At 65.7% G+C, this 57,266-nt stretch carries 52 protein-coding genes, 1 tRNA gene and 1 pseudogene (1 of these 54 running past the window's edge); 35 read left to right on the plus strand and 19 right to left on the minus strand.

What is annotated here, in order from left to right; all coding sequences use genetic code 11:
* Positions 1-172 precede the first annotated feature (172 nt).
* Positions 173-1,204, minus strand: coding sequence for an AraC family transcriptional regulator (locus VHO04_RS08275; RefSeq protein ID WP_329627881.1), 1,032 nt, complete (start codon positions 1,202-1,204; stop codon positions 173-175).
* A 110-nt stretch (positions 1,205-1,314) separates the two neighbouring features.
* Between VHO04_RS08275 and VHO04_RS08280 the strand changes: the two genes are divergently transcribed.
* From VHO04_RS08280 to VHO04_RS08315, 8 genes are all read left to right on the plus strand, one after another.
* Positions 1,315-2,292: a quinone oxidoreductase gene (locus VHO04_RS08280; protein ID WP_329627882.1), complete on the plus strand. Its 978-nt coding sequence runs from the start codon at positions 1,315-1,317 to the stop codon at positions 2,290-2,292.
* Between the two features lie 12 nt (positions 2,293-2,304).
* Positions 2,305-3,153 (plus strand): TauD/TfdA dioxygenase family protein, encoded by an 849-nt coding sequence (locus VHO04_RS08285; RefSeq protein ID WP_329627883.1) that lies wholly within the window; start codon positions 2,305-2,307, stop codon positions 3,151-3,153.
* 21 nt (positions 3,154-3,174) lie between these two features.
* Entirely contained in the window at positions 3,175-4,239 is a 1,065-nt protein-coding gene (locus VHO04_RS08290; RefSeq protein WP_257545264.1) for a 3-keto-5-aminohexanoate cleavage protein, read from the plus strand.
* A 15-nt stretch (positions 4,240-4,254) separates the two neighbouring features.
* Positions 4,255-4,839 (plus strand): RBBP9/YdeN family alpha/beta hydrolase, encoded by a 585-nt coding sequence (locus tag VHO04_RS08295; protein WP_329627884.1) that lies wholly within the window; start codon positions 4,255-4,257, stop codon positions 4,837-4,839.
* Complete coding sequence (locus tag VHO04_RS08300) at positions 4,836-5,216, plus strand: carboxymuconolactone decarboxylase family protein (RefSeq protein WP_329627885.1); 381 nt, start codon at positions 4,836-4,838, stop codon at positions 5,214-5,216. The genes VHO04_RS08295 and VHO04_RS08300 overlap by 4 nt, the downstream gene beginning before the upstream one ends.
* A 45-nt stretch (positions 5,217-5,261) precedes the next feature.
* Positions 5,262-6,551, plus strand: a complete 1,290-nt coding sequence (locus tag VHO04_RS08305; RefSeq protein ID WP_329627886.1) for an MFS transporter — start codon at positions 5,262-5,264, stop codon at positions 6,549-6,551.
* 185 nt (positions 6,552-6,736) lie between these two features.
* A complete protein-coding gene (locus VHO04_RS08310; protein ID WP_329627887.1) occupies positions 6,737-9,094 on the plus strand; it encodes a TonB-dependent receptor in 2,358 nt (785 codons plus the stop codon).
* Positions 9,095-9,216: 122 nt separating this feature from the next.
* Positions 9,217-9,645 (plus strand): hypothetical protein, encoded by a 429-nt coding sequence (locus tag VHO04_RS08315; protein WP_329627888.1) that lies wholly within the window; start codon positions 9,217-9,219, stop codon positions 9,643-9,645.
* 248 nt (positions 9,646-9,893) lie between these two features.
* On the opposite strand, the gene VHO04_RS08320 is transcribed toward VHO04_RS08315, so the two are convergent.
* The 6 genes from VHO04_RS08320 to VHO04_RS08345 form a co-directional block, all read right to left on the minus strand.
* Complete coding sequence (locus VHO04_RS08320; RefSeq protein WP_329627889.1) at positions 9,894-10,148, minus strand: hypothetical protein; 255 nt, start codon at positions 10,146-10,148, stop codon at positions 9,894-9,896.
* Between the two features lie 350 nt (positions 10,149-10,498).
* Positions 10,499-11,236, minus strand: a complete 738-nt coding sequence (locus VHO04_RS08325) for an SDR family oxidoreductase (RefSeq protein ID WP_329627890.1) — start codon at positions 11,234-11,236, stop codon at positions 10,499-10,501.
* A gap of 52 nt (positions 11,237-11,288) precedes the next feature.
* Positions 11,289-12,530 (minus strand): cytochrome P450, encoded by a 1,242-nt coding sequence (locus VHO04_RS08330; RefSeq protein WP_329627891.1) that lies wholly within the window; start codon positions 12,528-12,530, stop codon positions 11,289-11,291.
* The gene (locus VHO04_RS08335; RefSeq protein ID WP_329627892.1) at positions 12,530-14,239 is read right to left on the minus strand and encodes a PEP-utilizing enzyme; all 1,710 of its coding nucleotides are present in this window, start codon (positions 14,237-14,239) and stop codon (positions 12,530-12,532) included. The genes VHO04_RS08330 and VHO04_RS08335 overlap by 1 nt, the downstream gene beginning before the upstream one ends.
* A 56-nt stretch (positions 14,240-14,295) precedes the next feature.
* The gene (locus VHO04_RS08340; protein ID WP_329627893.1) at positions 14,296-15,345 is read right to left on the minus strand and encodes a DUF7065 domain-containing protein; all 1,050 of its coding nucleotides are present in this window, start codon (positions 15,343-15,345) and stop codon (positions 14,296-14,298) included.
* A 33-nt stretch (positions 15,346-15,378) separates the two neighbouring features.
* Complete coding sequence (locus tag VHO04_RS08345; RefSeq protein WP_329627894.1) at positions 15,379-16,596, minus strand: amidohydrolase family protein; 1,218 nt, start codon at positions 16,594-16,596, stop codon at positions 15,379-15,381.
* A gap of 193 nt (positions 16,597-16,789) precedes the next feature.
* On the opposite strand from VHO04_RS08345, the gene VHO04_RS08350 reads away from it, so the two are divergent.
* From VHO04_RS08350 to VHO04_RS08365, 4 genes are all read left to right on the plus strand, one after another.
* A complete protein-coding gene (locus VHO04_RS08350) occupies positions 16,790-17,449 on the plus strand; it encodes a helix-turn-helix domain-containing protein (RefSeq protein ID WP_329627895.1) in 660 nt (219 codons plus the stop codon).
* 126 nt (positions 17,450-17,575) lie between these two features.
* On the plus strand, positions 17,576-19,672 hold the full coding sequence (locus tag VHO04_RS08355; protein WP_329627896.1) for a PEP/pyruvate-binding domain-containing protein: 2,097 nt from the start codon (positions 17,576-17,578) through the stop codon (positions 19,670-19,672).
* 76 nt (positions 19,673-19,748) lie between these two features.
* Positions 19,749-22,121 (plus strand): TonB-dependent receptor, encoded by a 2,373-nt coding sequence (locus tag VHO04_RS08360; protein ID WP_329627897.1) that lies wholly within the window; start codon positions 19,749-19,751, stop codon positions 22,119-22,121.
* 201 nt (positions 22,122-22,322) lie between these two features.
* A complete protein-coding gene (locus VHO04_RS08365; RefSeq protein WP_297660319.1) occupies positions 22,323-22,766 on the plus strand; it encodes a MarR family winged helix-turn-helix transcriptional regulator in 444 nt (147 codons plus the stop codon).
* Positions 22,767-22,813: 47 nt separating this feature from the next.
* On the opposite strand, the gene VHO04_RS08370 is transcribed toward VHO04_RS08365, so the two are convergent.
* The 4 genes from VHO04_RS08370 to VHO04_RS08385 are packed head-to-tail and all read right to left on the minus strand — an operon-like array spanning position 22,814 to position 27,369.
* Entirely contained in the window at positions 22,814-23,338 is a 525-nt protein-coding gene (locus VHO04_RS08370) for a VOC family protein (RefSeq protein ID WP_329627898.1), read from the minus strand.
* Between the two features lie 19 nt (positions 23,339-23,357).
* Positions 23,358-23,753: a nuclear transport factor 2 family protein gene (locus VHO04_RS08375; RefSeq protein WP_329627899.1), complete on the minus strand. Its 396-nt coding sequence runs from the start codon at positions 23,751-23,753 to the stop codon at positions 23,358-23,360.
* A complete protein-coding gene (locus tag VHO04_RS08380; RefSeq protein ID WP_329627900.1) occupies positions 23,750-25,138 on the minus strand; it encodes an MFS transporter in 1,389 nt (462 codons plus the stop codon). Before VHO04_RS08380 ends, VHO04_RS08375 begins: the two co-directional genes overlap by 4 nt.
* A 23-nt stretch (positions 25,139-25,161) precedes the next feature.
* Positions 25,162-27,369 (minus strand): TonB-dependent receptor, encoded by a 2,208-nt coding sequence (locus VHO04_RS08385; RefSeq protein ID WP_329627901.1) that lies wholly within the window; start codon positions 27,367-27,369, stop codon positions 25,162-25,164.
* Between the two features lie 254 nt (positions 27,370-27,623).
* On the opposite strand from VHO04_RS08385, the gene VHO04_RS08390 reads away from it, so the two are divergent.
* The gene (locus tag VHO04_RS08390; RefSeq protein ID WP_329627902.1) at positions 27,624-29,363 is read left to right on the plus strand and encodes an N-acyl-D-amino-acid deacylase family protein; all 1,740 of its coding nucleotides are present in this window, start codon (positions 27,624-27,626) and stop codon (positions 29,361-29,363) included.
* A gap of 151 nt (positions 29,364-29,514) precedes the next feature.
* Here the strand turns inward: VHO04_RS08390 and VHO04_RS08395 are convergent, their stop codons facing one another.
* On the minus strand, positions 29,515-29,961 hold the full coding sequence (locus VHO04_RS08395; protein ID WP_329627903.1) for a nuclear transport factor 2 family protein: 447 nt from the start codon (positions 29,959-29,961) through the stop codon (positions 29,515-29,517).
* 285 nt (positions 29,962-30,246) lie between these two features.
* Here VHO04_RS08395 and VHO04_RS08400 point away from each other — a divergent pair, with 285 nt between their 5' ends.
* The 5 genes and pseudogenes from VHO04_RS08400 to VHO04_RS08420 all read left to right on the plus strand — a co-directional run.
* Positions 30,247-30,750: an RNA polymerase sigma factor gene (locus tag VHO04_RS08400; protein WP_329627904.1), complete on the plus strand. Its 504-nt coding sequence runs from the start codon at positions 30,247-30,249 to the stop codon at positions 30,748-30,750.
* Positions 30,747-31,769 carry a FecR family protein gene (locus VHO04_RS08405; RefSeq protein WP_329627905.1) on the plus strand — a complete coding sequence of 341 codons (1,023 nt, stop codon included), beginning with the start codon at positions 30,747-30,749 and terminating at the stop codon, positions 31,767-31,769. Before VHO04_RS08400 ends, VHO04_RS08405 begins: the two co-directional genes overlap by 4 nt.
* An 83-nt stretch (positions 31,770-31,852) precedes the next feature.
* A complete protein-coding gene (locus VHO04_RS08410) occupies positions 31,853-35,029 on the plus strand; it encodes a TonB-dependent receptor (RefSeq protein WP_329627906.1) in 3,177 nt (1,058 codons plus the stop codon).
* Positions 35,030-35,465: 436 nt separating this feature from the next.
* Positions 35,466-35,906, plus strand: coding sequence for a phosphatase PAP2 family protein (locus tag VHO04_RS08415; RefSeq protein ID WP_329627934.1), 441 nt, complete (start codon positions 35,466-35,468; stop codon positions 35,904-35,906).
* Positions 35,875-36,078 (plus strand): annotated as a pseudogene (locus tag VHO04_RS08420) (murein L,D-transpeptidase catalytic domain-containing protein); the annotation flags it as partial. The gene VHO04_RS08415 and the pseudogene VHO04_RS08420, both read left to right, overlap by 32 nt.
* Before the next feature lie 121 nt (positions 36,079-36,199).
* Here VHO04_RS08420 and VHO04_RS08425 read toward each other — a convergent pair.
* Together VHO04_RS08425 and VHO04_RS08430 are read right to left on the minus strand one after the other, a co-directional pair.
* Positions 36,200-36,284: transfer RNA gene (locus VHO04_RS08425), tRNA-Leu, on the minus strand.
* A 99-nt stretch (positions 36,285-36,383) separates the two neighbouring features.
* A complete protein-coding gene (locus tag VHO04_RS08430) occupies positions 36,384-37,838 on the minus strand; it encodes a coniferyl aldehyde dehydrogenase (protein WP_329627907.1) in 1,455 nt (484 codons plus the stop codon).
* Between the two features lie 537 nt (positions 37,839-38,375).
* On the opposite strand from VHO04_RS08430, the gene VHO04_RS08435 reads away from it, so the two are divergent.
* Together VHO04_RS08435 and VHO04_RS08440 are read left to right on the plus strand one after the other, a co-directional pair.
* Complete coding sequence (locus VHO04_RS08435) at positions 38,376-39,563, plus strand: acetyl-CoA C-acyltransferase (RefSeq protein ID WP_329627908.1); 1,188 nt, start codon at positions 38,376-38,378, stop codon at positions 39,561-39,563.
* 193 nt (positions 39,564-39,756) lie between these two features.
* Positions 39,757-40,224, plus strand: coding sequence for an RcnB family protein (locus tag VHO04_RS08440; protein WP_329627909.1), 468 nt, complete (start codon positions 39,757-39,759; stop codon positions 40,222-40,224).
* Between the two features lie 60 nt (positions 40,225-40,284).
* Here VHO04_RS08440 and VHO04_RS08445 read toward each other — a convergent pair whose 3' ends face one another.
* On the minus strand, positions 40,285-40,743 hold the full coding sequence (locus tag VHO04_RS08445; protein ID WP_329627910.1) for an SH3 domain-containing protein: 459 nt from the start codon (positions 40,741-40,743) through the stop codon (positions 40,285-40,287).
* Positions 40,744-40,867: 124 nt separating this feature from the next.
* Between VHO04_RS08445 and VHO04_RS08450 the strand changes: the two genes are divergently transcribed.
* Positions 40,868-41,866 (plus strand): D-glycerate dehydrogenase, encoded by a 999-nt coding sequence (locus VHO04_RS08450; RefSeq protein ID WP_329627911.1) that lies wholly within the window; start codon positions 40,868-40,870, stop codon positions 41,864-41,866.
* Between the two features lie 40 nt (positions 41,867-41,906).
* Here VHO04_RS08450 and VHO04_RS08455 read toward each other — a convergent pair whose 3' ends face one another.
* From VHO04_RS08455 to VHO04_RS08465, 3 genes are all read right to left on the minus strand, one after another.
* The gene (locus VHO04_RS08455; RefSeq protein WP_297665685.1) at positions 41,907-43,310 is read right to left on the minus strand and encodes an NAD(P)H-dependent flavin oxidoreductase; all 1,404 of its coding nucleotides are present in this window, start codon (positions 43,308-43,310) and stop codon (positions 41,907-41,909) included.
* Positions 43,311-43,394: 84 nt separating this feature from the next.
* On the minus strand, positions 43,395-44,576 hold the full coding sequence (locus VHO04_RS08460; RefSeq protein WP_329627912.1) for a glycosyltransferase family 4 protein: 1,182 nt from the start codon (positions 44,574-44,576) through the stop codon (positions 43,395-43,397).
* Positions 44,573-45,469: an alpha/beta hydrolase gene (locus tag VHO04_RS08465; RefSeq protein WP_329627935.1), complete on the minus strand. Its 897-nt coding sequence runs from the start codon at positions 45,467-45,469 to the stop codon at positions 44,573-44,575. The genes VHO04_RS08460 and VHO04_RS08465 overlap by 4 nt, the downstream gene beginning before the upstream one ends.
* Positions 45,470-45,645: 176 nt before the next feature.
* On the opposite strand from VHO04_RS08465, the gene astD reads away from it, so the two are divergent.
* From astD to VHO04_RS08505, 8 genes are all read left to right on the plus strand, one after another.
* Positions 45,646-47,091 carry a succinylglutamate-semialdehyde dehydrogenase gene (astD, locus tag VHO04_RS08470; protein WP_329627913.1) on the plus strand — a complete coding sequence of 482 codons (1,446 nt, stop codon included), beginning with the start codon at positions 45,646-45,648 and terminating at the stop codon, positions 47,089-47,091.
* Positions 47,092-47,139: 48 nt separating this feature from the next.
* The gene (locus tag VHO04_RS08475) at positions 47,140-47,388 is read left to right on the plus strand and encodes a type II toxin-antitoxin system RelE/ParE family toxin (RefSeq protein WP_329627914.1); all 249 of its coding nucleotides are present in this window, start codon (positions 47,140-47,142) and stop codon (positions 47,386-47,388) included.
* 12 nt (positions 47,389-47,400) lie between these two features.
* A complete protein-coding gene (locus VHO04_RS08480) occupies positions 47,401-47,748 on the plus strand; it encodes a helix-turn-helix transcriptional regulator (RefSeq protein ID WP_329627915.1) in 348 nt (115 codons plus the stop codon).
* Between the two features lie 91 nt (positions 47,749-47,839).
* Positions 47,840-48,637, plus strand: coding sequence for a uroporphyrinogen-III C-methyltransferase (gene cobA / locus VHO04_RS08485; protein ID WP_329627916.1), 798 nt, complete (start codon positions 47,840-47,842; stop codon positions 48,635-48,637).
* Positions 48,625-48,921: a DUF2849 domain-containing protein gene (locus tag VHO04_RS08490; RefSeq protein ID WP_297662294.1), complete on the plus strand. Its 297-nt coding sequence runs from the start codon at positions 48,625-48,627 to the stop codon at positions 48,919-48,921. The genes cobA and VHO04_RS08490 overlap by 13 nt, the downstream gene beginning before the upstream one ends.
* Position 48,922: 1 nt before the next feature.
* Complete coding sequence (locus VHO04_RS08495; RefSeq protein WP_329627917.1) at positions 48,923-50,557, plus strand: nitrite/sulfite reductase; 1,635 nt, start codon at positions 48,923-48,925, stop codon at positions 50,555-50,557.
* Positions 50,550-50,975: a DUF934 domain-containing protein gene (locus VHO04_RS08500; protein WP_329627918.1), complete on the plus strand. Its 426-nt coding sequence runs from the start codon at positions 50,550-50,552 to the stop codon at positions 50,973-50,975. The genes VHO04_RS08495 and VHO04_RS08500 overlap by 8 nt, the downstream gene beginning before the upstream one ends.
* A complete protein-coding gene (locus VHO04_RS08505) occupies positions 50,968-51,759 on the plus strand; it encodes a phosphoadenylyl-sulfate reductase (RefSeq protein WP_329627919.1) in 792 nt (263 codons plus the stop codon). The genes VHO04_RS08500 and VHO04_RS08505 overlap by 8 nt, the downstream gene beginning before the upstream one ends.
* A gap of 124 nt (positions 51,760-51,883) precedes the next feature.
* On the opposite strand, the gene VHO04_RS08510 is transcribed toward VHO04_RS08505, so the two are convergent.
* Entirely contained in the window at positions 51,884-53,395 is a 1,512-nt protein-coding gene (locus VHO04_RS08510) for a replicative DNA helicase (protein ID WP_329627920.1), read from the minus strand.
* Positions 53,396-53,688: 293 nt separating this feature from the next.
* On the opposite strand from VHO04_RS08510, the gene VHO04_RS08515 reads away from it, so the two are divergent.
* The 6 genes from VHO04_RS08515 to VHO04_RS08540 all read left to right on the plus strand — a co-directional run.
* Positions 53,689-54,186 (plus strand): UPF0262 family protein, encoded by a 498-nt coding sequence (locus VHO04_RS08515; RefSeq protein ID WP_329627921.1) that lies wholly within the window; start codon positions 53,689-53,691, stop codon positions 54,184-54,186.
* A gap of 2 nt (positions 54,187-54,188) precedes the next feature.
* Positions 54,189-54,944, plus strand: coding sequence for a glycoside hydrolase family 25 protein (locus VHO04_RS08520; RefSeq protein ID WP_329627922.1), 756 nt, complete (start codon positions 54,189-54,191; stop codon positions 54,942-54,944).
* Positions 54,941-55,390 (plus strand): cytidine deaminase, encoded by a 450-nt coding sequence (locus tag VHO04_RS08525; RefSeq protein ID WP_329627923.1) that lies wholly within the window; start codon positions 54,941-54,943, stop codon positions 55,388-55,390. Before VHO04_RS08520 ends, VHO04_RS08525 begins: the two co-directional genes overlap by 4 nt.
* 163 nt (positions 55,391-55,553) lie before the next feature.
* A complete protein-coding gene (gene dcd / locus VHO04_RS08530) occupies positions 55,554-56,108 on the plus strand; it encodes a dCTP deaminase (RefSeq protein ID WP_329627924.1) in 555 nt (184 codons plus the stop codon).
* Positions 56,109-56,182: 74 nt separating this feature from the next.
* Entirely contained in the window at positions 56,183-56,671 is a 489-nt protein-coding gene (locus tag VHO04_RS08535; protein WP_329627925.1) for a DoxX family protein, read from the plus strand.
* A 72-nt stretch (positions 56,672-56,743) separates the two neighbouring features.
* Positions 56,744-57,266, plus strand: partial view of a saccharopine dehydrogenase family protein gene (locus VHO04_RS08540; RefSeq protein WP_329627926.1) — the 5' end (the start) only. The gene runs 647 nt beyond the window's last position; only the first 523 of its 1,170 coding nucleotides appear in the window; its start codon is at positions 56,744-56,746; its stop codon lies off the right edge, out of view.

The raw sequence follows: 57,266 nt of genomic DNA on the forward strand, positions 1-57,266 counted from the left end.
ATCGCGCACGTCCGATTTTGGGCAGCACCTGGCAACCCCGCGATCCGCGCAAAACAGCTTTCCCCATAGCTCAGCCTATGACCACCGCGGTTCGGGCACCGAAGACTTTCCGACGCCTGGCGGCGTCTGAAACTCTCAACGGTTGCTGCCTGTCCGGTATTGGCGTGTCAGCTTAAAAAGCGGACGATTGGGGTTGTCGCCGGGCCGCAGAAGCACGCCATTGACGCGGAGATATGCCGAACATCTGGCTGTGCCATCGCGTGTAGGCGCCGATAGATCCATAGCCGAGCATTCCCGCGACATCGGTGATCCGGGTGCGCGGATTGGCGAGATATTGGCTGGAAAGTTGCATCCGCGCACGATTGAGCAAGTCACTGAAGCTCGTCCCGTCGGCGTCGAGCATCCGCTGCAGCGTGCGCACCGTGCTTCCCATCGATTCGGCACAATATTGGATCGTCGCCCGACCCGAGGGCAACAGCAGCATGATCATTTGCTCGACCTCCTGCGACGCGGTGCGCATCGCGGGGCTCATCACCGAAGAGATCAATTCGCGCGCGTGGCTCGCCAGCGCCGAATCGGCGCGCGCCGCCGAGCGGTCGAGATCGGCCTCCGCGATGACGAGACCGTTGAACTCGCTATCGAACTCGATCGTACAGCGGAACAGCCGCCGATAGACCGCCATCTCGGACGGCGAAGGCCTTTCGTGCGCGAAACAGACCGACAGCGGCGTCCAGCCATCGCCGAGGACCGCCGCACAGAACCGCGCAAGAACGCCGAGCGCGAGGTCGGACGACTGGCGATGCGGTTCGGGACTGCTGAGCGCGAAATGCTCGCGCAGCACGATTTCCTCGCCGAATGTCTCGATCTGCAGCGCGAGGGTCGAGTTGATCCGGTTGCGAAATTCGGTGAGCGCCTGGAGCGCCAGGCGCAGCGTCGGCTGATGCGCGATCAACAGGCTGGCAACGCCCAGATTGGCGAGCGCGCGCTCTTCGGACATGCGAAGGCCGAGCGTCGTACAGCCGGTGACCTCGGCGCTGCGCTCGAGCAGCCGCATCGTTGCGCGTGCCGAGATCAACTGCTCGGGGTTCGCGAGCAACTCGGGCGATAAACCGCATTCGCGCAGCATCGGCCGCGGATCGGCTCCAAGCCCCTGCATCGTCGGGAAATAGCCGGTCAGCGCCGCGACCCGGACGAGTTCGGCCACGTTTTCTCTCCTGATCGCGCCGCTTGGCGTATAATGCCAAAAATATGTCACGAAATGTGAAAAATGCAAGCGCGCTTTGCTCTAATCCGGTCGAAACGGGAGAGTGAGAGATGGCAAAAGCCGTTCGCTTTTATGAGATTGGTGGCCCCGAAGTGCTTCGGGTCGAAGACGTCGCGGTCGGCGAGCCCGGCCCGGGCGAAGTCCGCCTGCGCCATGCCGCGGTCGGCTGCAACTTCGCCGACACCTATTTCCGTTCGGGCTATTATCCCGCGCCGCTTCCTGCCGGGATCGGCGTCGAGGGTGCGGGGGTGATCGAGGCGGTCGGCGAAGGCGTCATCGGTTTCGCGCCGGGCGACCGCGTCGCCTATAACGGCAGCCCGCTCGGCGCCTATAGCGAGGCGCGCGTCATGCCTGCCGCGCCTTTGTTCAAACTGCCCGACGGTATCGCGATCGAGGATGCCGCGGCGTCGACGATGCGCGGCCTGTCGGCGACCTATTGGCTCACCAAGACCAACCCGGCGATGAAGGCGGGCGACACGATCCTGCTCCACGCCGCGGCCGGGGGCGTCGGCCTGCTCGCGGTGCAGCTTGCGAAGCTGATGGGGCTGCGCGTCATCGGCACCGTGTCGAGCGAGGCGAAGGCCGAAAAGGCGCGCGCGCTCGGCTGCGACGAAATCATCTTCTATCGCCGCGAGGATGTCCCGGCGCGGGTGAAGGAACTGACCGACGGCGAAGGCGTGACGACGGTGTTCGACAGCGTCGGCAAGGACACGTTCGAGGGGTCGCTGAAATCGCTCAAGCGGCGCGGCGTCCTCGTCGCCTGCGGCACCGCTTCGGGCCCGTTTCCGCCGGTCGATGTCTTCCAGCTTCTGATGCAGGGGTCGGTCTATGTCACCCGCCCCGGCTTCGCCGACTATTATGCCGACCCCGTCGAACGCGCCGAATTGTCGGCGCTGTGGTTCGACCATCTCGCCGCGGGCCGCGTCAAGGTCGAGATCGGCCAGCGCTATGCCCTCGACGATTGCGTCGCCGCGCACCGCGAACTCGAAGTCGGCCAGACGATTGGATCATCCATCTTCGTGCTCTGAGGGAGAGAGGCGATGAAGATCGAGAAGCTTACCTGCCACATCGGCGCCGAGATCAGCGGCGTCGACTTGGCCGAGGCGGCACGCAATGACGATCTGTTCGGCGAAATCCGCGCCGCGCTGATCGAGCACAAGGTGCTGTTCCTGCGCGATCAGGGTATCGCGCGCGCCGATCACGTCGCCTTCGCCAGCCGCTTCGGCGCGCTGGAGGATCATCCGGTGATCGGCAGCGATCCCGAGAATCCGGGACTCGTCCAGATCTACAAGGACGAAAACTCGCCGCCCGACTATTATGAGAATAGCTGGCATTGCGACGCGACGTGGCGAGATGCGCCGCCGCTCGGCGCGGTGCTGCGCTGCATCGCCTGCCCGCCGGTCGGCGGCGACACGATGTGGGCGAATATGGCCAGGGCCTATGCCGACCTCTCCGATCATGTGAAAGCGATCATCGCGCCCTTGAAGGCGCGCCATTCGATCGAGGCGAGTTTCGGCGCGCGGATGAGCGAAGAGCAGCGCCATGCGCTGAAGGCGCGCTTTCCCGATGCCGAGCATCCGGTCGTTCGCACCCATCCCGAAACGGGCGAGAAGATATTGTTCGTCAACGGCTTCACGACCCATTTCACGAATTTTCATACCGCCGACAATGTCCGCTACGGTCAGGATTATGCGCCGGGGGCGAGCCAGCTCCTGAGCTTTCTGATCGGACGCGCCGCGATCCCCGAATATCAGGTGCGCTGGCGCTGGCAGCCGAACAGCGTCGCGATCTGGGATAACCGTTCGACCCAGCATTATGCCGTGATGGATTACCCGCCGACGATCCGCCGCATGGAACGCGCCGGCATCGTCGGCGACCGCCCTTACTGAGATCGTTCAAGGAGAGAGAAGATGCAGTTTCTCGACGACAGCCTGCTTCCCGAAACGCAGGACAAATTGGTCATTACCGTCGCGCCCTATGGCCCCGAATGGCACCCCGACGACTTCCCCGAGGATATTCCGCTCACCATGGAAGAGCATATCCAGAAGGCGGTCGACTGTTACAACGCCGGCGCGACGGTGCTCCACCTCCACGTCCGCGAAGAGGATGGTTCGGGGTGCAAGCGCCTGTCGAAGTTCAACGAGCTGATCGCCGGGGTGCGCGAGCGGGTGCCCGACATGATCATCCAGGTCGGCGGCTCGATCTCCTTCGCGCCCGAAAGCGAGGAGGAAGGTGCCGAGGCGAAATGGTTGTCGGACGAGGTGCGTCACATGCTCGCCGACCTCAAGCCCGCGCCCGACCAGGTGACGATCGCGGTCAATACGACCCAGATGAACATCATGGATCTGATGACCGACGAGGAATATGGCCAGACCTCGCTCGCCAATCCCGCGCTGTATCAGGCCTATCGCGAGATGGTCGTGCCTGCCGGGCCGCAATGGGTCGAGGAGCATCTCCGCCGGCTGACCGCGGCCGGCATCCAGCCGCATTTCCAGCTCACCTGCATGCCCGACATGGAAACGGTCGAGCGGCTCGTGCGCCGCGGGCTCTACAAGGGGCCGCTCAACCTGACCTGGGTCGGCATCGGCGGCGGCTTCGACGGGCCGAACCCCAATAATTTCATGGAATTCATCCGCCGCGCGCCCGACGGATCGACGGTGACGCTCGAATCGCTGATGCGCCATGTCTTGCCGGTCAACGTCATGGCGATGTGCCTTGGCCAGCATGTCCGCTGCGGCATCGAGGACACGCTCTACGACCAGCACGGCAACAAGATGACCTCGGTCCAGGGAATCGAACAGATCGTGCGGATCGCCAGGGAACTCGGCCGCGAGGTCGCGACCGCGAAGGAAGCGCGCGAAATCTACAAGATCGGCGTGCAATATAATTCGGTCGAGGAAACGCTCGCCAAGCTGGGCATGGCGCCCAACCGCCAGCCCGGCCAGCGCGCGCTGCCGCTGCGCTACGCGGCCTGAGGCGGGAGCGCGGCAATGGCTTTCGGCGGCGAGACGACGATCCTCTTCGTTCCCGGCCTTCGGGACCATGTCGAGGATCATTGGCAGACCCATGCGGCGCGGGCGATCCCCGGCGCGGTGACGGTCGCGCCGCTCGCCGCCGACCGCCTCAGCCGCGCGGGGCAAGTGGCGGGGCTCGACGCCGCGCTCCGCGCCATTGATGGCGAGGTCGTGATCGTCGCGCATAGCGCTGGGTGCCTGACGACGGTGCATTGGGCGCTCGCGCCGACGCGCACGATCCGCGCGGCGCTGCTCGTCACGCCCGCCGATATCGAGACCCCGTTGCCTGCGGGCTATCCCGAGCCGGCGGCGTTGAAGGCCGGCGGCTGGCTGCCGATCCCCGAGAAGCCCCTGCCCTTTCCGGCGATGGTCGTCGCGAGCCGCAACGATCCGCTCGCCGCCTTCGATCGCGTCGCGGGCTTCGCTGATGCGTGGGGCGCGGCGCTGCACGACGCGGGCGATGTCGGGCATCTCAATCCGGCGGCGGGCTATGGCCCATGGCCCGCATTGACCGATATGCTGGGTCGCCTCGCCGATCACGCCCGGAGCGCGGCGCTGTGAGCGCGACCCCGGTCAGCGACGCGATGCGTGCAGGCGGCCAGTGGAACACCGCCTGGGACGAGATGGCGGAGCTCGACCCCGAGTGGCTCGAAACCTTTCTCGCCGCGGGCACGCTGCCGCTGCGGCGCGGGGTGCTCGATCCCAAAATCTATGAATTTCTGGCGATCGCGGTCGATGCCTCGTGCACCCATATGTACGCACCGGGCACAAGGCGCCACATCGCCGCCGCGCTCGACAAGGGCGCGACGCCCGAGGAAGTGATGGCGGTGCTCGAAGCCGTCGCGGTGCTCGGCCTCCATTCGGTCGCACTCGGCGCGCCGATGCTGGTCGAGGAAATGGAGGCGCGCGCCCTGATGGTCGGCGGCGGAGCGGACTGACATGCGACCGCCCGCCCATCCTCTAACGCAACAAGGGAGGCGGCAATGGCGGTAATGGCACCGGCGGCAAGCCCCGGCATCGCGGACAGCGGCCCGCGCGACACGACCCTTTATGGCTGGATCGTCTTCGCGCTGAGCTTCGGGCTCCTGATCTCCGACTATATGGCGCGGCAGGTGCTGAACGCGGTCTTCCCGCTGCTCAAGATCGAATGGGCGCTGAGCGACGCCGAACTCGGGCTCCTGTCGGGGGTCGTCGCGCTGATGGTCGGCTGCCTGACCTTCCCGCTCTCGCTCGCCGCCGACCGCTGGGGCCGCGTCCGCAGCCTCGCGCTGATGGCCGCGCTGTGGAGCTTCGCCACCCTCTTTTGCGCCATCGCGACCAGCTATTCGCAGATGCTTGTCGGTCGGGTGATGGTCGGGGTCGGCGAGGCCGCCTACGGCAGCGTCGGCATTGCCGTCGTGATCAGCGTCTTTCCGCCGCGGCTGCGCGCGACCTTGTCGGCGGCTTTCATGGCGGGCGGGCTGTTCGGCCAGGTGCTGGGCGTCGCCATCGGCGGCGAGATCGCCGCGAGCTTCGGCTGGCGTACCGCCTTTGCCGTCATCGGCATCGGGGGGCTGGCGCTCGCGATCGCCTATCCGCTCATCGTCCGCGAAAAGCGGATCGCGGAAATCGCCGGCCCCGATGCGCCCGCACCGGACGCCCGCGACCGCGCACCGCTGCGCGCGCTGTTCGCGAACCGCAGCGTGCGGCTCGCCTACCTCGCGAGCGGGGTCCAGCTCTTCGCCGCGGGCGCCCTGCCCGCCTGGCTGCCGAGCTATTTCAACCGTTATTATGCGATGCCCGTCGATGCGGCGGGGCGGATGGCGGCGATTTTCCTGCTGATCTGCGGCTGCGGCATGGTGCTGTGCGGAATGGCGAGCGATCGCGCGGCGCAGGGTCGACCCGATCGCAAGATATTGCTCGCATCGGGCTATGGCTTCGGCAGCGCGGTCGCGCTCAGCCTCGCGCTGCTGTTGCCGCCGGGGCTGCCGCAACTCGTCCTGCTCGGCATCGCGATGTTCCTCGTCGCCGGGACGACCGGACCGGCGGGCGCGATGGTCGCCAACCTGACCCCCGCCGCGCTCCACGGCTCTGCCTTTGCGACACTGACCCTCGCGCACAATCTGCTCGGGCTCGCGCCGGGGCCGATCGCTACGGGGCGCATCGCCGATGCGGTCGGGCTGCTCGACGCGCTGCGCATTCTGCCCGTCGCCGCCGTCATTGCCGCCCTTCTCTTCCTCGCCGCGCGGCGAAGCTATCTCGCCGACCTCGCAGCCGTCGCGCGGCAATCTTAGGATACTCCATCACGACGTCTATCGCCGCGCGCCGCTGCCCCCGGCGCCGCGCCTTGCCGGCGCGCGCGCCATTGCGCCAGCGTGGCGTGCATTGCAAAAATCCTGTCGTGAAATGTGAAATATCGCCCCGATCGCCTCGATAGCCTCCGGCCAAACACAATGACGAATCACCTTGGGAGGGACGTATGAAGACGATTGCCTACACCAGCCTTGCCGCGTTCGCCGCTGCGCTCGCGGCCACGCCCGCCGCCGCGCAGGACGCCAAACCCGCCGATGCCGCCGGCGCCGACATGGGCGACGCAATCGTCGTCACGGCGCAGAAGCGCGCTGAGAATATCCAGGACGTGCCGATCTCGATCGCCGCGGTCAGCGGCGAGGCGATGGAAAGCGCGAACATCCTGACCGTGATGGACCTTGGCCGCGTCGCGACCAATTTCCAGACGGTGCGGTCGTCGAACACCGGCTCGACGCGCATCGGCATCCGCGGCGTCGGCAGCCTCGCCAACACGCTGATCGAGCCGAGCGTCGCGGTGTTCGTCGACGGCGTCTATGTCCCGCGCTCGGGCTCGATCCTCGGCGCCTTCCTCGACATCGACGGGGTCGAGGTGCTGCGCGGGCCGCAGGGGACCCTGTTCGGCCGCAACGCCAGCGTCGGCGCGCTGTCGATCCGCAGCGCGCTGCCCGAGGACGAATTTTCGGGCCAGGTCTCGGCCGAGGCCGGCTCGTTCGACCGCTACAAGCTGTCGGGTCATGTCAACATTCCGCTGGGCGAGAATGTTTCCGCGCGCGTCGCGGCGATGGGGCAATGGTATGACGGGCCGTGGAAGAACCGCTATGATGGCAAGACCTATGGCGGGTCGGACGACGTCGCGGTGCGCGGCACGGTGAAGGCCGAGTTCGGCAATCTCGAATGGATCGTGCGCGGCGATTATACGCGCCTTGACGGCGACGGCGTCGTCAATTTCGACTTCGACCCCGCCTCGATCGCCCCGGCCCGCCTCGCGTTCCTGCAAGCGGCGTTCAGCGGCGGCCCCGACACCAATTTGAACGACCGGGTGATGAACCAGTCGGTCGCCTCCGGCCTGCTCGACAAGAACTGGGGCGTGTCGAGCACCGCGTCGCTCGAAATCGGCGGCGGATCGACGCTGCGCCTGATCAACAGCTATCGCAAATGGACCAACGACCAGCTCGACGGCGACATCATCTTCCTCCCCGTTCCGCTCGCGACGCGGCGCAGCCTGTTCGATTCGGGAAGCTGGAATCACGAACTGCAATTCATCTCGCCCGAACGCGAATGGCTGAACGGCCATTTCGACATGGTCGCGGGCGTCTATTATTTCGAGGAGAAGTTCGCGCTCGGCGAGCAGCTTAACATGGACTCGCAATTCTGCAATGTCCTCGTTCCCGCGGGGCCGGGGCGCACCGCCTGCGCCGCCTATTACGCGAGCACCGGCGGCGTTGCGGCGACCGACCAGGACGTGTTCCAGAAAGTCCGCAGCATCGCCGCCTATGCGCAGGGCAATATCTATTTCTCCGACGCGCTGACGCTGACGCTCGGCGGGCGCTGGACCAACGACCGCAAGCGGGGGAGCTATTCGCAGCTATCGAGCCCCTTCACCCAGACGATCCGCGCACCCGAGGTGCTGACCTATCCGGGTCTGTCGGAGAGCCGCTTCACCTATCGGATCAGCCTCAACTACAAGCCCGCCAATGATGTGATGCTCTTTGCGACCCATTCGACCGGTTACAAGTCGGGCGGCTATAATTCGGGCGGCGGGGTGCCGGCGCTCTCGACCTTCGACCCGCAGGGCAATCTGATCTCGACGAAGCGAGTCTTCGATCGCGAGACGGTCAATAATTACGAGTTCGGCGCCAAGACGAGCTGGCTGGATCGCGCGCTGACCGCGAACATCACTTTCTTCCGCATGGACATCGCAGGCTTTCAGGACCGCGCCTTCGACGGCGTCAGCTTCGTCGTCCGCAACGCCGGCAACCTCCGCCAGCAGGGCTTCGAACTCGACCTGAGGCTCGCACCGACGAACCGCTTCTCGCTTTCCGGCTCGCTTGCCTATCTCGATTCGGAATTCACCGATTTTGCCAACGCATCGGGCCTGCCGGGGCTGGGCGGGACGCAGAATCTGACCGGCAAGCCGAACAGCTTCTCGCCCGCCTGGTCGGGCAATGTCGGGGTCGACTGGAACGGGGATGTCGGATCGAGCGGATGGACATGGGCGGCAAACGCCAACGTCTCCTTCGTGTCCGACCAATATGTCGGCACGGTCAACGACGCCAACCCGCAGTCGATCGCCGACGGCTATGCGCTGCTCGGCGCGCGGCTGACGCTGAGCGGACCCGACGACCGTTGGTCACTCGCGGTCTTCGGGAGCAACCTCACCAATACCCATTATCGCCCGCTCGCGGTCTACCAGCCGCTCGGCGCGGCGCTAGGCCTCAACAACGGCGCCTTTCCCGGTAGCACGGCGAACCGCATCCTTGCGAACGAGCCGAGAACCTACGGCATAAGCGCGGCGTTTCGGTTCTGAGTCCGTCGCTGCGGCGCACCTCCTTGGGAACCGCGCCGCAGCTGACCGCTAGTTGCCAGACCGCTTTCGACGGGAGAATGCAAAACCGGACATACTATCGATACTGCGACGGACCGCGAGTAGTGCTCGCCATTGCACAAGCCGATCGTCGTGACAGGCTGCATTTTGTGAACCACTACGTCGCCGCTTTCACTACCTCCTCTTACTGGTACGGCGGCGACACCGACGATTTCCGCCGCTTCGTCCGCGACACGACATCAGGTGCGGCGTCGCGCAACGACTTCGCCCTCGCCTATATCAACCATGCCGCGCCGTTCGGCGGAGTCGGCATGAGCGGATCGGGCGGCTGTCACGGCAAGGCCGGATTCGACACTTTCTCGTACCAGCGCCCGATTGCCCAGAGCGACCTGCCCGTCGATCTCGCCCCCGCCTTCGTGCCGCCCCTGTCCGCCGAGCGAATAAGCGGCGTCACGGCTGCTACCGCCGCCGCCGCGGCCAGCGCTGTCGCCCGCCTCGAAGCACCATTCTTTGAGTCAGAACGGCTGAAATGAGGCGTCCACGCCGGTCGCGGAGGTAAATAGTGGAATTTTGACCTCCCCATGATCGTTCTCCTGCAGCCAAAATGGCCAAAAGGGGAAACACTCGGGCCAAGCCGATTGGCTGCTCCCAGACTGTCGGCTGGCAGACTCAATCTATACAAAAGCAGGCCGTCATCGGCGTGCGAGACGCTGGTGTGAAAGAGGCGCGTTCTGCCACGCAGATCAAAATTGTCTCGCGAAGGTGCGAGCAACCAATTCCACTAATTTGCCTTTGGAAAGCGGATCGAAAAAAGAGCCTTGAGAATCATCTCGATGACACCGCGATAGTCTTCGACCTCCCGGTCGCTCACGGGTACGGTGGTCCGCTCGTGGATCAACTCGTTGCGAAGACTGTAGTAAAAACTTGCCTTGGTCGCGATTGTAGCGGTGATCTTGGACGCCTTCGCTTGCACCTCGCGGGTGACGGATGCTCGCTGGTTGAAAAGACCTTGGATGTGTCGATTCGTGTAAGTCAAAGGAGAAAAATGCTGGGGATTTTTAACGATCTATTATTTCAGAGAGATCTCGAAGTTGCTGTCCAGCAGTATCAGCGCTGCCCGATTTCGGGTCTCTAACTTTTGCCGAGTAAGCACGTCAACCATACCAATGGTCTCGATAAGGCCGATTGCATGGGGGGCGGCATTCATTTTCTTTGAATTTAATCCCCTCAGCTGCTCGACGTAGCTAAGCCTCCGCACTCGCGGTAGCTTCGGAAGGATGAGCTTATGGCCATCTGCGATCTCGGGGGGATCAACCACATCCACCTCGCCGTGGTCGTGAGCGAAGACCCCGTCCTTCCAGTAACGGAAGGGCTTTGCGGCAGGCGTTAAAGCGAGAGACCGCCGTCCACTACGAGCGTGTGGCCCGTTACGTAGGATGCGAGCGGGGACGCGAGGAAGATCGCGGCGCCGGCCATGTCCTCTGGCGTTCCCATCCGCCGCTGCGGGATCGCCGCCAGGCGGCCCGCCAGGCGATCGGGATGCTGCGTCGTGGCCTTGGTCAATTTCGTGTCGACCAGCCCCGGCGCCAGGCCGTTGACGCGGATACCGTCGGCGGCGAACGCCTGGCCGAGCGTCTTGGTCAGGCTGATCGCGCCCGCCTTGGACGCGGCATAAGCGGGGTTGCCGATATTTCCCCGCAAACCCGAAATCGAACTGACCACGACGATCGAACCGCGAGACTCGGATAGCTGGCGGCGAAATTTACGCGCGCAATGCATCAGACTATCAAGGTTGACCGCCATGACCCGGTCCCACCCCTCGCGCTCGAACTCGCCGCGCTTGTAGACGACGACGCCCTGGCACAGCACAAGCACGTCGAGCCGGTCGAAGGGCGTCGCGGCAGCTTCGATCGCCACGGGATCGCCAACATCAACGCCATCATAGCCGAGCCCGGCCAGATCAGAGCCGTCGGCGGGATCATAGTCGGAGGCAGCGGCGCGGGTTCCCCACACGTGCACCGCCCCGCCGCGTTCGCGAAAGCCGTGCGCAATGCCGTTGCCGATGCCGCTCGATCCGCCGACGACGAGGATGGTCTTTCCGGAAAAATCGGTGTCGGCGATCATAGCCCCTCCCCAGTTGCTGCCTTTGCCTGATCGACGGGGCGAGCCCCGTCTGTCAAGCGAGCGTGAAACGGATGGGCAGGCGCTTGAGCCCGCCGACATTGGTCGATGCGAGCCAGGCCGCGTCGCCCGCAAGCTCGACGGAGGCGACCCGGCGCAGTAATTCTTCGTAGAAGATACGGATTTCCATCCGCGCCATATGCATTCCCAGGCACAGATGCGGGCCATAGCCGAAGGCGATGTGCCGGTTCGCCGGGCGATCGACCCGGAACGCGAAAGGATCGTCGAATATCTCCTCGTCGCGATTGGCGCTGGGGTAGCACATCATCAGGCTGTCACCGGCGCGGATAGCCTTGCCGCGCAGATGACAATCGCGGGTCGCGGTGCGGAAGAAATGGCGGACGGGAGACACCCAGCGCACCATTTCGTCGACGGCGCCGGGCAGAAGCGAGGGATCGGCCCTTAGCCGCGCCTGCGCATCGGGATTTTCGATCAAGGCCAACAGGCCCCCCGCCGTGGTGGAACTGGTCGTATCGTGCCCGGCCGTCGCCACCAAAATATAATAGGACACACTTTCATGGTCCGCCATCGGCCGGCCGTCGATCTCTGCCTGCGCGAACAAGGTCGCCAGATCGTCGGCGGGATTGCGGCGGCGCTCGGCGGTCAGGTCGCGGAAATAGTCCGCGAAGACCTTCACTGTGTCAGCGAGGCTCGCGGTCATCGTCCGCGCCGCCTGCACGTCGGGATCGTCCGAGCCGAAGATTTCCTGCGTCAGTTGCAGGATCAACGGCTCGTCGCATCGCGGCACGCCGAGGATGCGCATGATGACCCGCACCGGGAAATAGGGCACGACGTCGGCGGCGAAGTCGCAGACTCCGCCGCGGTCGACCATATCGTCGATCACCTCGGCCGCGAGCTGGCGGATATCGGCTTCGAGCACTTTGATCCGCCCCGGCATAAACCACGCCTGCGTCAGCTTGCGATATTGCGCATGATCGGGCGCATCCATGAAGACGAGGCTGCGCAGAAGCGCGGGATTGCCGCCGGTCGCCGCGCGGGCACGCTCCTCATAGGCGAGGGTGCGCAGGAAAGTGCGCGGCGCATTCAGAAAGAGATCGGGCTGCCGTTCGACCTCCTGGATATCAGCGAATTTGGTGACCGCCCAGAAAGGGCGATAATCGGGATGTTCGACGCGGTGCACCGGATCGTCGCGACGGAGCTGCGCGAAAAGCGCATCCATCGCCCCCGGATCGGCATAGGTGCAGGGCGAGACGATGGCGTCGCCGGTCGCTGTCATCACGCCGCCCCCGCCAATATCTCCACCGTGCCCGCGGCGCCGTCGACGGTGACGAGCATCCCGTCCTTGATCCGGTCGGTCGCGCCGTCGACCGACGCGACGCATGGGATTCCGAGTTCGCGCGAGACGATGCTGGCGTGGCTGTTGAACAGCCCGAACTCGGTGACCACCGCACCGGCGACAAGGAACAGCGGCGTCCAACTGGGATTGGTGTTCGTAGTAACGAGAATCTCGTCGGGTTCGAGCGCGCCGGGGTCGGAAGGGTCGAGGATGATCCGCGCCCGCCCCGTGACCTGGCCCGGCGAACAGGCGACACCCGTCAGCCGATCGCCATCGGCGGCGGCCGCGATGTCACGCACGGTTCGCTGCGGCCATTCGGCGATCGGCGGGCATTCGCCGTTGACGAAGAAGGGCGGCTCGATCTGGTCGAGGGCTTGGTAATCGGCAAGCCGGCGGCGCAGCGTGTCGGTGAAGGCGGTGGGGTCGCTCGCCCATGCGTCGAGTTCGCTCGACAGGAGCATGTAGAATTGCCGCCGGTCGTCGAGCGCGCCCGCCGCAATGCCCTGCGCCGCCAGCGCTTCGCAGCCCATGCGGGCCTCGTGAACCAGGCGGACGCACATATTCTTCGACCGCTCCCGCGCGACGAACCATGTCGCGAGCGCCGCGGCGGCGGCGTCGATCGCATCGGCCTGACCGGGAAACCGCGCACGAATATCGGCGAGGCATTCGCGCCGCAGCGCCGCGTTGCGATTCAGCGCCGCCTCGGGATCGGCTTCGTCCCCCTGCTTCGCCATTGCGTCGATCAGCGCCAGCGCGGTTTGCGGAGCGGTTTCATAGGTATCGTAGATCAGATCCCACTCGTTCGTCGCGCGCGCGCCATGCTCGTAGAGGAAATGGCGGAAAAGGTCGTGGAACCGGAGGTCGGCTATGCGATCCAGCACGCCGTCGATGCCCGGCGCGAAAGCGGCCTTGAGCGCGGGCGAGCCGCGAACCAGGCGGCTGATCGTCCAAAGCCCGCGAGCGATATCGGCGGACTCGACATCGCCGATGCCGGTGCCCAGCCGCGCCACGTCCCCGGCCCGGCCAACGGCCGCCAGAAGCTCGACAAGCTGGCCCATCGCGATCATGCCCGCCTGCCCGATCTGCACATGGATGCAGCCGGCGCGGTCGAGGAGGGGCGTGATCGACCGCAGCCGCCCGATGATCTCGGCAGGCGAAATCGATGCGAGATCGGGACGGCCCGCGCGCAGCGCGATCGCCGCGTCGTGCAGAACGTCCAGGTCGGGATGGACCTCGCCCGCCATGAAGCGCCCGACATTCGCCGCGACCCGCGCGCCGCAGGCGACATTCGCGTGCCAATCCTCGGCGATATGCGGCGGCATTCCCGGGCCGCTGTCGAACATCGCCGCCATGCGCGCCGCGCCACCCGGCATCATCCGCTCCATCTCGACGAACATCACCGAGATGTTGAGATAGAAATAGCCCCCGAAGATGCCATAGACATCCTCGGGCCCGTCGAACTCGTCCGCGTCGAAACCGCCGAAATCGACATAGCCGCGCACCGTGCCCGGACCGAAGGCTTCGCGCCAGACATAGGACCAGCCGAGCGGCGATACCGGCGCGCCCATGACCTCAGCCGCGTTGGAGCGGGTGTAAATCGGGAAGCGCTTCGACGGCGTGTCGTGCAGCAGCCAGGTGTCAACGGTCATGCAATCCTCTCCCCCGATCCGGCCGCCGGCGTTTTGCCGGTCGAACGGTCGGTTCCTTATGCGTCTTCGAGCAGGCGATCGAGATCGTCGGCCTGATGCTTTTCGAGCACCGCCGCCCATTCCAGGCACCCCATGCCGACATGATCGCCGATCCGCACCCGCGAGATCGCATTATTGTCATAGCGACGGAAGCCCGATCCGGGCAGATATTTGGGTACGTGGACGTGGGTTTCGCCGGTCAGCACGACCGGCGTATCGAACCCGAACGTCAACTCCGATCGGTCGTAACTGAGCAGGCCCGGCTCGGGGGTGAAGCGCCCCCCGACCTTGTTGGTCAGGAACGCACCGTCGCGATTCACCAGGATGCCGGTGCCGATCGCCGAACCGTCGGGTTGCGGAAAGCCGATCGCGTTGCAGAAGATATTGCCGTTATCGAGCGACGACGCCGTCCAGAACACACCGGAGTCGAAACCGCGCTCGACACGCTCGCCCCAGCTATGATCGCGCACGAACAACCCGCTGGTCTTCACCGTCCGGCCGCCGACGCGCAGCGTGCCGTGCCAGCGGCCGCCCTGCTCGTAATGCGCCTGCGCCGAATTGTGCGAATGCGACCCCGCCGCGCTCAGTGTCTCGGCCCATTCGGCCAGCGCTGCGTTGAAATCGGCAACCGGAAGATCGCTTTCCATGATGATGTCGATCGCGCCGATCGTGTCGCCACGGGGCGCGTGGGCGAGGAAGCCGTGCGGACCGATGCCGCCCGCGCCCTGGATTTCGGCGCACAGCCGCCAGCGGCTCCACGGCACCTCGGGCTCAAACAGCAGTTCGGGAATTTCATCGTTGATGCGGAGCGTATCGCCGGTCGGCCGATGCAGGATCGCCGACGAGGCGACACCGTCGACGAAAACGATGATATGCGCCTCATGGTCGCCCTTGGCGGGCCAGCGCTTGGTATGGACCAGAAAGCCGTGTCCTTCGTCGATGTTCCACGCCGCGAGCATCGTATTTTCCTGCCATCGTTCGGGCAGCGGATCGGGCGGCCGGTGAAAATATTCGTCCGAATCCGGCATGCGGTGCGGCGCCATCCGCTCGGTCGCGGTGAACTTCATCGCCCTCTCCTGCTTTCGTCTGTTTTCCAGGGCTCAGGCGAGCGCCGGTTCCTTGATGTCGAGCCGGAACAGCTTGTGCGCATTGCCGAACAAGATTTTGTCCTGCGCGTCATGGGGCAGATGGGCGACCATCTGTTCGGCCTCGGTCAGGCAATCGGGCCAGTCGCAATCGAGATGCGGATAGTCGGTTTCGAACATGATGTTGTCGATGCCGATATGCTGCGTCATTTCGAGCCCGACCGGGTCACGGAAATAGGAAACATAGCAATTCTGCCGAAAATAATGCGACGGCTTTTCGGGCAGCGCACGCTGGTCGACGGTGGCAACGCCGTCGATGACGATATTCTCCCAGATGAAGTCGCAGCGATCGAGCGTGTAGGGCACGAGGCCGAGCTGCGATTCGGCGAACGAGACCCGAAGATGCGGAAAGCGCACGAATACGCCCGACCAGAGGAACTCCATCAGGCAGTGCATGACATAATAGGAGGCGCCGACATGCGCGACCGCCGCGGGCGCGTCGGGCGCGGCGAGCGTCATCGGCGAGGTGCCGATGTGGACCGACAGCACCATGTCGGCATCGGCGATCGCCTCGAACAACCCGTCCCAATAGCACGACGAGATCGACGGCAAACCGCTCCGATGCGGTGCCTCGGGAAAGGAGATGGTCTTGAAACCGAGCTTGGCGAGCCGATGAGCTTCGGCGACCGCGAGGTCGGCGTCCCAGAGCGGAACGATCCCCATCGGGATCAGGCGGCCGCCCGTCCCCGCGCACCATTCCTCGATCACGAAGTCGTTATAGGCCTTGATGCATTCGAGCGCGAGCGGCTTGTCCGACGCGAAGCTGAATTGCTCGCCCGCGAACATGACGAACATGTTGGGATAATTGGCCGAGGCGAGGATACCGGCCTGATCCATGTCGGCGAGACGCGCCGTGCCGTTGTAACAGCCTTCGCGAATCTCGTCGAAGGTGTTCGGCCCGAACTTCACCGACGAACGCGGGTAAAAGCCAGCCGCCGCCGCGATCTTGACGATCGGAACCTGCTTTCCGTCATAATGCCAGACGTCGCCAAGCACCCCGTCGGGGGTTTCGCGAAAGCGGAAATTGCCGCCGCCCGCATCGTAAGCGGTGCCGGTCATCCGCTTTACATAAGGGCCCTGATCCCGAAACCGCGCCGGCAGACGCGTCTGCCACAGATGCGCGGGCGCTTGCAGATGATCGTCCGGCGAAATCAGGCGCGGGGCACGGGACATCGATGAAATTCCTCTCTCGCTTTATAAGTAAGTAAATGCTTACATCTGGATTCGGGGAGCGTCAATCCTCTTGGCGTCGCGACCGGCGACGCAGGGAGCATCGGGATCGGGCGCCGCGATCGGCCGAATTTGCATTCGGGGCGGCCATCACGCTATTTGCCGTGCTGCACGGACCGGAGATCGAGGGATGGTGGTGACCAAAGCGCAAGCCAAGCCGAAGAAAGCGACGAGCCGCATTTCATCCGCCGAACGCCGCGAATCGATCCTGGCGGCGGCGACCGAAGTGTTCATCCGCTGCGGCTATGCGGGGGCGCGGACCAAGGACATCGCGGTCGAGGCGCAGATCAATGAGGCGCTGATCTATCGCCACTTCGCATCGAAGGAGGAGTTGTTCGACGCGGCGGTGATCGAGCCGCTCGAAAGCTGGCTCGAAACCTATAACCATGCGGGACGGTTGGTCGCGACCGCGGCCGATGCGGAAACCCAGCTTCAGCTCCTCGAACGCGGCGCAGAGCAATATCTGAGCCATATGGACGAGGTGTTTCCCCTGCTGGGCATCGCGCTGTTCGGCAGCGGCAGCTATGGCCCGGAATTCTATGCCAAGCGCATCGTTCCGCTGATCGAAGGCTGGGCGCGGCGGACCGCGACCGCGATGCCTTCGGATGCCCCCGGCAGCAAGCTCGACCAGCATTTCCTGGCGATCGCCGGAATCGGGATCAGCTTTTTCGTCGCGGCCAACGCGCATTTCCGCGGCACCCGGCTCGACACCCAGGCGAGCGCCAGGCAGCTAGCGCAGATGATGCTGCCGCTGTTCGAGCATCGCGGCGACAGCGCGGACAGAAAGCCCGATTGACTTATCCCGGCCTCCAGAAGTAAGTGTTTGCTTACATAAAAGCCGGTCGAGCAAGATCGGCCGGAAAGAGGAGACTGGCATGGCGAACTGCCCAGCGGTGCGCTCGACGGTGACGGATCACCGGTGATGAGCGAAGCGATTGCCTTCATGTTCGATGCGCCCCACGCGCTGTCGGACGCCCAACGCCTCGAACTGCTGGGCGGCAAGGGCAAGAGCCTTTCCGACATGACCCGCGCCATGGGGCTGCCGGTGCCGCCGGGCTTCACCTTGGGCACCGGCGCCTGCCGGCACTATCTGCGCTCGGGCTGGTCGCCCGCGTTCGACGAGGCGATCGAGACGCATCTCGCGCAGATCGAGGCGATGCTGGGGCGGCGCTTCGGCGATGCGATCAATCCCCTGCTCCTCAGCGTCCGGTCGGGCGGCGCGGCGTCGATGCCGGGGATGATGGACACGGTGCTCAACGTCGGGCTCAACGCCGATATCGTGCCGGGGCTCGCGGCGCGTAGCGGCGGCGACGAGGATTTCGCCCGCGATTGCCTGAACCGATTGCACGAATCCTTTGCCAAATCGGTGGGGTACGCGCCACCCGATGCACCGCACGCGCAGTTGCGCGCGGCGATCGAGGCGGTGTTCCAGTCGTGGAACAGCGAGCGCGCCAAAGCCTATCGGCGGATCGAGGCGATCGACGACGACGCCGGAACCGCGGTCAATATCCAGGCAATGGTTTTCGGCAATCGCGACGCGATGTCGGGGACGGGCGTGGTCTTCAGCCGCAATCCCTCCGACGGCGAACCGCGGATCTTCGGCGACATTCTGTTTCAGGCGCAGGGCGAGGACGTGGTATCGGGCGCCCACCAGACGATTGACATTGCCCAATTGCCGAGCCGGCTGCCCGACGCCGCCGCGGCGCTCGACCGCTGCCTCGACGCGATCGAGCGTCATTATCGCGATCTGGTCGATGTCGAATTCACGATTGAGTCGGGAAAGCTATGGATTTTGCAGGCGCGCCCCGGCAAGCGATCGCCCGAAGCGGCGATCCGGATCGCGCACGACATGGCGCTCGACCCCAACTTTCCCCTGACACGGAGCGAAGCGCTGGACAGGGTCGGGCATCTGCTCGGCGCCGCAGCGCGTTCGCGGCGCATTGCCGGCGACGAAAGCGCCTTGGGCGCCGGCCTTGGCGCGTCGCCGGGCGTTGCTTCGGGAAAGCTGGTGACCTGCGCCGAGCGCGCCGTCGACCTTACAGCGCAGGGCGAAGCGGTAATTCTCGCGCGCCCCGAAACCTCGCCCGAGGATATCGAAGGCATCGCCGCCGCCGCAGGGCTGCTGACCTCCCGCGGTGGGCTCGCCAGCCATGCGGCGGTGGTCGCGCGCGGCTGGGGCAAGCCTGCGGTGGTCGGCTGGGGCGCGATGCAATTCGTCGAAGGCGGCATTTCGGTGGACGACATGCGGATCGACGAGGGTGCGATCCTGTCGATCGACGGCGAGAGTGGCGAGATATTCGCCGGTGCGCTTGCCTGTGAGACGCATCTGACGCCCGAGGCCGTGGTGATGATGGGCTGGCGGGATGGCCCCGCGGACGGTGGTGGCGGCGCGGTGCAGTCGGCGCTGTCCGACGACGAACTGGTCTTGCTCGTCGCGCTGAAGGGATTCTGTCCCCGCGATGCCGCGATCGAAATCGGGCGGCTGGACGGCGACGCGCTGGCGGCGAAGCTCGCCGGGCTGGATGAATTTCTCGATGCCTCCTCGCCCCGTTTCATCAAGACGACCGACGCAGGCAAGGCACGCGGCGATCAGATTGTCGCGGCGCATCGGGATACGATGGGCCTTGACGCCGCGCGCAATCGCCTCGCCGCGTTTCACATACTCAACGACGATTTCAAGACACTCGTCACCGGCTGGCAGATGCGTCCATCCGACGGCGCTCCGGTCTTCAACGACCATAGCGATCCCGACTATGACGCCAGCATATTGGGCCGGATGCCCGAACTGCACCGCGACACAATGGCGTGGCTGGAGGCGATCGAGCCGCGCGGGCCGCTTCCCTTTTTCCGCACCCGCCTCGAAGCGGCCTTCGCCCGGCTACAAACGGGAGAAGCGCACTATCTCGCCTCACCGAAGATCGATTCCTATCACAATATCTGGTTTGAATTGCACGAATATCTCATCCGCCTGGCGGGGATGACGCGCGCCGAAGCCGAGGGCCGTCAGGAAGCCGGTTGACAGGCGCAATCACTCATGTAAGTAATTAATTACAGACAACACGCGCCAGAAGGTGCGGAGCCTGGGGAGAGGGACGATGCCGAGGCACGGGATCAGCGGATTTGCGATGGCCGCCGCGATGCTGGGAGGTGCCGCGCCGGCCCTCGCCCAGACGACGGCGGACGGCGCCAGCAAAACGACAGCGGGAAATGAGGACATCATCGTCACCGCGCAGCGCCGCGACGAAAGCCTGTCGCGTACGCCGGTCGCGGTCGATGTCGTCGGCATGCAGGAACTGGCCGAACAGAATGTGCGGTCGGAGGCCGACCTGCAGTTCGCCGCGCCCGGCCTGTCGGTGCGCGCGGGCGCGACCTCGAACGAAGTCAATTTCTCGCTTCGCGGCCAATCGGTCGACCAGTTCACCGGCACCCGCCCCGGCGTTCTCCCCTATTTCAACGAAGTGCAGATCAGCAGCAACAGCGGCGGCGGCAGCGGCGCGACGTCCTTCTATGACCTGCAATCGGTCCAGGTGCTCAAGGGGCCGCAGGGGACGTTGTTCGGTCGCAACGCGACGGGCGGCGCGGTGCTGTTCACCTCGGCCAAGCCCACCAACGAGTTCGGGGGCTATCTCAGCGCGCGCTACGGCAATTACGACACGGTGCAGCTCGAAGGCGCGCTGAACCTGCCGATCGTCGACGACCGGCTGCTTGCGCGTGTCGCAGGCTTCTATAGCGACCAGACCGGATTCCAGCATAATCTCTACGACGGGTCGCGGCCCGGCTCGATCGAACGCTATGGCGTACGCGGCAGCCTGACCTGGCGCGGCGAAGGCGGGTTCGAGAATGATCTGGTCGTCGATTACTACAAAGCCGACGGAACCAGCACCCAGTCGGTCCTCTATGCGCTCGATCCGACGCAGCCCACCGCGGCGGCGGTGACTCTCTTCTATTCTCCCGGCCTCGATCTCGTCTTCGGCCCCGGCGCCTGGGACGGCTATCTCAGCCGGCACACCAACCCGACGATCCCCGCCGGCGGTCTCGCCGACTTCCTGGCGATCCAGAAAGCGCGCGGGCCGTTCACGATCGCGACCAACGACGCCAATTTCTATCGCGCCGAAAATCTGATCGTCACCAACTCGACATCCATCGATCTCAACGACACGACCAAGCTCAAGAATATCATCGGCTATGCGCATCTGAAGACCGATGTTCGCGGCGACACCGACGGTTCGCCCTTCGGCGTCGCGGGCGACGGCGAAATCGACGAAGTCGGACGGCCCGGCGGCCATACGCGAACGACGATCCTGTCGGAGGAACTGCAACTTCTCGGCACGCTCGCCGCCGACAGGCTCACCTATGCCCTCGGCTTCTATCTATCGAGCGAGAAGTCGAACGTGTTCCGCCAGGCGACCTTCCTCGACGTGTTCGGCGATCTCGGCCTGTCGCCGCTGTCGGTCAATTCGGACGTCGCCTATAACAACAGCTACGCCTTTTACGGCCAGGGCACCTATCAGCTTGGCGGCGGGTTCGGGGTAACGGCGGGGCTGCGCTACACCAGCGAAACCGTGCGCGGACGGACGCTGCCGATCGACAACAGCTATGCGACCCCGGCGCAGATCGATAGCGGCGTGGCGGACAACGACCAGCGCAAGACGATCCGCAACCTCAGCTGGACCTTCGGATTGCAGAACCAGATCAGCGACGACGTCCTGCTCTATGCGGTTACCCGCCGCAGCTATCGCAATGGCGGCTTCAACGGCAGTTCGCCGCCGATCGTCGGCGACGCCACGGTGAACGGCAACAGCTATGGCACCGAAACCGTCACCGATGTCGAGGCCGGCGCCAAATTCCAGGGCCTTCTCGGCACCATGCCCGCGCGGTTCAACATCGCGCTCTACAATATGTGGATCAAGAACGGGCAGCGAAACGCCTTTGCCGACATCAACGGCCCCGCGTCGCTGGCCGTCAACGTCCCGCGCACCAAGGTCTATGGGTTCGAGCTCGACGGCGATCTGCGGCTGACCGACTGGCTGCGCATCGGCGGCAATCTCAACTATACCCACGCGCGCTTCACCAACGGCCTGACCCCGGCGTTCGGCGGCACGATCCTCCTCGGCACGGTTCCCGATACCCCCGAATGGTCGGGCACCGTCTATGGCGAAATTTCGGCGCCGGTGTCGAGCCGCCTCACCGCCTCGCTGCGCGGCGACCTCTATTCGCAGACCGGCACCTTTTATATCGCGTCGGGCAACCTCAATCCGACCGCGCATCTGCCCGGCTATTCGATCGCCAATTTCCGGATCGGCATCGAGGATGAAACGGCCGGCTGGTCGCTGTCGGCCAACCTCAAGAACGCCTTCGACAAGGTCTATTATGTCGGCGGCATGCCGCTCGCGGCGCTGCTCCAGTTCAACTCGGCGCTTCCGGGGGCGCCGCGCACCTATTCGCTCGAAGCGCGCTATCGCTTCTGACCGTCGGGACCGGCGGAGCGGTTTATTCCTCTGCTCCGCCTTTTCCTGCACCGCCGCTGCCTTGCGCGGCCCGATCGCGGCGAGTGCGGAGAAGTGCCGAAAGCCATGCTCGCCGCGCATCACCGGCGCGCTTCGACATTCCGTGCTTCCGCATCCGCTCATCGCTTGCCTATCGGCAAGTCCTATGCATAGACACCGCGAATGCAGTCGACCAACTATCTTATCGCCCCGCTGCTCGAGGGTTTTGAATGGTTCGACGATGCGTTGCAGCGCAGCCTTCAGGCCGCCGGCTGGGAACCCGTCACGCGCGCGGAATCGATGGTCATTCTGCACGTCCTCGTCGGCACGCGGCGCCCGGCGGATATCGCCCGGGCGCTTCGCCTGTCGCGCCAGGCGGTGCACACGACGATCGGGAGCCTGGTCAAGGCGGGCTTCTTCGCGCTCGAACCCGATCCCGAGGATGGCCGGATCAAGATCGTGACGCTCGCCGAGCGCGGCGCGCAGATGCACGAGGATGCCAACGCCATCGTCGAGCAACTGGGCGTGCGGCTCGAACAGCGGATCGGCAAGCGCCGCGTGCGCGCGCTGCACAGCGCCTTCGAGGCCGAATGGGGCGAACCGCCGGTCGTGACGATCAAGCGCTGAAGCGGCCAACTGCCGCCCCCCAATAAAACCGCCAGCGGCGCGCCCTGTCAGGCGGCGGCTTCGACGCGCTGGGGTTCGTGGCGGACGTCCTCGGGGCCGAAGACCTTGGTGTTGGCGGCGAATTCCATCATGATGCCATTGGGATCGGTGAAATAGACCGAGCGGATGAACACGCCGTCGTGCATCGTCATGCTCACCGTCGTCTCGCTGTCGTCGTGGTTCACGACCATCGGGATGACCTCGACCCCCGCCTCGACCAGCCGCCCGATCGCGGCCTCCAGCTCGTCCTCCTCCATATGAAAGGCGAGATGGTTCATCGATCCGACCGCGGTCTTGTCGTCGCCGGGAAATTTCTTCACCGACGCGACGCCCGGCGCCGCGGGCGGCGCATCCTGCCACCAGAAAAAGGCGACCGCCGATCCCCCCCCGCAATCGAAGAAGAAATGCTGGCCGCCGGTCGGCAGTTCGACCGTCTTGACCAGCGGCATCTGCAGCACCTCGGTATAGAATTTGACCGTTTCGGCCATGTCGCGCGCCACCAGCGCGATATGATTGATCCCCATTGTCTTCATTTGGTCTCTCCTGAAGCCGTCACGCGAAATCGGGCGCCTTTGCCCATTCGATCACGGCCGAATTGTCGAAATATTCCTCGAGCCGGGTGATGCGGTCGCCCGTCACCGCGCAGATCAGCGCCGCGGGAAGCTCGAGCCGCGCGCCGCCATTGGCGATCGCGACCAGCAGATGCTGCTGGACGAAACCGCCGTCGAAGACATGGATCTTGCGGTCGGTGTAGCGCCGCTCGCGCGTGAGTGCGATGAACTGCGTCAGCGTCGCGACATTCGCCGCCCGGTCCTGCGCCTGGCGCGTATGGCCGTGCCAGATGACCACCGCGGGATCGTAGCAGGCCTCGACCGTGCCCGCGTCGCCCGCCTCGACCGCCCCGAAAAAGCGATCGGCAACCGCCTCGATTTGCTCCGCCTCGGTCATTGGCGCTCCTCCATATGAGCCAGTTCGCGCGGCAGGTGCGCCGCCATGCGAAAGAACAGCCATCCCGCGACGACATAGAAGGAGCAGACCGTGACCAGCGCGGTCCGGAGCCCCTGAGCCGAAGCCGCCGCACAGGCCGCGGCCGTGGTCGCTTCGCCGCAGCGCGCAGCATAATCGCCGGCGAAAGCCTGCGCCGCGAAGATATCGCTGAACCAGCCGGCGGTGATCGGGCCCAGGGTCATGCCGAGCACGCTCATCGTCAGCGTCAGGATCGCGGTCGCCGATGCCCGCATCCGCGGCTCGACCAGGTTGCTGGTGACGGCGAAGGTCGGCCCGGTGAAGACGCCGGCGAAAAAGCCCGGCGGGGTCAGGAGCAGGATCGTCCAGAACCAGCTCGTCTGCGAAAAGCCGAGCATATAGGTCGCGGCCGCGAGTATCATGCAGATGGCGGGAAGCCAGCCATACCAGCGGATGTCGCGGCGCCCCAGGCGGTCGGCGACGATCCCGCCGAGCACGCTGCCGCTGCCGAGCGATACGCTGTTGATCACCGCGAAGGCGATCGCCGCCTCGGTATAGCCGACGTCGAAATTGCGCACGAAGAAGGGATGCGCGAAGGTCATGCCGGCATAGCCGACGAAGCTCACCACCGTTCCCGCTAGCACGAGGTTGCGAAATGCGGGGCTTCCGGCAAGGCGCCGGAGCACGGCGCCGAGCGGCGGAGTGACGTCGGAGGCGATCCGGCCGTCGGAGAGGCCGCGCGCCGGCTCCTTGAGGGTCAGCCAAACGATCGCCGACAGCGCAATACCGGGAAGCCCGACCAGCAGGAACGCGGCCCGCCAGCCGTGGCTTTCGGCGACGACCGCGCCGCCAATCCCGCCGAGAATGATCCCGATCGGCGTCGCGAGGCCGAGAATGCCGAAGACCGAAGCACGCTTTTCGGGCAGGAAATAGTCGCCCACCAGCGACTGCGAGGGCGCTCCCGATCCGGCTTCGCCGATGCCGACGCCGATCCGCGCCAGCATCAGCCCGCCAAAGCCGCTCGCGGCGGCGCACAGCGCCGTCATCGCCGACCAGGCGGCCATCGAGACCGCGATGATGCGCACGCGATTATAGCGTTCGGCGAGGCGCGCGACCGGAATGGCCAGGACGCCGTAAAGGATCGCGAAGGCCGCGCCGCCGAGCAGGCCGAGCTGCGTGTCGCTGAGGTGGAGATCGGTCTTGATCGCCTGCCCCACCGTATTGAGGATCGATCGGTCGATGAACGCGATCGTCGACACCACCAACAGCATGAAGACCGCGTAGCGCCGGTCGCGCGCACCGATCGCGCCCCCCTGCCCCGCCCCGGCGCCGGTCCGGGAATCCGGCAGCGGCAGGTGGGTCTCCACGGGTCCGCCACCCGATTCCAGCATCAGAATTTATAGCCCAGATCGACGCCGAAGGTGCGCGGCGGCGAATAGATGCGCAGGAAACCGAGCGGACCAAGGCCGAAGGTGTTGTTGATGACCGTCTTGTCGAAGGCGTTCTTGACCCAGACACCGATCCGCCAGCCCTGCTCGCTCTGCAGTCCGAGCGTCGCATCGACGAGCATATTGCTCGGCCGCAACTGCACGTCGCTGGTCCGGTTGGCGGCGCCACCGCTGGTATAGAGATCGTCCATATAGACCGCGTTGACCGATCCGTTCAGCTTTCCGATCCCGACATCGGCGTCATAGAAAAGCCCGAGGCTGCCCGACCATTTCGGCGCATAGGCGAACGGCAGGTCGCTGTTGTCGGTCGGATTGTCGACGCCGTCGCTGGTGAGATCGGTGAAATTCTCCTTGAACCGCGCGTTGAGGTAGGCGGCATTGGCGTTGATGCTGAACCCGCCGCCGAGCACCCATTGCAATTCGCTCTCGATCCCGTCGATGCGGCCCTTGCCGGCGTTGGTGACGATCGATTCATAGACGCCGCCCGAGGTCAGCCCCTGCGTGCCGACCTGCATGTCGGTGTAGGTCGACGAAAAAGCAGCGAGATTGAAGCGCACGCGGCGGTCGAACAATTCGGTCTTCAGCCCGCCCTCGAAGCTCGACACGGTTTCGGCATCATAAGGGCCCGCCGAGGTGAAGCTGGCCGCGCGGCCATTGAACCCGCCGCTGCGAAAACCCTTCGACCAGGTGACATAAGCGAGGACATCGGGATTGACCTGATAGCTGATCCCCAATTTGGGCGAGAAATTGTCCCAATTGTCGCGATAGGTCATCGACGCCGGATAGAAGAGCGGCTGGTTGGTGAAGCGCTTCTTCTCATAGCTGTAGCGCCCCCCGGCGGTCAGCGTCAGCGCATCGGTGGCGTGGAAGTCGAGCTGTCCGAAGCCCGCCCAGGCGGTGTTGCTCTGGCTGGCGATCTGCGGGACCGTCGCGCCGCCATAGATAAGCCCGCTCTGCGCATTGGTGATGTCATAGCTCTGGTGCATGAAGAAGGCGCCGAGCACATAGTCGAGGCGCGACTTGCCGTCCGACGCGATGCGGATTTCCTGGCTGAACTGCTCGTGCTTCTGATCGCGCAGCGCGGAGAAGAAGGGCAAGGCGCTCGCGTCATAATCGCTCTGCACGCGATCCTTGAACTCGCGATAGCCGGTGACCGCGGTGATCTTTGCGCCGCCGATCGCCCAATCGAGGCTGAACGCCAGCCCCCAGGTATCGAGGTTCGCGAACAGCGGCGTATCCGAATAGATGGTATAGGGATCGGTCGGGTCCGAATTGCCCGCCGGAACCGCCGGGGTCGGCGTGCCGGTATCGGGACTGAAATCATAATAGACGTCGCCGGGAAGCGACGCGTTACGGAACGCCGCGCCCGATCCGCGCTCGCGGTCGAAATCGGCGACAAGCGTCGCTTCGAGAGTGTCGGACGGCCGCGCGACCAGCGTCAGGCGGCCCGACCAGACCTCGTTGCCGCCAACCTTTTCGCCGGTCGTCGCGTTGTGGTTATAACCGTTATAGGTCTTGTAGAGCATCGAGGCGCGCACCGCGAGAGCGTCGCCCAGCGGCGTTTCGAGCGCCGCGCGGGCCTCGACGCGGCCGCGATCGCCGAAGGTCAATTGCCCCTCGCCCGCGAAGGTGTCGCCCGGCCGCTTGGTCCGCACGCTGACGACGCCGCCGATCGTGTTACGACCATAGAGCGTGCCCTGCGGGCCGCGCAGAATCTCGACCGATTCGATGTCGAAGAAATCCTGAAGCGCGCCGCTGTTGCGCGCGAGATAGACGCCGTTCATCTCGACCCCGACCGACGGTTCGAAGGTCGATTCGACGTCGGCGAAGCCAAGGCCGCGAATGAAGAAGGCGCTTGCATAGGGATAGGCGCCTACCGGCGCGAGGACGACGTTCGGCACCTTCGAATTGAGGTCGGTCAGGTTGAGCACCGATTGCGCTTCCAGGCTCGCGCTGTCGAATGCAGTCACCGAGGCCGGAACATCCTGAAGATTCTGCTCGCGGCGCTGCGCCGTGACGATGATCTCGGCAACCTGATCGGCGGACCCAGCACTCTGCGCGGCCGGAGCGGTTTCGACCTGTGCCGAGGCCCCGGTCGTGACGACGATAGCCAGCAGCGACGCACAGCATGTAATCGAGCGCTTGCCCATGTTCATCCCTCTCCCATGTCGTGCCGCCGATCTTTGCCGACGGTTGATTAGTAAGCTATCTATGAATTCCATCTTGTCAAATTAAATGACGAGTTTTCGGACCAGAACGTCAATTTTACTGACCATGCAAACGCGTCCGCGGGCCCAGCGTGCAGGGATGCTTTTCGGTTCGGGCTTTCCGGCAGGCCCGAAAAAGGCTAGACCAGTTGCAAAAGGAAACCCGCAAACAGCGGCAATCGGGAAGAGGAATGGACATGGCTGATCACGATCTCGTCATCCGCGGCGGAACCGTTCACGACGGCCTGGGAAGCCCGCCGCGCACCGCCGACGTCGCCATCCGCGACGGGCTGATCGTCGCGGTCGGCGACGTGCCGGAGACGGGAAAGCGCGAGATCGACGCGCGGGGCAAGATCGTCACCCCCGGCTTCGTCGACATCCACACCCATTATGACGGCCAGGTCACCTGGGAGGAGCGGCTGATGCCCTCGTCGGGCCATGGTGTCACGACGGTGGTGATGGGCAATTGCGGCGTCGGCTTCGCGCCGTGCCGCCCGCACCAGCGCGACATGCTCGTCAAGCTGATGGAGGGGGTCGAGGATATTCCCGAAGTGGTGATGGTCGACGGCCTCCCCTGGAATTGGGAGAGTTTTCCCGATTATCTCGACGCGCTCGACGAACGACGGCTCGATATCGACATCGCCGCGCAGATTCCGCATTCGGCGCTCCGCATCTATGTCATGGGCGAGCGTGCGGCGCGGCGCGAGGCACCCACCGCGGACGATCTGGCAAAGATGCGCGCGCTCGTCGCCGAGGGGATTGACGCGGGGGCGTTCGGCGTCACCACCTCGCGCAACATGATGCACCGCACGAAGGCGGGCGAACTGGCGCCGAGCCTCCATTCCGACGTCGACGAGCTTTGCGCGCTGATGGACGGGCTGACCGACGCCGACGCCGGCGTGTTCCAGATCATCCCGGCGCCCGACGGCGATGCCGCGCAGGAATTCGACATACTCCGGACCGTCGCCGAACACGGCCGCCGCCCGCTCTCCTTCACGCTGCTCGACGTCGCGGGTCAGCCCGGCGGCGGCTGGCGACATATGCTCGAAGGGCTCGAACGCGCCGCCGCCGACGGCGTCGAAATGCGCGGACAAGTCGCGCCGCGGCCGGTCGGCATGTTCTTCGGGCTCGACCTCAGCCTGCATATTTTCTCCTGCCATCCGAGCTATCGGGCAATCGCGCATCTGCCGCTCGCCGAGCGGGTCGCGCGGATGCGCGATCCGGACTTCCGCCGCCGGCTCCTGTCCGAACAGCCCGAGGACAGCAATCCGGTCACGCTGAACCTCGTCGCGGCCTTTCGCGCGACCTGCCCGTGGGGCGACACGCCGCAATATGAGCCCGCGCGCGAGGACCGCGTCGAATCGCTGGCCGCCGCGGCGGGCCGATCGCTCGAAGACTATAGCTACGACCTGCTGCTCGGCGACGAGGGCCGCGCGGTTTTCTATCTGCCCGCGGCGAATTATTCGGGCGGCAATCTCGACAGCGTGCGCGAGATGCTGGGGCATCCGAACACCGTCATGGGGCTGGCCGACGGGGGCGCGCATTACGGGCTGATCTGCGACGCCAGCTTCCCCACCTATCTGCTCCAGCGCTGGGCGCGCGATGCGCGCGACGACCAGCGGCTGCCGCTGCCGCTGGCGATCGCCGAACTGACGAGCAAGGCGGCGGCGACCGTGGGCATGGCGGATCGCGGGCGGATCGCCGAAGGCTGGAAGGCCGACATCAACGTCATCGACCTCGACGCGCTGCGGCTGCACGTCCCGCGCGTCGCCTATGACCTGCCCGCCGGGGGCAAACGGATGCAGCAGGCGTCTGACGGCTATGTCGCGACGATCGTGTCGGGCGAGATCACCTATCTGGACGGCGAGCATACCGGCGCGCTGCCGGGCCGGCTCGTGCGGCGGTCGGCCGCGCAGCCGCTCGAACGCGCCGCCTGAACGGCCTCGACCCGATGGCCGCGGCACAAGGTGATACGAGGCAAGGACGAGATCGTTGATTTGCCCGGGATATGATCGCCCATCGTCATGAGGGCGGCGATCATGTCATCCTTGCTCAGCCCGCCGATACCCGAACCGACCGGCAGGCGCGTCAGTCGCGCTCGACGCGGATGCGGCTGAGCCGGGTTCTGGCGATCAGCCAGCGTCCGCGCGCCTTGCGATAGCAATCGTGATAATGTCCGAAGCCGTGACGCGAACGGCCCGCAAGGTCGCTTCCTTCGCCTGCCCAGAAATGATCGTCCATCGCCCAGATCGCTTCGGCATCGCGGGCGCCGGTGAAGCGAATTTCGAAGCTGTGGACATGATGGACCGTCGTCGCATGTTCGAGCGCGGCGGCGACTCCCGCCACGAAAGCATCGGCCCCGGTGGTCAGCAGGGATTCGTCCGTCTCGCCCGGCATCTCGCGAAAATCGCCGACCATGTCGTCGGTCAGCAAGCTACGCAGCAGCGCCCAGTCCTTGGTATCGAGCGCACGCACATAGCACGCCTTGAGCAACCGGATTTCCTCGATTGCGGCGAGATTGACGGCTTCGGTCACAATTTATGTCCTCTCCAGGAAAGCGGTTCGATGGACCGCGAAACGCTGTTCGACATCGGAGCGGACCGGGCCGGATTCTTCAAGAGCATATTTAAGCGGCGCGCGATCTTCGCGCTTGCAGGCTTCGACTCTGTATATTCGGGGGCCTGGCTGCGGGGAAAGCCGAGCTGCAGCACCGCCGTAAGCGCGCCCGCCCGATACCCGGACAGATGAAAAGTGTCCCTCCGCCCGCCTCGCGCGTCTATGGGCTTATGCCCATAGTATATCGAAAGCCGCCGACCGCCCATGCAACCCGCTAGAGACAAGCTGGATCTCGGCCGCCGCTGGCGTCCCGCGCTGCTGTCCTATTTCCTACGACGCGTCGGCGATCATGCCGAGGCCGAGGATCTGACGCAGGAATTGCTGGCGAAGCTGCTGGGGCATGGCGACGGCGATTTCGCCTCGCCCGAAGCCTATATTTTTCAGATGGCGTCGAACCTGCTGGCCGACCGCGCCCGGCGGATGAAGGTTCGGTCGCGATATCGCGACATGGTCGGGCGCAGCGAAGAGATGGGAATCGATCCCATCGATCCGTTTCGCATCGCCGCGGGGCGCGCCGAGCTTTCGACCCTGTCGCGCGCGCTCGCCGCGCTGCCCGAGCGCACGCAGACGATCTTCATCCTCTATCGCCTCGAAAATCTGGGCCAGGACAAGATCGCCGAGGTGTTCGGCATATCGGTCAGCGCGGTCAAGAAGCATGTCGCGCGCGCAATGGCCGGGCTGATGAAGGATATGAGGAAAGCGCCATGAACGACGCGGCAAACCTCCGACCCGACGAGGATGCAGCCATGGAAGCGGCCGCGCTGTGGTGCATCCGCCTTACCGAGGACGATCTGACCCCGGCCGAATGGGACGAGTTCGAGGCCTGGCTCGCTCTGCCGGACCATGCCGACCTGTTGCAGGACGCGGCGCGCGTCTGGCGGGAATCGGGCGCGATCGGCGATTGGCCCGAGATCATCGCGCTACGCAGCAAGGCGCTGTCGCAATTCCGCCAGCAGAGCCAGAAGCGTTGGCTGTCCGGCACGCCGGGACCGTTACGCCGGGGCGCCGCCTGGGCGGCCATGCTGCTGCTCGCGGTGGCGACGGCCGGCATATGGTATGTCACCCGGCCCGACGCGATCGAAACGGGCGTCGGCGAACGGCGGGTCGCGCTGCTCGCCGATGGTTCGCATGTCTCGCTCGACGCGACGACGAGCATGACCGTGCGGATGAAGGACGAGGCGCGGCAGATCGAGTTGGTCGAGGGCCGCGCCAAGTTCGACGTGGCGAAGGATCCGCTGCGCCCCTTCACCGTCGCCGCGGGGGACAAGCTGATCGTCGCGGTCGGCACGTCGTTCAGCGTCGAGCTGGTCGACGGCGAGGTGCGCGTGATCCTCTATGAGGGGCAGGTCGAGGTGCGCGACCGCGCCGACACCACGCGCTCGGCGGTGCCCGCGCGGCGACGGCTGATGATGACGGCGGGCAGCGAGCTGGTCGACACGGTCGGATCGGCCGCGCCGCCGCAGGTCAGCCGCCCCGATCTGTCGCAGACGCTGGGCTGGGAACTGGGCCTCATCAGCTTCGACGACGAGCCGCTGGTGGGGGCGGTCGAGCGCATGAACCGCTATTCGGCGCGGCGCATCCGGCTCGCCGATCCGGCGCTCGGCGCAATCCGGATCGACGGCATGTTCCGCGCCGGCGACGTCGATGCCTTCGTCGAAGGGGTGACTGCGCTTCATCCGGTGCGGCAACGCATCGCCGGCGACGAGGTGGTGCTGGAAGCGCGATAAAACAGATGTCCCTTTGCGGTCGCCGTGCGTCTTTCTGTTCGATCGCCCGGGATCGATCGGGCGCGACAGGGGGAATGAAGCCAATGTTCAGCCATGCACTCAAAAGCTCGATCGCGGCCGCCGCGCTTGCCGCCGCGATGGCGTCGGTTCCGGCCATCGCGCAGGAGCGCACCTATGATTTCGCGCTTCCGGCGCAGGATCTGCAGACGAGCCTGAAGGCATTCGCCCGCGTCTCGGGGCAGCAGATCAGCTTCGACGGCAGCGCCGTCCGCGGCAAGCGCGCACCCGCGCTCAAGGGCAGCTTCACCGTCCGCGACGGGGTTGCACGGCTGCTCGCGGGTTCGGGGCTCGAGGCGAGCCGGGGGCGTTCAGGCATCCTCGTCATCCGCCCGGCCGCCAAGATCGCCGACGCCTCGGGTGCGGCCTATTTTGAGCCGCGCGCCACCGAAGAGCCCGCCGACGATATCATCGTCACCGGCAGCCGCATCGCGCGGCAGGTCGTCACCGACTCGCCGGTCCCGATTGTCGCGATCAACGAAGAGGATATCCAGTCCTCGGGCGCGACCGAATTGTCCGAGATCCTCCTTGATTATCCGGGCGTCACGCCGGGGACCAACCTCGCCAATTCGAACAGCCAGATCAACGCCGCGGGCATTTCGTCGATCAATCTGCGCAGCCTGGGGAGCGACCGCACGCTGACGCTGATCGATGGCCGCCGCACCGTGTCGAACCGCATCACCGCGAACACCGTCAGCCTGAGCTCGATCCCCACCCTGTTCGTCGAACGGGTCGAGGTGATCACCGGCGGCGCATCGGCGGTCTATGGCTCCGACGCGATCGCGGGGGTCGTCAACATCATCACCCGCGACAAGTTCGACGGCGTGCGCCTGGGCGGCCGCGCCGGCATTTCGAGCCGCGGCGACAGCCAGCGGCTCAACCTCGACCTGCTCGTCGGTCAGAAGCTGTTCGACGACCGCGTGTCGCTGGTCGCCGGCGCCAGCTATGAAAAGGAAGCGGGCGTCATGGGCAGCCAGCGCGCCCGCACGCTCGAATCGCTGTCCTACAGCCAGAGCGCCGATGCCAATCCCGACAACCAGGGCGACCTCGGCATCAACCGCCCCGCGCGGAGCAGTAGCACGCCCGGCGGCCGCTTCCTGTCGAGCTCGACCGCGGGCGGCGGCTATTTCGTCTATGACGCGGACGGCAATCTCTATCGCGCCACCTCAAGCGCGGTTTACGGCTGGGAGACGCGTCCCGACCTTCAGTTCAGCGCGCCGCGCACCTCCTATCTCGCCGCGGCCAAGCTGACCGCCGACCTCGGCAGCGGGATCGAGGCCTTTGCGCAGGTCCAATATTCGAAGATCAAGACGCGCGCCGCGCGCGGCGGCGCCGAGACCGCTGCCTATGACGACGAATTCGGCGATCCGAACGACCTCGACGAGGTCGGCCGCATCCCGCGGAACAATCCCTTCGTTCCCGCCGAAATCCGCGCCCTCGCTTCCTCGTCGGGCGTCCAATGGTCGCGGCGCTTCACCGAACTCGGCGACTATCAGATCCTCAACGATCGCCAGACGTGGCGCGGCTGGGCCGGGCTGCGCGGCAAGATCGGCGACAATTGGAACTGGGAACTGAGCTATGGCTACGGCCGCTTCCACCAGCAGCAGGACCGGATCAACGTCCTCAATTTCCAGAATCTGCAATATGCGCTGAACGCCGAATATGATCCCGCCGCGCCCGGCGACCTCAGCCGCGTGCGCTGCGTCGACGCGGATGCGCGCGCCGCGGGCTGCAAACCGATCAACATCTTCGGCCCCGGCTCGATCACCAAGGAGGCGGCCGACTATGTCCGCGCCGACCTGATCCTCGACGGGCTGATGCGCCAGGACGTGGTCCAGGGCTATATGAGCGGGGCGCTGTTCGAGCTTCCGGCCGGGCCGCTGTCGGTCGCCTTCGGCGGCGAATATCGCCGCGACTGGCAGCGCTCAACCACCGACCCGGTGACGCGGCAGGGCTTTGGCTCCGCCTCGTTCATCGCCGAATATGAAGGCAATATCACAGCCAAGGAGGCCTTCGTCGAGGTCAGTGTGCCGCTGCTGCGCGACCAGCCCTTCTTCCATCGCCTGTCGCTCGACGCGGCCGCCCGCTATGGCGATTATAATATCCGCAACGTCGGATCGGTATTCAGCTATCGCTTCGGCGGCGAGTGGGCGCCGGTCGCCGATATCCGCTTCCGCGGCCAATATGCCCGCGCCCAGCGCGCGCCGACGGTCACCAACCTTTATTCGCCGCTCCGCGACGACGCCGATTCGGTCGTCGACCTGTGCAGCGGGGTCACCGCCGCGACGGCCGGAACGATCGCCGACAACTGCCGGTCGATCCCCGGCATCGCCGCCGAAATAGCGGCGAACGGCGTCTTCCTGCAGGATACGACCGGCATCAAGGGGCCATCGTCGGGCAATCCCGACCTCAAGGAAGAGACCGCCGACACGCTGTCGCTCGGCGCGGTGGTGACGCCGACCTTCCTTCGCGGACTGTCGCTGACGGTCGATTATTTCAAGATCAAGGTGCGCGATGCGATCGCGTCGCTCGACGCCGACCAGTTGCTGCGCGAATGCCTCGGCAACCCCGACGGGCTCACCGACAATTTCTTCTGCAACGAAATCACGCGCAACGGCGAAGGCCAGATCACCCAGATCATCAACCGCGACCTCAACCTCAACAAGATCGTGCGGTCGGGGATCGACGTCGGACTCGACTATCGCTTCGACGCCCCCCAGTGGCTGTCGTCGACGGGCAAGTTCGACGTCCGGCTGCTCTATTCGCGCCTGCTCGATTTCTACACCGTCTTCGACGGCGTGAATGGTGTCTCGACCACCGATTCGAAGGGCGAGATCGGGGCGTGGGTGAACACCGGCCAGGCGCAGTTCGGCTATCGCGACGGCGGGCTCCGCCTGCGCTGGAAGATCCGCTACACCGGCAAGGCGGTCGACAGCAACCAGCGGCTCGCGGTTGCCGAGGCGGCCGGGTCGAACCCGCCCTTCCTGCACGTCGGCGACCGGGTGCGGCACGATTTCTACGCCAGCCTGGAGGTGCCGTCGGCGGGCCGCGACTTCCGCATCTATACCGGCGTCAACAACGCCTTCGACAGCAAGAGTCCCTTCCTGCCGACCGGCACGGTTTCGGGAAGCTCGCAGAATATCACCGGCGACTATGACGAGATCGGCCGCTATTTCTATGTCGGATTCGAAGCGAAATTCTGACCTGGTCGCGCGTGCTCCCGCCGCCGCACTCCCGGCGGCGGGCCCCGTCCCATATTTTGACACTGGAGGCTAGCCGATGATCCGCCGCGCCCTGCTCGCCAGCCTTGCCGCCCTGTCGCTGATGGTTCCCGCCGCCGCATCGGCGCAGTCGCTCGAAGGCGTGAAAAGGCCGGAGGGAGAGGCGAAGCCCGAGGGCTATCTGGCCAAGGGCAGCGTCGATTATCGCCTGCTCGTCGGCCCGCCGCCCGCGCCGGATTCGCTGCTCGACCAGATCGACATGAACATCTCGCAGCGCTTTCAGGCCGCGGTCGCGCCCGATCGGTGGGACGTAGCCCAGCTCGACAGCAAGATGGTCTATCCGCGCTTCGCCGACGCCCTCGGCCGGCCGATCGACCGCGCGCACAGCCCGCGGCTGATCCAGCTTCTCAACCGTGTCATGCGCGACGCCGCCGACCCGGTGTGGACCGCCAAGGATATTTTCCAGCGCCCGCGCCCCTATCAGCGCTATCAGCTCACCCGCCGCTGCGGCAGCAGCCCGATCCCCGCGCCCGACAAGGAACCACGCGGCGGCTCCTCCTATCCGTCGGGGCACAGTGTCTATGGCTGGGCGACCGCGCTGCTGCTTGCCGAGGTCGCGCCGGACCGCGCGGCGCAGATCCTCGACCGCGGCCGCGACTATGCGCTGAGCCGCGTCATCTGCGGCTATCATTTCCCGACCGATACCGACGCCGCGCGCGCGGTCGCCGCGGCGGTGCTGACCCGGCTGCGCGAAGTTCCGGCCTTCCGCGACGACCTGCTCGCAGCGCAGGCCGAATATGACGCCGCCAGCGCCGAGCCGGCTGCGCTCGGACCCGCATCACACGGGCTATCTCCATAAATTTTCCAACGTCTCGGGGTCCAACGCTTCGAGCGAGGGCGCCTTTCTGACCGGCGATTACTACGTCGGCCAGCATGACCGGTCGCAGCGGCTTGCCGGGCTCGACCCCACCAACGACAATGCGATGGACCGCGCGATCGTCATCCATGGCGCATGGTATGCCAATGCCGACGCCTGCACCCGCCGGCTTCGAATATTGAACCATAGCTGAGAGGCCCGGGCGCGGCGCGGGGATAGCTACGCAAAAGGGAAGGCCTGATCCCGGCGGGGTGGTGCCCGATTCGGACCGGAAATGGTGCCCCTGGCCGGACTCGAACCAGCACTCCTTGCGGAACTCGATTTTGAGTCGAGCGCGTCTACCAATTTCACCACAGGGGCCCCCGCGCCTGATCCATCAGGCGCTAGGCATCTTTATGCGACCGGTGGTCGCAATCAAGACGGAGCGTGCCCTAATGCGCCGCCCCCGCCCTTGCCAAGCTATTTCTTGAGTTCCTTCGCCAGCGTCTTCGCCGTCGCCTTGCCGTAGGGCGGCTTGAAACCTGCGAGCCCCGCGACATCCAGCTTGGGCTGGCGATACACCGCGCGCGCGTGGCTGAAGGTGCGGAAGCCATCGACCCCATGGTAATTGCCCATCCCCGACGGCCCGACCCCGCCGAAGGGCAGATCCTCCATCGCGTTGTGAAACAGCACGTCGTTGACGGTCACGCCGCCCGAGATGGTGCGCGTCAGCACGCGCTCCTCCTCGCTCTTGTCCTGCCCGAAATAATAGAGGCCGAGCGGACGGTCGTGGTCGTTCACATAATCGATCGCCTCGTCGATCGACTTGTAGGTCTTCACCGGCAGGATCGGGCCGAAAATCTCCTCCTGCATCACCTTCATCTCGTCGGTCGCGCCGCGGACGATGTGGAGCGGCATCTTGTGGCCGTTGGCGCTCGCGAAATCCTCGCCCGCCGGATTGACCTCGATCACCTCGGCGCCCTTTTCGCGCGCGTCGGCGAGATAGCCCTGCAGCCGGTCGAAATTCCGCCCGTTCACGACCGACGTATAATCGTCGTTCTTGAGCAGCGTCGGATAGAGCGCCGCGACGCCCTTGCTGACGCTGTCGATCACCTCTCCTTCCTGATCCTCGGCGACGAGAAGGTAATCGGGCGCGAGGCAGATCTGCCCCGCATTCATCATCTTGCCGAGCGCGACGCGCTGGCCGACGAGATCCTTGTTCGCGCTGCGCCCGATGAAGGTCGGCGACTTGCCGCCGAGTTCGAGCGTCACCGGAACGAGATTATCGGCGGCAGCACGCATGATATGCCGACCGACGCCCGTCGCGCCGGTGAAGATCAGATGGTCGAAGGCGAGCTTCGAGAAGGCGATGCCGACCTCCGCGTCGCCGGTGAACACCGCCATTTCGGTCGCGTCGAAATAATCGGGGACGAGCCGCGCCATCAGCGCCGACACATTTTCGGTGAATTCGCTGGGCTTGATCATCGCGCGGTTGCCCGCGGCGAGGATGCCTGCCATCGGCACGAAGACCATGCCGACCGGGAAGTTCCAGGGCGCGACGACCCCGACGACGCCCTTCGGCTGATAGACGACCTCGGCCTTCGCGCCGAGCAGGCCGAGCGGAAAGGTGGGTTTGCGCTTCTCGCCGCGCGACCAGGCGGCAAGATGCTTCTTCGCATGTTTGAGCGCGCTGACCGACGGCATGATGTCGGTCATCAGCGTCTGCTCGCGGCTGCGATGCCCGAAATCCTCGCTCACCGCCTTGGCGAAATCCTCGGCATGATCGACGAGCAGTGCAATCGCGCGGTCGATGCGGTCGGTGCGCACCGCGAGGCTTTCGGGCATGGCGGCGGTAAAGCTTGCCCTCTGCGCCGCGAGCACTTCATCCATGCGTGCCGTTTCGCCGGCGATGTCCTGCTTGATGGCGGTGGCCATGACCCGTCTCCCCTAAGATTTGCGGCGATGTTTGATCATGGCCGGGAGCGCGTTGCAAGATGAAACCTTCGCGCGGCGCAATCCGGGGTCGACGGCGGGACACCCGAGCCGTGTGAAACGCGGACGATCGGGAAGCGACCGGTTGCCGACAAGATATCCTCCCCGGCACGGGGAGGATCGGCGACGTCCGTTCCCCACCCCTTTCCAGTCGTTCATCGCGTTACGGCAACAGTGCACGGCCTCCCAAGCGCCCTCGCGGCAAAACCTCTTTCCTACAATATCCCGCTATGCTTCAAGGTTGCGGATGAACAGCACCCTTCCTGCTCCGACACGCGATCCACCCACTTGTCGCCGCAAGAGAAGCCCGATGACGTCATCATTGGACTGAACTTTACTGAACTTTGACGAGGTGACGGCGCCAAGGCTCGCCCCCCTCCTCTCGAAAGAAACGCGGGCTGGGAGATGCCCCCCTTTCGCAGGTGCAGCATTTCGGCTAATCCATCCGCCGAACCTCTTTCCCTTACGGAGTCTCCCGCTATGACCGCCACCGATCCCGTCGTTTTCCTGTCCTATGCCCGCACCCCGATGGGCGGTATGCAGGGCGTGCTGTCGGACGCGAGCGCGACCGATCTCGGTGCCACCGCGGTCAAGGCCGCGGTCGAGCGCGCGGGCGTCAAGGGCGACGATATTGAACGCATCTATATGGGCTGCGTGCTGCCCGCGGGCCTTGGCCAGGCGCCGGCGCGGCAGGCCGCGATCAAGGCCGGGCTGCCCAAGTCGGTGCAGGCGACGACCGTCAACAAGGTGTGCGGTTCGGGGATGCAGACCGTCATCATGACCGCCGAAGCGCTCGCCGCGGGCAGCATCGACCTGGCCGTCGCGGGCGGCATGGAATCGATGACCAACGCGCCCTATCTCCTCAAGAAGCATCGGTCGGGCGCGCGCATCGGGCACGACACCGCCTATGACCATATGTTCCTCGACGGGCTGGAGGACGCCTATGAGGCCGGCCGCGCGATGGGCACCTTTGCGCAGGATACCGCCGACGCCTATCAACTCGGCCGCGAGGCGCAGGACGATTATGCGATCGAATCATTGAAGCGCGCGCAGGCGGCGATCGCCGACGGCGCCTTCGCCGCCGAGATCACCCCGGTGACGCTGACCACGCGCAAGGGCGAGGTGGTCGTCGACACCGACGAGCAGCCCGGCAAGGGCAACCCCGACAAGATCCCGACGCTGCGCCCTGCCTTCGCCAAGGACGGCACGATCACCGCCGCGACCAGTTCGTCGATTTCGGACGGCGCCGCCGCCGTGGTGCTGACGCGCCAGTCGGTCGCGGAAGCGAAAGGGGCAAAGCCGGTCGCGAAGCTCGTCGCCCACGCCGCGCACGCGCAGGAGCCCAAGGATTTCACCATCGCCCCGGTCGGCGCGATCAACAAGGTGCTGGCGAAGGCCGGCTGGTCGATCGGCGACGTCGACCTGTTCGAGGTCAACGAAGCCTTCGCCTGCGTCGCGATGTTCGCGATGCACGACCTCGGCATCCCGCACGACAAGATCAACGTCCACGGCGGCGCGACCGCGCTCGGCCACCCGATCGGCGCCAGCGGCACGCGCATCATCACGACGCTGATCGCGGCGCTCCAGCGCCACGGCAAGACCCGCGGCATCGCGAGCCTGTGCATCGGCGGCGGCGAAGCGACGGCGGTCGCGGTCGAGCTGGTCTAAATCCGCTTACCGACAAAAGTTCCGGGCGCCGTCGCAAGGCGGCGCCCTTTCGTCGTTATGGGCGCGACAGATTGCGACACTAATGACCTCAAAATAAACGCCGCATTCCGCTTCGGTTCAAATCGAATCGCCTAGACCGTTCCCAGTCATCGGGCAGATCCCCCTCCCCCTGACGATGCAAAGGAATGGCACCATGAAGAAGATGAACTTTCTCACCGCCGGCCTGATCGCCGCGATGATGATCCCGGCCGCCGCGCAGGCACAGACCGGCGAACTCCGCCGCGACCGGCAGGACATCCGTCAGGACCAGCGCGACCTCCGCAACGCGCAGCGTTACGGCGACCACCGCGATGTGCGCGACGCGCGCAAGGATGTGCGCGATTCCAAGCGCGAATATCGCCAGGATACGCGCGACTGGCGCCGCGACGCGCGCTACCAGAATTATCGCGCGCCGTTCAAATATCAGCAGTTCCGCGTCGGCCAGACGCTGCGCTCGACCTATTATGCGCCGGCCTATCGTCCGACCTGGGACAGCCGCTGGGGCGTGCCACGCGCCGGACGCGGGCTGACCTATGTCCGCCACTATAACGACCTGCTGCTCGTCAATATGCGGACCGGCAAGGTGGTCAAAGTCTATCGCAACGAGTTCCGCTGGCGCTAAGCCACAAAACTCTCGATGATGGGAAAGCCGGGCGCGCAATCGCCCGGCTTTTTCCTGTGCTCAATCGCCCCAGATATGGTCGGTTTCGATCCAGCCCTTGCGGCCGCCGACGTCGAACCGGCACCAGCCGTTCTTGCAATCGGTGATACGGCCGACGACGCCTGGCTCGGCGCGATAGGCGACCGCGGCCGAAACATCGGGCTCCTCGCGCATCGGGCGGATGCCGCCGGTGACGATCGCGGTGCGCGTGCGGCTGAGCAATCGCGCCGCCATCCAGCCCTGCGTCCCGTCGGGGTCCTCGATCTTGCGCCAGGTCTCGAAGCGCGCGATCACCCGCACCGGCAGGTCCTTGCGCCGATATTCCCAGAGCACCGGAACGTCGGGCGACGGCCCCTTGCGCATCCGCGCCTCGTCGACGCTGATCGAGGCCCAATAGGGCAGTTCGACATCGGATTGCGCGGTTGCCGGCCCCACGACGGCAAGCAGCGCGGCTGCGGCGAGAATCTGGCGGCTGGTCATGGTCCAGCCTTGTCAAAATCGGCGCATCATTTCAACCGCTCGCCGCGATCGGCGCAGCGTTCGTCCACAGCCTCCCCGCGCCGCGCCCCTTGACCGCGCAGCCGCGCCGCGCTCTATCGGCGCCATGCCCGATTCATCCCGTCCGAAACGCCCGCGCGTCATCGTCACCCGCCAGTTGATGCCGCATGTCGAGGCGCGCATGGCCGAGCTCTTCGACGTCGCGCTGTCGGCGTTCGACCGTGCCTTCACGCGCGAGGAGTTGAAGGCCGCGGTCGCCGATTGCGACGTGCTGGTGCCGACGGTGACCGACGAGATCGACGCCGAAATCCTGGCAGCGGCGGGCGAGCGGCTGAAGCTGATCGCCAATTTCGGCGCCGGGGTCGATCATATCGACCTGTCCGCCGCGCGCGCGAAAGGGATCATGGTCGCGAATACGCCGGGGGTCTTCACCGAGGATACTGCCGACATGACGATGGCGCTGATCCTGTCGGTCCCGCGCCGCCTCGCCGAGGGCGAGAAATTGATGCGGTCGGGCAAATGGGAAGGCTGGGCGCCGAGCACGATGCTGGGCCACCGCGTCGGCGGCAAGCTGCTCGGCATCATCGGCATGGGGCGCATCGGCCTGGCGGTCGCGCAGCGCGCGCGGGCGTTCGGCCTGTCGATCCACTACCACAACCGCCGCCGCCTGCCCGAAGCGATCGAGGAGGAGCTGGGCGCGAGCTATCATGCCAGCATCGACACGCTGCTGCGGATCAGCGACGTGGTGACGATCCATTGTCCGCACACCAGCGAGACGCACGAAATGGTCAACGCCGCGCGCATCGCGGCGATGAAGCCGACCGCTTACCTCATCAACACCGCGCGCGGCGAGATCATCGACGAAAAGGCGCTGATCGCAGCGCTCAAGAGCCGCCGGATCGCGGGCGCCGGGCTCGACGTTTATGCGCAGGAACCGGTGGTCGATCCCGACCTGCTCGCGCTCGACAACGCCGTTCTCCTCCCGCACCTCGCCTCGGCGACGATCGAGGGCCGCGAGGCGTCGGGCGAGAAGGTGATCGCGAACATCCGCGCCTGGTGCGACGGGCACAGGCCGCCCGATCAGGTGCTGGAGGGGTGGGTCTGACACCCGTCGTCCCAGCGAAAGCTGGGACGACGTATCGGAATCAATCCCCCGTCAGAATCCGGTCGACGAGCTGCTTCACCGTCGGAGTGAAGTTGTTCGAATAAAAGGGATCGGTCTTGAAATTGAACGCGGCGTGGCCCGCGAACATCAGATTCTGTTCGACGTCGCCGCCGTGCGCGATGTCCTGCAGCGTCTTCTGGATGCAGAAGCTGCGCGGGTCGGCGAGGTAGCCGGTCGTATAATCGTCATGGTCCTTCCACGACGAAAAACCGCAGTGCGACAGGCAGCCCATGCAATCGGCCTGGTCCTTGCGGATCGTGCCCTTGTCGGTCTCGGTGACGAAGACGACGGTGTTGTCGGGGGTCTTGAGCGCTTCGGTATAGCCTTCGGCCACCCAGTCGCGCGCGCGGTCGCGGTCGTGCGGGGTGACCCAGAAATTCTTGCCCTTCACCCCGACGTCGAGCTGGACGACATGATCGCCCGCTTCCTGCTTCGAATAGGGAATCTGACGTTCCGAGCGCGCTTCGAGGTCGCGCAGGAAGGGATTGCGCACCGCGCTGGAATAGAAGCCGGTGGGCGAGAAGCGGTGGAGCAGCACGTCGCCCTCGTCGAGAGTGCGCAGGCGGTCCTTCCATCCCTGCGGGATCGGGCTTTCCTCGGTCAGCAGCGGGCGCGTGCCGTATTGGAAGACGATCTGGCCGAGTTCGGGGTTGTCGATCCAATGCTCCCAGTCGCGCAGATACCAGACGCCGCCCGCCATCACGATCGGCACATCGTCCGAAATCCCCTCGGCACGCATCGTGTCGCGCAGCGCCTTGACGCGCGGATAGGGATCCTCGGGCTTCAGCGGATCCTCGGCGTTCGACAGGCCATTGTGCCCGCCCGCGAGCCAGGGATCCTCGTAGACGACCGCCGCCATCAGGTCGGCGACCTTGTGATAGGCGCGCTTCCACAGCGCGCGAAAGGCACGCGCCGACGAGATGATCGGTAGATAGTTCACATTGTGCCGCGCCGCGATCTCGCTGAGCTTGTAGGGCATCCCCGCGCCGCAGGTGACGCCGGTGACGAGCCCCTTCGTCTTTTCGAGCACGCCTTCGAGCACCTGCTGCGCACCGCCCATTTCCCACAGGACGTTGATGTTGATCGCGCCCTTGCCGCTCGCGATGTCATAGGCCCGCCGCACCTGCTCGACCGCGCCGTCGATCGCATATTGGACCAGTTCCTCGTGGCGTTCCTTGCGGGTCAGCGCGCGATAGATTTGCGGAATGATCTTGCCGTCGGCGTCATAGCTGTCGGCGTTGACCGCCGACACGGTGCCGATCCCGCCCGCGGCGGCCCAGGCACCGCTCGACATATGGTTGGTTGCCGAGACGCCCTTGCCCCCCTCGACCAGCGGCCACACTTCACGCCCCCCGTAAAGAATGGGCTTCAAACCTTTGAACACTATAAACCTCTTTCTCTCCACCGCGGCGCACCCACGCCGCAGCCCCCATATGCCGTTTCCGTAAGCGGAAAACGGCGACTTTTGTCAATCGACGCCGATCCAGCGACCGCTGAACAGGCCATATCCGTCAAGCGCGCGAGCATAGAGCTTTTCATAGGCGCCGACCATCCTTGATTCGTCGAAGCGTTCGGCCGCGACATCGCGGTTTTCGCGCCCGACCCGCGCGCGAAGCGCCGCATCCGCCGTCATCCGCGCCAGCGCCGCGCGGAACGCCTGCTCGTCTGTGGCAATGAACGGCCGGTTCGCCTCCGCAACCATCACCGCGACATCGCCGACATCGGGGCTGACGACGGGGAGCCCCGCCGCCATCGCCTCGATCACCGCGATCGGCGCCTGTTCGCTGCGCGACGACAGCGCGAGCAGGTCGAAATGGCCGATCCAGCGCGCGGGTTCGGCCATGAAGCCCGGCATCACCAGCCGGTCGGCCAGCCCGCAGGCGGCCGCTTCGGCGGCGATCGCGCCGCGTTCCGGCCCCTCGCCGACGATCACGAGCCGGACGGCCGGCGGCAGCGCCGCCACCGCGCGCACCAGCCGCGGCAGGTCCTTGACCTTGCGCAGCCCCGCGACGGTGCCGATCACGACCTCGCCGTCGCGGCGCTCGAAGCCCGGAATCGGGACCGACGGCCCGGCGGCATAAGCGGCGACGTCGATTCCGTTGCGGATCAACCGGGTGCGCGATCCCGCGTGCCATTCGTCGGTCGCGATCCGCTGAAGCAGCGTCGACGGCACGACGAGCGCCGCCGCGGTGCGTAGCCCGACGCGCCGGAAAAGATTGCGTTTCCAATTGCGCCGGACGCTTTCGTCCTCGTTGAAGCCATCTTCGTGATGAATCAGTTCGGGCATGTCATGTGCGCCGCGCGGAGCCAGAAGGCAGCGCGCCATCACCCCGTCCATCGCGCCCCAATTATAGCTCAGCACCAGCTCGAAATTCCGCATGTAGCGCACCAGATCGCGGTAACGCCCCGGCGACGGCTTGCCATGCAGCGGCGGAGCATCCTGCGGGAAATCGACGACGATATCGGGATCGATCGCATCGCGCGCGCCGAGCGCTTCGGGCACCGCCGACTGGATCGTGTGATGCGCGCGCGCGCCCATCAGGTTCATCAGCCGCACCGCGCGTGCTTCCTTGCCGCCGAGCGAAAAGCTCGAATGAAGGTGCAGGATGCGGACCGGCCGGTCGCGTTCGGGCGGCTGCGCGTCGCTCACGCCGTCGGAAGCTCGGCGATCCACGCATCGATCGCGATGCGCGCCTCGGCCTCGTCCATCGTCGGCGCATGGCCGACCCCCGGCACCTCGACGAGCCGCGCGTACGGCAGGTCCTTCGCCATCTTCTTCGCCGCAGCCGCCGACAATATATCGGACAATTGCCCGCGCAGAACCAACACGGGCGCATCGCCGAACGCACGATAGGCGGGCCACAGGTCGACCCCGGCATCGCCGCCGTTCGGCACGCGCAGCGGTGCCGCGATCTGCTTGTCGTAATCGGTGACGATCCGTCCTTCGGGCGTCAGCCGGTGGGTGCGCTTGGTGAAGCGCAGCCAGTCGTGGATGCTGTAGCCCGGATAGACCGCCGCATTGAGTTCCGCCACCGCGCGCGCCGCGTGAACCCAGGTCGGCTGGCTGCCGCCGGTGCCGATATAGTCGCGGATGCGCTCGAGCCCCGCCTGCTCAAGCTCGGGCCCGACGTCGTTGAGCAGCGCGCCGGTGACGCACCCCGGCTGCGCCGCCGCGAGCAGCATCGAGACGAGCCCGCCGAGCGAGGTGCCAACGGTGACGCAGCGTCCGATCGCCAGCTCGTCGAGCAGCGCGACGACGTCCTGCACATAGGTCAGCGGAACATAGGTCATCGGATCCTTGGCAAAGGCGCTTTCGCCGCGACCGCGGAACTCGATGACAATCACCCGCCGCCGCGCCGCCATGTGCGGCGCCAGCGCCTCGAAATCGCGGGCGTTGCGGGCGAGGCCGGGCAGGCACAGGATCGGCGGCGCGGCCGCCGCCGCTTCGGGCCCCGGATAGATGCGCGCGTGCAGCCGGACGCCGTCGTGCGACCACCAATAATGGTCGTCCCATTCGCGCCCGCTATCCTGTCTGACCGTAATCGACCGTCCCCTTGGCTCCGTGTCCGCCCCGTCTATCGCCAACCGGCGCGGAGGCGCAAGCCATCGCGCTCGATCGTCTCCCTCATTCTCCCTGCCCGCTCGAACCCAAATGGATCAGGATGTTGCGGGCCAGCCGGTTGCCGCCACCGGCTTTCGCCGATAAGAGGCGCAGGACCATGAGCGAAGAGCTGCTTTCCTTTGAACCCGCGACCGGAAACGAGCTGTGGCGCGGCGCGGTCAGCGACGTCGACCGGGAGGTCGAAATCGCACGGCGCGGCTGGCCCGAATGGGCGGCGAAAGCCCTCACCTTTCGTTCCGAAACGCTCCGCCGCTTCGCCGACCGGGTCAAGGCCGAGGCCGACACCCTCGCCGACCTTATCGCGCGCGAGACGGGCAAGCCCCTGTGGGAAGCGCGCACCGAGGTCGAATCGGTCGCGAACAAGGTCGACATCTCGATCAAGGCCTATGCCGAGCGCACCCCCAATCGCCGGATCGAGGGCGCGATGGGGCTGCGTAGCGCGGTACGCCACAAGCCGCACGGCACGCTCGCGGTACTGGGCCCCTATAATTTCCCCGCGCACCTGCCGAACGGCCATATCGTCCCCGCGCTGCTCGCGGGCAATTCGGTGCTGTTCAAGCCCTCCGAAAAGACCCCGGCGACCGGCGCCAAGTTGGTCGAGCTGTTCCATAGCGCGGGCGTGCCGCAAGAAGTGCTGCGCCTCGTCATCGGCGGCCCCGACACGGGCAAGACGCTCGCGGGCCATGCCGGGCTCGACGGCCTGCTCTTCACCGGCTCGGCGCGCACCGGCATCGCGATCAACCGCCAGTTCGCGAGCCAGCCGGGCAAGATCGTCGCGCTCGAAATGGGCGGCAATAATCCAATCGTCGTCTGGGACACCGCCGACATCGCTACCGCCGCGATATTGGTGGTCCAGTCGGCCTTCCTCAGCGCCGGTCAGCGGTGCAGCAACGCGCGCCGCCTGATCGTCAAGGACAGCCTGGCCGACCGGCTGCTCGATGAAGTGAAGACGCTCGCGAACCGGCTGATCGTCGACCATCCGCACGCCGACCCCGCGCCCTATATGGGGCCGGTGATCGACAATGAGGCGGCCGACGGCCTGACCGAGAGCTTCCTCGTCCTGATGTCGAACGGCGGCCAGGTGATCCGCCACATGACGCGCCCCATCGCCGACCGGCCCTTCCTGACCCCCGGCATCATCGACGTTACCGCGATGCCCGAGCGCCCTGATATCGAATTGTTCGGCCCGCTCCTCCAGGTCATCCGCGTCGACAGCTTCGAGGCCGCGATCGCCGAGGCGAACAACACCGCCTTCGGCCTGTCCGCGTCGCTGATCGGCGGCACCCCGCAGCTTTACGACCAGTTCTGGGCCAATGCCCGCGCCGGGGTGATCAACTGGAACCGCCCGACCAACGGCGCCTCGTCGGCCGCCCCCTTCGGCGGCGTCGGCCTGTCGGGCAACCATCGCCCGAGCGCCTTCTACGCTGCCGACTACTGCGCCTATCCGGTCGCGAGCAGCGAAAGCGACGCGATGCGTGCCTCGATCGGCGTCGGCCTCCACGATCCCGGAGGGTCGCAGTTGGTGCGCAAGGGGTTTCTTTGAACGAATGTAGCCATTGACTACAATGTCACTATCAGCTACATATGCCAGGTGAAGCCGGTCGCCTATACCCGATCCGCCCTCAGGTCGTTGACCCGGATGCCGGCGAACACGGCGCGGCTGATCCGGTCGAAGATCGAGCAATATGCCGCCGATCCGGCATCGCTGGCGAATAATGTCAAAGCGTTGAAGGGGCGCGACGCCATACGACTGCGCATCGGGGATTGGCGCGTGATCATGGAAGACGATGTGGTCATCGAGGTTCTGGAAATCGGTCCGCGCGGCAGCATTTATGAATGAGGGACTAAAGTCATGAACAAGATGGTGACGATCCCGCAGGACGAATATGACCGCCTCCGCGAAGCGGCCGAGGAACTGGGCGACCTGCGGGCTTACGACCGGGCAAAGGCGCGCATCGAGGCGGGAGCCGACGAACTGGTTCCCGCCGAATATGCGGGCCGCATCCTCAATGGCGAAAACCCCCTTCGCGTCTGGCGCGATCTGCGCGGCCTGACCCAGCAGGGACTGGCGCGCGCTTCGGGCGTCAACCGGGTGCAAATTGCGGACATCGAGGCCGGCCGAAAGCGGGGATCAGTAGAAACCGTTGCGCGGCTGGCACGCACGCTGAACATCGATATGGAAGATCTGGTGCGGGCTTGAAGGACGGATTGTCGCAGCGATCAATTTTAGCTTCGCTTGACCCAAAAATCCCTGCTTTGCGATTCCGCCCCCCCGAAGTCATCTACCCTGCATGGCAAAGACTCTCCCTCCCGCGGGCAAGCTGTGGCTCGTCGGCGCCGGTCCCGGCGACCCCGACCTGCTGACGCTGCGCGCCGCGCGGCTTATCGAAAGCGCCGATCTGATCGTTCACGACGGGCTGGTCGGCGAAGGCGTGCTCGCGCTGATCCCGGCGCATGTCGAGCGCATCAGCGTCGCGAAGCAGCGCAGCCGCCACACGATGCGGCAGGAGCTTATCAACGACCTTCTCGTCCGCGAAGCGCGCGCCGGCAAGCAGGTCGTGCGGCTGAAAGGCGGCGATCCCTTCATCTTCGGGCGCGGCGGCGAGGAACTCGAGGCGGCGCGTGCCGCGGGGATCGACTGCGAGGTCGTCCCCGGCATCACCGCCGCCGCGGGCTGCGCCGCGCAGGCGGGCCTCCCCCTCACCCATCGCGAGGATGCGAGCGCGGTGAGCTTCGTCGCTGGTCAGTGCAAGGATTTGACCGATCAGGACTGGTCGGGGCTCGCGGGCCACGGCCGCACGCTCGTTATCTACATGGGTCTCGCGACCGCCTCCGCCATCGCCGACAAGCTGATCGCCGACGGCGTCTCGCCCGGCCTTCCCGTCGCGGTGGTCGAGCGCGGCACCAGCGCCGATGCGCGCGTGCTGCGCACCCTGCTCACCGACCTCGGCGACCTCGTCGCGCGCGAGCGAGTGGCGAGCCCCGCGCTGATCATCGTCGGCAAGGTCGCGGCGCGCGCCGATGCGCTCGACTGCCTCGGCGCTCCCGGAATTTCGACTGCTCTGAAGGACATCTCATGCGAATCTTAACCGGCAACGACCTGAAAACAGGCGCCGTCATCTGGTGGACGGGCCGCGGCTGGTCGATCCATGTCGAGGACGCCGCCGACGTCGGCGAGCATGGCGAGGCGATCCTCGCCGCCGAGGATGGCGCGCGCCGCGTCAACGGCGGCTATATCATCAACGCCGACGAGACGCCGAAGGGCCCGCGCCCCGCGCATATCAAGGACCGCATCCGCGCACTGGGTCCCACCGTGCGCCCCGACCTTTCCCTGAAACCCGCCGACCCGGCGGCCGGCGAGTGGGTGATCTGATATGTATAAATATGACCAGTACGACCAGGCGATGGTCGACGCGCGCGTCGAGGATTTCCGCGACCAGGTGCGCCGCCGCATCGCGGGCGACATGAACGACGACCAGTTCAAGCCGCTGCGGCTCAAGAACGGCCTCTATCTTCAGCTTCACGCCTATATGCTGCGCGTCGCCATTCCCTATGGCACGCTCGATTCGCGCCAGCTTCGCAAGCTCGCCGAAATCGCGCGCAAATATGATCGCGGCTACGGCCATTTCACGACGCGGCAGAATCTCCAATATCACTGGATCAAGCTGGAGGACGCACCCGACATCCTCGCCGAGCTGGCGACGGTCGAGATGCACGCGATCCAGACCAGCGGCGAGAGCATTCGCAATATCTCGGCCGACCAATATGCGGGCGCCGCCGCCGACGAAATCTGCGACCCGCGTCCCTGGGCCGAGCTGCTGCGGCAGGCGACGAGCTTTCACCCCGAATTCAGCTATTTGCCGCGCAAGTTCAAGATCTGCGTCATCTCGTCGCCCGCCGACCGCGCGGCGCTGCGCTGGCACGACTGCGCGCTGCGCATCGTCCGCAACGAAGCGGGCGAAGAAGGCTTCGAGGTCTATGCCGGCGGCGGCATGGGGCGCACCCCCTTCATCGCCTACAAGATTCGCGACTTCTGCCCGGCGGCGCAGATCTTCTCCTATATCCAGGCGATTCTGCGCGTGTGGAACCTTCACGCGCGACGCGACAATATCCACAAGCAGCGGATGAAGATTCTCGTCCACGATCTCGGCGAAGAGGAATTCCGTCGCCAGGTCGAGGAAGCATTCCAGCATTTCCTGACCCTCGGCACCGATTTCCCGCAGGCCGAATATGACCGCATCGCGGCCTATTTCACTCCCCCGCCGTTCGAGACGGGCCTGCCCGAGGAGATCGACCGGTCGGACCCCGACTTCGCTGTGTGGGTCGATCAGCAGGTCATTGCGCACAAGGCACCCGGCTATGCGATCGCGAACATCAGCCTCAAGCCGATCGGCGGCATCGGCGGCGACGTCACCGCCGAGCAGATGGAGGTCGTCGCCGATCTCGCGAAACGCTACAGCTTCGACGATGTGCGCGTCACCCACGCGCAGAACCTCGTCCTGCCGCACGTCCGCAAGGTCGATCTTTACGCGGTATGGGAAGCGCTGCGCGAGGCGAAGCTCGCCGACGCGAACCTCGACCTCGTCACCGACGTCATCGCCTGCCCCGGTCTCGATTATTGCACCCTCGCCAATGCGCGCTCGATCCCGGTCGCGCAGAAGATCCAGCAGCGCTTCGCCGACATGGACCGCCAGCGCGACCTCGGCGAGCTCAAGATCAAGATTTCGGGCTGCATCAACGCCTGCGGCCACCATCATGCGGGGCACATCGGCATCCTCGGCGTCGACCGCAAGGGGACCGAGAATTACCAGCTTCTGCTCGGCGGTTCGGGCGCGGAGGATACGACGCAGGCCAAGATCACCGGCCCCGGCTTCGACGAGGACGGCGTCGTCGATGCGGTCGAGCGCGCGGTCGAATGCTATCGCACGCTCCGCGACCCCGGCGAGCGCTTTCTCGACACTTATCGCCGCGTCGGCTTCGACGCCTTCAAGGAGGCTATTTATGGCTGATGCGCTGCGTTTCCGGAACGACGACCCGATCGAGGAGCCCGCGGTCTCGCTCGACGCCTTCCTCGAACAGGACGGCGCCAGCGCGGTCCGCGTCGAGGCCGGCGACGACCCGAGCCGCCTGATCCCGCACCTCGCCCGCGTCAAGCTGGTCGAGATCGGTATCCCGCGCTTTCGCGACGGCCGCTGCTTCACCTCCGCGCGCATCCTGCGCGAGGCCGGCTATGAAGGCGAACTGCGCGCCGAGGGCGATATCCTCGTCGACCTCGTCTTCTTCATGCGCCGCTGCGGCTTCGACAGCTTCGCGCCGCAGGCCGGGCTCAACCGCGCCGACATCGACGCGGCGCTCAGCCGCTATGCGAACGTGTATCAGAACGCCGCCGACGGCGCCGTGCCGATCTGGAAGCTGAGGCATGGCTGAGGTGAAGGCCCTGCCCGAAGACCGCACCCGCGACCGGATCGACGTGGCGCCGCGCTTCACGCAGGCCGACGTCATCCGCCTCAACAATCTGTTCCGCGGCCAGGACGCGGCCGAGGCGGTCGCGAGCGTGATCGGCGCCGGGCTGCTCGGCGAAACCGCGATCGTGTCGAGCTTCGGCGCCGAGAGCGCGGTGCTGCTCCATCTGGTGACGCGCGCCGCGCCGGATATGCCGGTGCTGTTCCTCGACACGGGCAAGCATTTCCCCGAAACGCTCGCCTATCGCGACGAACTGGCGGCAATGCTCGGACTCAACCTGGTCACCGTCACGCCCGATCCGGACGAACTTGCGGCGAAGGACGCCACCGAACTGCGCTGGTCCTACGATCCCGACGGCTGCTGCGAGATCCGCAAGGTCAAACCGCTCGAAAAGGCGCTGACCGATTTCGACACCTCGATCACCGGCCGCAAAGGCTTTCAGGCGTCGACCCGCGCCGGTCTGCCGCGGTTCGAGCTCGACGGCGGCACCGGCCGCCTGAAGTTCAACCCGCTCGCCAACTGGACGCGCGACGACCTCGACGCCTATTTCGCGGCGCACGACCTGCCGCGCCACCCGCTCGAGGCCGAAGGCTATCCCTCGATCGGCTGCTCGCCCTGCACCTCGAAGGTCAAGCCCGGCGAAGACCCCCGCGCGGGCCGCTGGCGCGGCTGGGACAAGACCGAATGCGGTATCCACACCGCGGTGACGCCGATCGACGACGATCCCGCCAACGACCCGGCGTTCTGATATACGGAAATTGTGCCCCTGCGAAGGCAGGGGCCCATCACGAGGTCCATCAAACCAAAGCTATCCGTGGACGAAAGTGCAGGAGATGGGCCCCTGCCTTCGCAGGGGCACAGCTTGCGGCTATTTATTCATAATCCGCATAGGCCTGGCTCTCGTCGGCCAGATCGCTGAACTTGGTAGTCTTCGCCTCGAAGTGCAGGCGCACCTTGCCGGTCGAGCCGTGGCGCGATTTGGCGACGATCACCTCGGCCAAGCCGAAGACGCGCTCCATCTCGGCCGCCCATTCCTCATGCTGAGCGTGAATTTTCACATCATCGCCCTCGACCGGGCGCTTGGGCTCGCGCGCCGCGACATAATAGTCCTCGCGGAACACAAAGAGCACCATGTCGGCGTCCTGCTCGATCGAGCCCGATTCACGCAGGTCGGACAGCTGCGGCCGCTTGTCCTCGCGGCTTTCGACCTGACGGCTGAGCTGCGACAGCGCCATGACCGGAACATTAAGTTCCTTCGCCAACGTCTTCAATCCGCGTGAGATTTCGGAAATCTCCTGCACGCGATTATCGCCGCTCCGCGACGAGCCCTGAAGCAACTGAAGATAGTCGACGATGATGAAGCCGATGCCGTGGCGGCGTTGCAAGCGCCGCGCGCGGGTGCGCAGGCCCGCGATCGTCAGGCCCGGCGTGTCGTCGATGAACAGGGGCAGCGTCTGGAGCGCCTGCGCGGCGCGGCTCAATTGCTGGAACTGCTCCTTGCTGATCTTGCCCATGCGCAGTGCCTCGCCCGACACCCCCGACTGTTCGGCAAGGACGCGCGTCGCAAGCTGGTCGGCCGACATTTCGAGGCTGAAGAACGCGACCTTCGCGCCCATATTCTTCTCGGGCGGGATGCCGTCTTCTTCGTCGCGGCGGAAACGCTCGGCGGCGTTATAGGCGATGTTGGTCGCGAGCGAGGTCTTGCCCATGCCCGGACGGCCCGCGAGGATCATCAGGTCCGAATTGTGCATACCGCCGATCTTGGCGTTCATGCTGCCGATGCCGGTGGTGATCCCCGACAGGTGCCCGCCTGAATTGAGCGCGCGCTCGGCCGCCTGCAAGGCGGTGAGGCTGGCGGCGCTGAAGCTCTTGACCGTTCCCATTTCGGCCTCGCCGCCCGCGACGCGGTAGAGTGCGGTTTCGGCCTCCTCGATCTGCGCCTGCGGGTCGACGCTCTCGCTCGTGTCGAGCGCGCTGTCGACGAGGGTGCGCCCGACGCCGACCAGTTCGCGGAGCAGCGCAAGATCGAAAATCTGCCGCGCGAAGTCGCGCGCGCCGATCAGCCCGGCGCCGCTGCCGGTGAGCTGCGCGAGATAGCCGACCCCGCCGACCGCCTTCATTGCCTCGTCCGCCTCGAAGAAGGGCTTGAGCGTCACCGGGGTCGCGATGCTGTTACGCTCGATCAGCGCCATCGTCTGCTGAAAGATGCGGCCGTGGAGCGGCTCGAAGAAGTGATCGGGGGTCAGCGCGACGGGCAGATCCTCGACGACTCGATTGTCGATCAGAATCGCGCCGAGAAACGCGGCCTCGGCCTCGATATTGCGGGGCAATTGGCGGTCTTCCCCGGTTGCGGCCGGGGTGGGAAAGAGGGCGAGTTCGGGCATTGGGCGATATAATGCGCCGCCGCTTGAGCCTGCGCAACGGATGATCGTGCATTCTGCATTATTGCTGTGGGCGGTCTGTGCATAAGTCTAAAAAATCCCGTTCGTGTCGAGCCCTTCGACTGCCTTGGCAGGCGCTCAGGATAAACTTCGGCCCTTGGCCGAAGTCGAGACACCCCTCGGGATGGGGCAAGCTCGATGGGTGTCTCGACTTCGCTCGACACGAACGGACCAAAAGGATGGTGACATCCGCCCCCCTTGCCCTTCGCGGCGCGGCAAGTAGAAGCACATGCAGCATGTCCGACGCCGATCCTTCCCAACAGCGCATCATCTCGATCGAGCTCGACGAGGGCTCGATCATCTGGCGCAACCCCGACGTCGAGCAGGAACGGCGCGTCGCGATTTTCGATATTCTCGAGGACAACCGGTTCGTGCCGCAGCGCGGCCACCCCGACGGCTACACCGGCCCCTATCGGCTGCGGCTGCGCGTCGAGGAAGGCCGACTGATCTTCGAGATCAGCCGCGAGGATCATTCGCCGCTGGAGGCGATCATTCTTGGGCTCGGCCGGTTCCGCCGCCCGATCCGCGACTATTTCGCGATCTGCGATAGCTATTATCAGGCGATCAAGACCTCGACCGCGCAGCAGATCGAGACCGTCGACATGGCGCGCCGCGGGCTGCACAACGAAGCGGCCGAAATGCTGATGGACCGGCTCGACGGCAAGATTGCGGTCGATTTCGACACCGCGCGGCGATTGTTCACGCTGATCTGCGTCCTCCACATCAAGGGCTGACGATGGCGACGGGGGCACGCAGCAAGGGCAAGACAGCACGTCCGGCCCGCGATTGGCGCGGCGCAGCGGCGCGCGTCCTGCGCCGGATCGGCGGCGCGCTGGTCCTGCTCTTCCTGTTTGCCGGCATCGCGCTCTGGTGGGCATCGCGCTGGACGCCGTCGCGCGAGCTGTTCCCGACGCAGGGGGTGACGATCGACGCCAGCAACGGCGAGGTGCGCTGGGGCTCGATCAAGGCCGCGGGCGCCGATTTCGCTTATGTGGTGGCGACCGCAGGCGACAAGGATGTCGACCCGATGTTCCAGCGCAACCTGGCCGGCGCGCGGGCGGCGGGAATTCCGGTCGGGGTCATCCACCGCTACAGCCTCTGCGGCCTCGCGACCGATCAGGCCGCGAATTTCATCCGCCACGTGCCCCGCCGCGCCGACATGATGCCGTCGATCGTCTGGCTCGATTTCGACGACCGCTGCCCCGATCGCCCGACGCGCGCGCTGCTGCGCTCCGAACTCGCGACCTTCCTCGCGCAGATCGAGGCGCATATGGGGCAGGAAAGCCTGATCGCGCCGAGCGCGGGGTTCGAGGCCGACTATGGCGTCACCGGCGCGATTTTTCGCACCGCGGCGATGCGCAGCGACTTCTTCGAGCCCGATTATGGCGCGCATCCCTGGACGATGTGGCAGGCGAACCATTATCTTCGCGTGCCCGGGGCGGACGGCACGGTCCGATGGAATGTGCTGCGTCCCAAAGGAGAGATGCGATGAGCGATGGAAAAGCCGCCCTGATTGACGCCGCGCGCGATGCCGCGACGCGCGCTTATGCGCCCTATTCGGGCTTTCATGTCGGTGCCGCGCTTTTGCTCAAAAATGGCGACGTCGTCACCGGGGCCAATGTCGAGAATGCGAGCTATGGCCTCACCCTCTGCGCCGAGACGAGCGCGATCGCGAAGATCGCGAACGAAGGCTGGATCGGCGAACTCGCCGAGGTCGCGATCGTCGGCGGACGCCCCGACGGCGACGCGCTGATCGGCAGCGATCCCGTGCATCCCTGCGGCCGCTGCCGCCAGATATTGAACGAAGCCGCCGAGCGGTCGAAGACCGACATCCTCGTCCATTGCGCCTCGGGCGACGGCGGTGCGGTGAAGAGCTATCGGCTCAGCGAATTGCTCCCCGCGTCCTTCGGGCCGAAGGATCTTGGGTTGATCGATTAGGCGGCTGTGCCCCTGCGAAGGCAGGGGTCCATCTCCGAGCCGATCGACATCCTGCCAACGCTTGCCTGGTATCGCAGCGGCAGGTGATGGGCCCCTGCCTTCGCAGGGGCGCGGTTTGAAACATCGGCTTGCGCAAAACACGCGGTCCCGACAAGACAGCCGCATGAGCATTTTTTCCGATAAATGGATTCGCGAAGCCGCCCAGACGCAAGGGATGATCGAGCCATTCGTCGAGGCACAGCGCCGCGACGGCTGCATCAGCTACGGCCTCTCCTCTTACGGCTATGACGCCCGCGTCGCGCCCGAGTTCAAGATTTTCACCAATGTCGACAGCGCCGTCGTCGACCCCAAGGATTTCGCGTCGAACAGCTTCGTCGACCGCGAAACCGACGTCTGCATCATCCCGCCGAACAGCTTCGCACTCGCCCGCACGGTCGAATATTTCCGCATTCCGCGCGATGTGCTCGTCATCTGTCTCGGCAAGTCGACCTATGCGCGCTGCGGCATCATCGTCAACGTCACCCCGCTCGAGCCGGGCTGGGAGGGCCATGTGACCCTCGAATTTTCGAACACCACCCCCCTGCCCGCCAAAATCTACGCCAATGAAGGCGCGTGCCAGTTCCTCTTCCTGCAGGGCAACGAGCCCTGCGAGACGAGCTACGCCGACCGCGCGGGCAAATATATGGGGCAGAAGGGCGTCACGCTGCCCAAGCTGTAAGTCCGTGGAACCGCCCCGCCCTCTCGCGCGTCCTCTCCGCACAAGCGGACGGGGCTCGTGCTGGAGGATGCCTTATGTCCATGATCGCCGTCTTTATCGGCCGCCTGTTCATCGCCGTGATTTTCGTCGTGTCGGGGATCAACAAGCTGATCCACGTCACCGACACCAATGCGATGATCTCCGCCGCCGGCCTGCCCGGCTGGCTCGCCGTTCCGACCGGACTGTTCGAGCTTATCGCGGGCGTCTGCATCGCGCTCGGCATCTATGCGCGGGCCTTCTCGCTGCTGCTCGCGGCGTTCGTGCTGCTGACGATCCTCTTCTTCCACCGCGACTTCACCGATCCCATGCAGGCGATGGCCGCGATGAAGAATCTGGCGATCGCGGGCGGTCTGCTTTGCCTCTTCGGCTATGGGCACACGCGCTGGAGCTATGACGCGCTGCGCCGCAAGCGCCGCGACGAGATCGACGCGCACGAGGCCGAGCTTCGTGCCGCGCGCGCCGAGGGTCAGGCCGAAGCCGTAGGCGCGCCGGTCGTCGCCAGGCGTCCCTGGTGGCGCTTCTGACGCTTCGCGCTTGGCATTGCGGTCCGCCTGCGCTAGCCTCCGCTTGACGTTTACGTAAAGGGAGGGTTTTCCATGGCATCCCGCGATCTCGACATCATCGTCTATGGCGCGACGGGTTTCACCGGCCGTCTGGTCGCCGAATATCTCGCGCACCACTATAAGGGTCGCAAGGACGCCCCGAAATGGGCGATGGCGGGGCGCAGCCTCGCCAAGCTCGCCGAGGTGCGCGACCTGATCGGCGCACCCGGAGAAACCCCGCTGGTCGTCGCCGACGCCAGCGATCCCGCGAGCCTCGACGCGATGGCTCAGCGCACGAAGGTCGTGCTCACCACCGTCGGCCCATATCAGCTTTACGGCGACGAACTCGTTGCCGTCTGCGTTCGCGCCGGCACCGCCTATGCCGACCTCTGCGGCGAGCCCGGCTGGATGCGCGAGATGATCGACGCGCATCAGGACGCAGCCAAGGCGTCGGGCGCGCGGATCACCTTTTCCTGCGGCTTCGATTCGATCCCGTTCGATCTCGGCGTGCTGTTCCTGCAGGCCGAAGCCGTGAAGCGGCACGGCAAGCCCGCGCCGCGCGTCAAGGGCCGCGTCC

It is taken from the genome of Sphingopyxis sp. (assembly GCF_036261875.1).
In the GTDB taxonomy this organism is placed as follows: Bacteria; Pseudomonadota; Alphaproteobacteria; order Sphingomonadales; family Sphingomonadaceae; genus Sphingopyxis.

Excerpts from the sequence above, each read along its gene's own strand:
- VHO04_RS08335 (WP_329627892.1), bottom strand. The coding sequence starts at position 14,239 with ATGACCGTTGACACCTGGCTGCTGCACGACACGCCGTCGAAGCGCTTC.
- VHO04_RS08525 (WP_329627923.1), top strand. The coding sequence starts at position 54,941 with ATGAGCGATGGAAAAGCCGCCCTGATTGACGCCGCGCGCGATGCCGCG.
- VHO04_RS08520 (WP_329627922.1), top strand. The coding sequence starts at position 54,189 with ATGGCGACGGGGGCACGCAGCAAGGGCAAGACAGCACGTCCGGCCCGC.
- VHO04_RS08430 (WP_329627907.1), bottom strand. The coding sequence starts at position 37,838 with ATGGCCACCGCCATCAAGCAGGACATCGCCGGCGAAACGGCACGCATG.
- VHO04_RS08325 (WP_329627890.1), bottom strand. The coding sequence starts at position 11,236 with ATGATCGCCGACACCGATTTTTCCGGAAAGACCATCCTCGTCGTCGGC.
- VHO04_RS08415 (WP_329627934.1), top strand. The coding sequence starts at position 35,466 with ATGCGCGACGCCGCCGACCCGGTGTGGACCGCCAAGGATATTTTCCAG.
- VHO04_RS08500 (WP_329627918.1), top strand. The coding sequence starts at position 50,550 with ATGGCTGATGCGCTGCGTTTCCGGAACGACGACCCGATCGAGGAGCCC.
- VHO04_RS08285 (WP_329627883.1), top strand. The coding sequence starts at position 2,305 with ATGAAGATCGAGAAGCTTACCTGCCACATCGGCGCCGAGATCAGCGGC.
- VHO04_RS08345 (WP_329627894.1), bottom strand. The coding sequence starts at position 16,596 with ATGTCCCGTGCCCCGCGCCTGATTTCGCCGGACGATCATCTGCAAGCG.
- cobA (WP_329627916.1), top strand. The coding sequence starts at position 47,840 with ATGGCAAAGACTCTCCCTCCCGCGGGCAAGCTGTGGCTCGTCGGCGCC.
- VHO04_RS08435 (WP_329627908.1), top strand. The coding sequence starts at position 38,376 with ATGACCGCCACCGATCCCGTCGTTTTCCTGTCCTATGCCCGCACCCCG.
- VHO04_RS08390 (WP_329627902.1), top strand. The coding sequence starts at position 27,624 with ATGGCTGATCACGATCTCGTCATCCGCGGCGGAACCGTTCACGACGGC.
- VHO04_RS08480 (WP_329627915.1), top strand. The coding sequence starts at position 47,401 with ATGAACAAGATGGTGACGATCCCGCAGGACGAATATGACCGCCTCCGC.
- VHO04_RS08410 (WP_329627906.1), top strand. The coding sequence starts at position 31,853 with ATGTTCAGCCATGCACTCAAAAGCTCGATCGCGGCCGCCGCGCTTGCC.
- VHO04_RS08370 (WP_329627898.1), bottom strand. The coding sequence starts at position 23,338 with ATGAAGACAATGGGGATCAATCATATCGCGCTGGTGGCGCGCGACATG.
- VHO04_RS08490 (WP_297662294.1), top strand. The coding sequence starts at position 48,625 with ATGCGAATCTTAACCGGCAACGACCTGAAAACAGGCGCCGTCATCTGG.
- VHO04_RS08375 (WP_329627899.1), bottom strand. The coding sequence starts at position 23,753 with ATGACCGAGGCGGAGCAAATCGAGGCGGTTGCCGATCGCTTTTTCGGG.
- VHO04_RS08385 (WP_329627901.1), bottom strand. The coding sequence starts at position 27,369 with ATGGGCAAGCGCTCGATTACATGCTGTGCGTCGCTGCTGGCTATCGTC.
- VHO04_RS08535 (WP_329627925.1), top strand. The coding sequence starts at position 56,183 with ATGTCCATGATCGCCGTCTTTATCGGCCGCCTGTTCATCGCCGTGATT.
- dcd (WP_329627924.1), top strand. The coding sequence starts at position 55,554 with ATGAGCATTTTTTCCGATAAATGGATTCGCGAAGCCGCCCAGACGCAA.
- VHO04_RS08340 (WP_329627893.1), bottom strand. The coding sequence starts at position 15,345 with ATGAAGTTCACCGCGACCGAGCGGATGGCGCCGCACCGCATGCCGGAT.
- VHO04_RS08290 (WP_257545264.1), top strand. The coding sequence starts at position 3,175 with ATGCAGTTTCTCGACGACAGCCTGCTTCCCGAAACGCAGGACAAATTG.
- VHO04_RS08445 (WP_329627910.1), bottom strand. The coding sequence starts at position 40,743 with ATGACCAGCCGCCAGATTCTCGCCGCAGCCGCGCTGCTTGCCGTCGTG.
- VHO04_RS08405 (WP_329627905.1), top strand. The coding sequence starts at position 30,747 with ATGAACGACGCGGCAAACCTCCGACCCGACGAGGATGCAGCCATGGAA.
- VHO04_RS08495 (WP_329627917.1), top strand. The coding sequence starts at position 48,923 with ATGTATAAATATGACCAGTACGACCAGGCGATGGTCGACGCGCGCGTC.
- VHO04_RS08280 (WP_329627882.1), top strand. The coding sequence starts at position 1,315 with ATGGCAAAAGCCGTTCGCTTTTATGAGATTGGTGGCCCCGAAGTGCTT.
- VHO04_RS08360 (WP_329627897.1), top strand. The coding sequence starts at position 19,749 with ATGCCGAGGCACGGGATCAGCGGATTTGCGATGGCCGCCGCGATGCTG.
- astD (WP_329627913.1), top strand. The coding sequence starts at position 45,646 with ATGAGCGAAGAGCTGCTTTCCTTTGAACCCGCGACCGGAAACGAGCTG.
- VHO04_RS08295 (WP_329627884.1), top strand. The coding sequence starts at position 4,255 with ATGGCTTTCGGCGGCGAGACGACGATCCTCTTCGTTCCCGGCCTTCGG.
- VHO04_RS08310 (WP_329627887.1), top strand. The coding sequence starts at position 6,737 with ATGAAGACGATTGCCTACACCAGCCTTGCCGCGTTCGCCGCTGCGCTC.
- VHO04_RS08330 (WP_329627891.1), bottom strand. The coding sequence starts at position 12,530 with ATGACAGCGACCGGCGACGCCATCGTCTCGCCCTGCACCTATGCCGAT.
- VHO04_RS08305 (WP_329627886.1), top strand. The coding sequence starts at position 5,262 with ATGGCGGTAATGGCACCGGCGGCAAGCCCCGGCATCGCGGACAGCGGC.
- VHO04_RS08515 (WP_329627921.1), top strand. The coding sequence starts at position 53,689 with ATGTCCGACGCCGATCCTTCCCAACAGCGCATCATCTCGATCGAGCTC.
- VHO04_RS08505 (WP_329627919.1), top strand. The coding sequence starts at position 50,968 with ATGGCTGAGGTGAAGGCCCTGCCCGAAGACCGCACCCGCGACCGGATC.
- VHO04_RS08440 (WP_329627909.1), top strand. The coding sequence starts at position 39,757 with ATGAAGAAGATGAACTTTCTCACCGCCGGCCTGATCGCCGCGATGATG.
- VHO04_RS08510 (WP_329627920.1), bottom strand. The coding sequence starts at position 53,395 with ATGCCCGAACTCGCCCTCTTTCCCACCCCGGCCGCAACCGGGGAAGAC.
- VHO04_RS08400 (WP_329627904.1), top strand. The coding sequence starts at position 30,247 with ATGCAACCCGCTAGAGACAAGCTGGATCTCGGCCGCCGCTGGCGTCCC.
- VHO04_RS08355 (WP_329627896.1), top strand. The coding sequence starts at position 17,576 with ATGAGCGAAGCGATTGCCTTCATGTTCGATGCGCCCCACGCGCTGTCG.
- VHO04_RS08365 (WP_297660319.1), top strand. The coding sequence starts at position 22,323 with ATGCAGTCGACCAACTATCTTATCGCCCCGCTGCTCGAGGGTTTTGAA.
- VHO04_RS08450 (WP_329627911.1), top strand. The coding sequence starts at position 40,868 with ATGCCCGATTCATCCCGTCCGAAACGCCCGCGCGTCATCGTCACCCGC.